This window comes from Microbacterium sp. ARD31, from assembly GCF_031844425.1.
This window is the reverse complement of record NZ_JAUZVE010000048.1, coordinates 1-54,335: the sequence shown is the minus strand read 5'-3', so window position 1 is coordinate 54,335 and position 54,335 is coordinate 1. Positions and strand designations below refer to the sequence as shown.

Genomic DNA, 54,335 nt, shown 5'->3' with positions numbered 1-54,335 from the left:
CGGACGCGCACACCACGATCCTCGCGACGGTCGACGCCATCAAGCGCGCGGGACGCCACGAGCAGCTCACCCCGCAGCTGCTCGACAGGGTCGCTGACGAGCTCCTCCAATCGACCCCGCTCTGACCGCCCTGCGCGGTACACTAAGGCGCGGCACCCGGCTGTTGAGCAGGTTCCTTCCCGCCCCTCGGGGCGAAAGTTCCTCCTCAGTTGGATCGTTGGTGAATGTGACAATTTCCACGCTCCGGCCGGGTGCCGTTTTTCTTGCCCAGGCGGCATGCAGTCACCGACGATTGCTCACCGGCGGGCCAGTCGCCCTCACATACTCAGACCAGGTGCACTCGACCGCGAGCCGCATCGCATCGTCCGGGAAGTAGCCGATCAGCACCCGACCATCGGGATCCCGATCAAATGTCACCGACCGCAGCAACCGCCGCCCCCGGATCTCGACGTGCCGGATGATCGCGATCCTTTTGCTGTGGTCGAACACGTACCAGACGCCCGGCTCCGGCGACGCCTGCAGCTGAGACATCGGAGACCAGTGCTGCACCACAGAGCGAACCTACGACCGCACCCCGACACTCGGTTTCCCCTGACGATGGCGAAGAATGCACCACGTATCGGATGTCGGCCATCGTGAACGGCTTAGGAGTCGTCCGGAGCGCCGTAGGTTGCCCTCTCGTACGACAACCGGGCTGCGGTGAACTCTCCGCTCCCCGTGTCGTACCGCGCGATCGCATGCGTGGGAAGACCGGAGAAGAGTTCACCGTTTGGGTAGACCCGGCCGCAGACGGGGCACACGGCATGCTCGGCCGGATCGGAAGAACCAGCTGAGTCGGCGCTGAGTCGGCCCGCTGCATCGGCGGCGCACCAGTCGTATGAGAGCGAACTGTTGCCGCATTCGCATACCTGGTCTTCCCCGTCGACGTCTGTCCACGCGATACCGTCGACAGGCACGGTCGGGTAGGGCCAACCCCCTTGGGGTGGGCTCACGCAGGAGCCTTCGCACGCTTCTTGCGGGTCGGTGCTGCCGCAATCGCGAGCTCGTCGACGGTGGTGAGTTTGGCGTAGCTGGAGAGCAGCGCCCTAAGCCGGCTCTCTGCCGAAACATGACCCTTGAGACCCAGCGACTTATCCACCGCTGCGTCGAGCTCACGATGAGCTCGAATCAACTCCGGCGCCATCGCCAGCGGGTTGTAGTGGTCTGCGAGCGAACGTGAGGGGTGTAGCTCACGGGCATCGATCACGGCTCGGCCACCAGCAATGATCGCCTCGCGCTGAGCATCGGTGAGCGCGGGAAGAGGGAACGTGTTCCACGTCTGCAGCTTGTTGAAACGCAGGTCGGACTTGATGCGACCACCGAGCATCTTCTGCCAGGCAATGAATGCTGAGCACGAGATCACCGCGAACACCAGCCCGTCAGGGTCGTCAGCGATGAAGTTCGCATCGGAAGCGATCGTGCTCGGGTCGACCAGTTTGACGGGGAAGAACAGGCGTGTCTCGGAGACGTGACGGGGGATGCAGATGTAGGAGGTGGTGACGGGAGCGATCTGCCGGAACAGGTGAGGCGTGGAAGCGGACTCGCGTGTGCTTGCAGCTTTCGATGCGGCTCGCATTGCGCGCACGCCTTCGACTCTCGACTTGAGCAGAGGCGATCGGGCCAGGTCGGCAGGGTCTAGATCCACCAGCCAGAGACACCAGCGATCTTCACCGTGGATCAGCTCGCGCGCGCCAAGAAAGGGCCGGAGATACTTCGACGCTACGGGGTCGGCGGCGAATGTGGGATAGTCCTCGGGCTCGACGATTAGGTTTCCACCATCGGTGGGTTTGTTGCCATAGCGGACCTCGGGCAGGCCAGGCGAGATAGGTTTCGTCGCTGGGCTGACGAGGACGTTCGCGCCATCAGTCAGGTAGGCGGTGATTCCGTCCTTCACAGCGACGCGGCTGGGCTCGCCCTTGAGGTTGGTCCCATAGTCGTAGAGCTTCGGTGTCACTCGCGGCGTCTTGTCGAAGCCGAGGATCGTGCAGTGCACGGCGGCCGCACCAGGCGCCTCGGACGTCCACGAGAACGTGCGGTGTGCGAATCCGATGCGCCACCCGGCGGCGAAGATCGGGCGGAACATTGAAGAGACCGCCTCACCTTGGGTGATCGAGTTGGTTGAAACGAAGGCGAACTTGCCGCCATAGCCCGGCAGGTCGAGCAGCTGCGCTGCTTTGATGTACCAGCCCGTGACGTAGTCCAGAGAGCCGTGGTAGCTCTTCCCCCACACCAGTTGCAGATCCTCAACTTGCTGCGTTGAACGCAAGGAGATCCCGATGAAGGGAGGGTTGCCCATCACCTGCAGGTGCTCGCTCGGCTCCACGACCGTTGCCCAGTCGGTGCGCAGCGCGTTTCCGACGACGATGCTCTTGATCTTGTCGAGCGGCAACGGGTCCGGCGCGGACCCCAGCGCGAGCTCCATCGCCTGATTCGCCTGGTGCTCCACCAGATGCAAAGCAGTAGCAGCGATCTGCGCCGGCCACTCTTCGACCTCAATCCCATGGAAACTCGATAGTCGGACGGCCAGATGCTCTTCGGTGAAGAACATAGTGCGGGCGGTCTCGCCGGATAGCTCCTGAATCCGCAGGAGTACTTCGAGGTCGAGCGCTCGCATCTGCCGGTACCCGACAACGAGGAAGTTTCCACAACCGCACGCCGGGTCAAGGAAGCGCATCTGGCCCATATCGGCCCGCAGCTTCTTGAGCTTGTTGGTGTCGTGATAGCCGTCTGTGAACCGCTGCCGGAGGTCGTCGAGGAACATCGGTCCGATGACCTTCATGATGTTGGTCTCAGTGGTGTAGTGCTCTCCGAGCTCACGACGCGCAGCCTTGTCTTTGACTGCCTGGAAGAGGCTGCCGAAGATCGCGGGCGAGATCGCTGACCAGTTGAACATGGCTGCGGCGATCAGCCGCCCGCGCATCGCAGCGTCGAAGGCCGGAATAGATACGGTCTCCTCGAATATCCCACCGTTGACGTAGGGGAATCGGGTGATCAACTCGTCAAGGCTCGACTGCCTGCGGCTGGGCTCGCGTCCCATCACCTGGTACAGCAGAGACAGCTGCGGCCCGAGGTCGGAGCCGTCTTCGGCGGTACGGGTCTCGAGGAACTCGAGGAAGAGATCTCGATCCCACACGCCGGAGTCGTCGGCGTAGAGCGCGAACAGGGTGCGGACCAGGAACACCGACGCCTCGTGGTCGTCGTAGCCAGACCCCTCGAGCGCCTCATAGAGCGAGGCCATCAGCTTCGCGGCTTTGATCGAAGCGGACTCCTGAGCCTTCGATCCGAACGTGCGCTCCCCGTAGCCGGCGAGGAACGCGAGGACATCTGCCTCGTCGCGCAGCTGCTCGATCGAGAACTCTTGAACGGGGTCCGTGTCGGCGTGCAAGTCAAGGAGCCGGAAGCGGCGGAAGTCGCTGGTAAGTACCCACCGAGGAACCTCGGGGTCGGGAAGATCGTCGATGTAGTCCAACGCTTGCTGCTCGGCTGCGATGAGATCTTTCCCCGCCGACTTCATCTCGATCAGCGCGAGGCCAGGAATCAGCGCGTCGATGTAGCCGCGGGCACCGGTTGAGGAGCGCTTGACGCGCTTCTCATAGAAGGCTGCTCGGGTCTGGGTGATCCCGTAAACCCCGAGCAGGTCCCGAACGAAGGATTGCGCTTGCTGTCGCTCGTCGCCGGGCTCGTCCTGCCAATCACGGATGAACTGCGCAGCGCGGGCTCGGATCTCATTCATCGACAATGACTTCGGCACGATCCCAACGGTATCCGCACCGGCCCGCGTACCCCTCGCACCAATCCCACCTGCACGACGACGGCGGCAGAAGAAGAAGCAGCAGCAGCATCAGCAGCAGCATGCCTTGACATAGGCAACGACCGAATCTAGGGTAGTGAATGTCACATTCACCACCCGCTGAGGAGGTCTCATCATGCGCGCGTTTCCCGTGAACCGCGACACCATCGACCTGCTGGTCACCGCCGCCTACATCTCCACGCCCGCCTACCGCAGCAGCACTCCGCGCGAGCTCGCCCAGAACGCCGACCGGATGGGTCAGAGCCTCTGGGACGAGAACTACGCGAGTGTCAGCTACACGATCAAACAGCGCGTCGTCGCGCCGCGCTACGAATGGCAGCCAGTCGCCGAGATCGTCCCTGCGGCCGATGATGAGCAGGCATTGCAGATCGAGCGCAGTCGCCTCTTGCTCTCCGAGGTCTCCTGCCATCACCCCGAATGGGATGCCTCCCCCGCGCGTGATCTCGTCGAGCGCCTCGGTGACGCGATCGCGCGGCGGTTCGCCGATCGTCCGCTCGTGGACTCCCCCGACCACCTGGGCGTGAGGGAGTACGAGGGCCTGCACCGCGCCGTCGAGGTCTGGGAGCGCGAGATCGGATTCCGTCACCCGCTCACCCACGACGCGGCCGCGAGGGAAGGCAGCCGGCCATGACCTTGACGATCATTCACGCGGCCGCGGAAGGCACTCTCATCGAGGGGACCAGCAGGGGTGATGGATCGGCCGAGGCTCTCAAAGCCAACGGCTGGCGGTGGAGCCGAGCACTCGGCTCTTGGTACGTCCCGCACTCCCGAGATCGCGAACCGAAGACCGCGATCATCAACCGCACGGCCGAGCAGCTCACCGCGGCCGGGTTCATCGTCGAGATCTCGATCGACTATGCGCGCCGACCCGCCGCCACTGTCGAGGCCGACCTGCTCGACCGCAGGAGCGATCGCGCAGCTGCGCTGGAAGCACGCGCCGGCCGACGACAACAGGACGCAACCGAGGAGGCGGAGCGTGCAGCCCGCGCGCTGCGGCGTCTGCCCGAGGGCGGCGAGCCCATCAAGGTCGGTCACCACTCGGAGGCCGGGCACCGTCGAGCGATTGCCAGGGCGGACGCGGCCGTGCGCCGGTCCATTGACGCAGACGAGGCCGCACGGCGCGCCCAGGTACACGCCGACATCGCGGCCGCCGCCAACGATGCCCGATACGCACCGATCGCCGTTGCCAACAGGATCGAGAAGCTCCGCGCAGACCGCGCCGGACTTCGCCGACGCCTGGACGGATCCAGCCGCACTCTCCCCGGCGGGCGCGTTGAGACCACCACCGCCGCTACCGGCGCCTACGCCGAGCGCCTCGAGCAGGAACTTGCCACGACCGACGACCAGCTCACCTACTGGCAGGAGGTCCGCGCCGAGCAGATCTCAACCGGCGCCGCCACCAACCACAGCAAGGAGACCATCAGCGTCGGCGATCAGATCAAGTACTTCGGCAACTGGTGCACTGTCACGCGCACCAACACCAAGAGCGTCACGATCGTCGACGCCTACGGCCACCGCGGCACGGTCCTCTACACGCACATCCGAGAGCACCGCGCCAGCCAGAGCGGGGTCAGCTCATGACCATCGCCGCACGGCCCCGCACGATCCCGGAATCCGCAGTCCGGCGACTGCGCCGGTCGGCGATCGCACTGCTGTACATCGTTGCCGCAATCGCGGCCGGCTGGCTCGGGATCCTCGCGGCACCGATCCTCGACCGCATCATCATCACCGCTGCGGCGGTGGTCCTCGTCCCTGTCACCGTCGCGCTCGTGATCGACTTCTTCCGCAACCCGGACTGAGTGACCGATGCCTGCCTACAAGGTCCAGTGGCAGCAGCACGTCAACGTCACCGCGACTGTCAGCGTCGAGCTCGACGAGCTCGCGGCATGGGCCTGCCATCATCTCGGGCTCCGCACGCTCACCGACGAGGCGACAACCGCCGCTGCGGCACCGGACGGTGTTCGGCGGATGCTCGAGCACAACGACCGCTTGCGGGAGGAGCTGCTGCAGAGGTGGGCAGTAGCGCACTTGCCGCACAGGTGATGTCCCGAGGCCACAGCATGATGCCCCGCCGGCGATAGTCCACCGGCGGGGCATCAGCTGCATGTCACGCGAGCCGCTGGACTGGCGGAGAAGCAATATTGAAGGTTGCGCTATTCGCAAGCACGCGTCGATCCGCTCATGCCTTTGAGCGACAGCTAGCTGTTGCTGGCCATGAGGTTGTTGACGTTTCTTGGGGGTAGCGGCACAGACGGGTAGATTGGGACGCATGTCGAGCCCTGAATCGGACACTCAGGGGCTTTCGGTCACGCCGTCAGCCCCTCACCTTCGCTGAGCCCTCAGCTCTCTGCTGCCCTGTGCTGTGTGCAGCACGACATTCGGGTGTCCTCTGGGCGCTGACCGTAGTGACGAGACGTTCTCTTGTTCGCACTCTCGCTTCGGAGCTACCTCGATGCCTTTCGCTCTCTATCTTCTTGCCCTGGTGGTCTTCGCCATGGGTACTTCCGAGTTCATGCTCGCCGGCCTCGTGCCCGACATTTCCACATACTTCGGCGTTCCCGTGGGGACAGCTGGTCTCCTGACATCGGCATTCGCCGCGGGCATGGTGATCGGCGCACCTGCGATGGCCGCCCTCACTCGTCGCCTCCCCGTGAAATCGACACTCTTGGGTTGCGTGACTGTATTCGCGGCGGCTCATGTCGTCGGGGCGCTGACGCCCGACTTCACTGTTCTGTTCATCACGCGCGTGATCGCCGCGATTGTCAACGCAGGCTTCTTGGCGGTCGCACTGGGCGCGGCGACGAAACTCGTGGCACCCAACGCCAAAGGTCGGGCCGTATCGATTCTGCTGGCGGGCACCACCGTCGCAACCGTCGCCGGCGTCCCCGCGGGTGCCGTACTTGGTACGGCCCTTGGCTGGCAGTCGACGTTCTGGGCGATCGCTCTCCTCTGCGTCCCCGCTGCGATCGGCATTGCCGCGGGCTTCACCACTCAAGCTGGCGACACGTCCGAGAAGGATTCGTCCTCGCTGCGGATGGAGTTGGCGCAGCTTGCCTCTCCGCGCCTCGTTCTGACGATGATGCTGGCTGCCCTGGTGAATGCCGGCACCTTCGCAACGCTGACCTTCCTTGCGCCGATCGTTACGGGAACCGCCGACCTGAGCCAGTGGTGGGTGTCGGTGGCGCTTGTGCTCTTCGGCGTCGGTTCCTTCATCGGCGTCACCGTTGCGGGACGGCTCGCTGACGCCCGACCTCGCGTCGTCATCATGGGCGGTGGAAGCGTCCTTGTACTCGGCTGGGTCGCCTTGGCGCTCTTCGCGACGAACCCCGTTGCCCTGCTCGGGCTCGTTTTCGCTCAGGGTGTGTTGGGGTTCGCTGTCGGCAGCACGCTGATTACGCGAGTGCTCTATGCGGCGGCGGGTGCACCCACCATGGCGGGTTCGTACGCGACCGCGGCACTCAACGTCGGCGCAGCAGTCGGTCCCATACTTGCCGCTGCCGCGCTCGGCGTGATACCCGGTGCGCTCGGGCCCGTTTGGGTGGCCGTCACCACGACCGCAGCGGCATTGCTGCTCACCATTCCCCTTCTCCGGCTGATCGCGCCCGCCGAGAGCGAAGTGGTCAAGTGACGCACGCTAACTCGCCCTTGACAGTCGAAGGCCGTCGCCGACTCATTGAGCGCTGCCGCTCTCGACCCCTCGCGCATGTCGCCGCAGAGATGGGCATCTCCCGCGCAACCGCATCGAAGTGGGTAACCCGGTACCGCAAGTTCGGTCAACTCGGCCTGCTTGACCGCTCATCTGCTCCAATCCGGCAGCCAAGCGCGACACCTGGCGAGACGCTAGCGCGAATCGAGGAACTACGGCGCGAGCACAAGTGGTCAGCATCCCGCATCACCTTCGAACTGCATGGAGATGGCGTTGCGATCAGTCGGCGCACCGTCACTCGGCACCTAGCCGAGCTCGGCCTGAACCGCCGTCGATTCATCGACCCAAACGGCGAGACGAACCGGCAAGTGCAGACGATCACGGCAAAGCATCCCGGGCACATGGTGCATCTCGACGTCAAGAAAGTCGGACGCATCCCCAACGGCGGTGGTTGGCGGGCTCATGGCAAAGGCAGCCCTGAGGCTCGTGCCGCCGCCCGAGCGAGAACCCGCGGGGCACGCGCCGGGTACGCCTACCTCCATTCCGCAATCGACGGGCACACCCGCCTGGCATACACTGAATCGCTCGAGAACGAACGGGCCACCACCGCCGTCTCGTTCCTGAACCGCGCCCGGGTGTGGTTCGCCGCTCACGGCATCACCCGGATCGAGCGAATCATCACCGACAATGGCGCTTGCTACCGCTCCGCGGCATTCGCCGCCGCTCTGAATGGCGCGGAGCACCGCCGTACGAAGCCCTACACGCCCAAGCACAACGGGAAAGTCGAACGCTACAACCGCATCCTCGCTGAAGAGTTCCTGTACGCAAGGACCTGGAACTCAGAAGACCAGCGCGAGAAAGCGCTGGAAACCTGGAACCTGCACTACAACTACCACCGGCCCCACGGTGTGCATGACGGGAAGCCGCCCGCATCCGCGACACCATTACGCGTCAACAACGTCCTGGCCTCATACAGCTAGCAGATCGTCGTCCGCCGAGTGTGGTGGGCTTGTACCTCTCCTCTGTTGCGGAGATCTCCGGGCAGGCGCGTCCCGCTGACGAGAGCCACAAACTCCAGGCGGAGTCTCTTCGGTGGTTGCTCTGATCACGTCGTTCGATACACTCGGAATGTGCATTTGTACTTCCTGTGACGGCTGAGTAAGGCCTACCGCGCTCGTTGAGTCATCCGAGCCTGCGGCGGCCGCTCGTTCTCGACCCTGCACGGGTCGCCGTCACCTTGCGCACCCTCGCACGCTTCATAGCCGTGCGGTGCGTCGTTTCCGAAGGATACGAATGCTCTCCCTCAACACCCCTCTACCAGCGCGCCATCGCGCGCAGCTCATCGCCTCCGACGTCTCCGTAACGCGCGGAGCCACCCCCGTCCTCAGCCACGTCGACCTCACGGTCACGGCCACCTCGCGAGTAGCGATCGTGGGCGAGAACGGCCGGGGGAAGTCGACGCTCCTGCACGTCCTCAGCGGCGCTCTCACCCCGGACAGCGGAGTAGTGCAGCGACTCGGGACGGTCGGCATAGCCGAACAAGAGATGCCGACCGGCGGCAACCGCACAGTGGGCCAGGCGGTCGCGGAAGCGATCGCGCAGCCGCTCGCCGCCGTTGCGGCCCTCGATTCGGCCGCGGTGTCACTCGCCGCAGGCGTCCCCGGCGCCGAAGAACGATACGCCGCCGCATTGGAACACGCCGAAGTCCTCGATGCGTGGGATGCCGAACGGCGGGTGCAGATCGCGTTGGAAGCACTCGACGCCGAAACGGAGCCATCCCGACGCCTGGACGACCTCTCCGTCGGGCAGCGCTATCGAGTCCGTCTGGCGTGCCTGCTCGGCGCCGACGACGATTTCCTGCTCCTCGACGAACCCACAAATCACCTCGATCGAAGCGGCCTCGAGTTTCTGACCACGCAACTGCGGTCGCGAAACGGCGGCGTGGTCGTCGTCACCCATGATCGCGCGCTGCTCTCCGACGTCGCGGAGACGATCGTGGACCTCGACCCGACCCCGGATGACCGGGTGCGCGTGTACGGCAACGGTTATGCCGGCTACCGCGAGGGCCGGCGCGCCGAGCGCGAACGGTGGGAGCACGAATTCGAGCGACAGCAGACCGAGCTCGCGCGGCTGCAGGACAGTCTCAGCTCGGCGCAGAACCGACTCGTCTCGGGGTGGCGACCAGAGAAGGGAACCAACAAGCACGGACGGGCCACGCGCGCGGGCGGGCTCGTGCAGAGCGTGCATCGCCGGCAGGAGCAACTCGAAGCGCACGCGGTGACTGTTCCCGAGCCGCCGCAAGTGTTTCGCTTCCCGGAGCTTGCGACCCGAACCGGAGCGGTGCTGTTGAGCGTGGAGGACGTGACCGTGACCGGCAGGCTTACGCGCCCGGCGGCGTTCTCTCTGTCACACCGCGGGCGTCTCGTAGTGACCGGACCCAACGGGGCCGGCAAGTCCACACTGCTGAGCGTCGCAGCGGGAGACCTCCGCCCGGACACCGGCACCGTTCGTCGCCCGCAGAACGTGCGGCTCGCTTTTCTGCGCCAAGAGTCGGAGCTGCCGCTGGATCGTCGCGCGAGCGAGTTCTACGCAGCCCACGTCGACGCGCTCGTTCCATCGCGTGAGGCAGTCGGTCTCTCGCAGCTCGGGCTCCTGCGCGCCCGCGAATCGAGCAAGCGGATAGGTGAGCTGTCGATGGGCCAGCAACGGCGCCTCGAGCTGGCCCTGGTGCTCGCCACCAAGCCGCACGTGCTCTTGCTCGACGAACCGACCAACCACCTATCGATCGCGCTCGTCGACGAACTGACCGACGCGCTCAACGCCACCCAAGCGGCTGTTGTCGTATCCACCCACGACCGGCAGCTTCTCCGCGACGTCGAAGGCTGGCCGGCACTGCAACTGGAAGCTACGACCGAAAGCGAGGCGCTCGTATGACCCGCGAGACTCCCGACCGGCTGCGGGCGCTGCGCCCTCTCGCTACCCGCGACTACCGGCTGCTGTTCGCGGCCGTCGGTATCGAAGTCTTCGGCACCGGCATGTGGGCCATCGTCATGGTGTTTCAGGTGCTCGCACTCGACGACAGCCCCCTTGCCCTGTCAGCCGTCGCTACCGGGCTCAGCCTCGGCCTCTTCGCTTTCTCGGTCCTCGGCGGGGTGGTAGCCGATCGCTTCTCGAAGCGGCGGATCATCATCACCGTGCAGGGACTCACCGCGGCGGTCATGGCCGCCGTCGCGGTGCTGTCCCTCACGGGCGCGATCGAGTTGTGGCATGTCGGGCTCGCCTCGTTCGCCATGGGCGCGGGTAGTGCGTTCTTCTACCCGGCCTACAGCGCCTACCTCCCCCAAGTACTACCGCCCGAACAACTGCTCGCCGCAAACGGGCTCGAAGGGGCTCTCCGGCCCTCGATGGGGCAGGGCCTCGGACCCGCCCTCGGAGGGATCATCGTCGGGGCGTTCTTCCCCGCCATCGGAGCGGTCATCGTCGCCGCGTCCTACGCAGTCGCGTTCGTCATCACACTGTTCCTCAGCCGCCGGGAGGAAACCACCGAACCGGAACAGTCGCAGCAACGCACGAGCGTGTGGGGCGACCTCAAAGCCGGGGTCCGCTACGTCGCCCGCACCCGCTGGCTGCTATGGACCCTGATCTTCGGATCATCCCTCGCGCTCATCATCCAGGGCCCAATCGAGGTACTTCTCCCCTTCCTCACCCGCGACCGATTCGACGACGCCGAAGCAACGTTCGGACTACTACTCGCCGCCTACGGAATCGGAGGCGCCATCGGATCGCTCATCGTGTCGTCACTCAAACTGCCCCGGCGATACCTGACACTGATGATCGGCCTCTGGGGCGGCGGAACCCTCCCGCTCGTGCTCATCGGCCTCGCCAACAACCTAATAGTGATGCTCGCCACACTGTTCGCGGTCGGAGCTGCCACAGGAGCCGGCGTGGTGATCTGGGGCACACTGCTTCAACGCCTCGTGCCACCCGAAATGATCGGCCGTGTCGCCAGTCTCGACTTCTTCGTCTCCATCGCGTTCATGCCCGTCTCGATCGCCATCGCCGGGCCCCTATCGCTGATCGTGCCGATACCAGCCATCTTCATCGTGGCCGGCGTCGCGCCGACGCTGCTCGCCATCGTCGCGCTTCTAGCCGGACGCATGCGGGACGTCGAGACGAGACACCCCCTGGACACTTGACCCAGCGCCGCACTGCGTCCCTGATTGTTAGCGTCCTGGAAGGAATTGACTCGGCTTGGAGTTCTCGGGCCGCGGCTGCCTGAACCCACTCCGATGTGCCCTCAGCGGGGAGGAAATCTGCTCTCGCGGCGACGAACTCGGAATTGTCGCGTTGCGAGAACTGCGACCATCGGCTCGCTGTCTGCGGCGTGATTCCCATCTGAACGGCCACGATAGCGGCGGGGAGGTCGCTAGCGAGGGCGAGCATGGCGTAGTTCCGGGCGATCCGCGGGCTGACCCCGGCCCGCGCTATCCACCGTCCGAGGGTCGTGGGATGGATCGGCTCGTGGTGTCGTCGGGGAGATGGGAATAGATACGATCCCTCACCGGCTCGCCGAGTCGCCCCCGGATTCTGCTCAGCTTCTTTCACGAGCTGCGCGAAGAGTTGAGCGACCGAGTTCGGGATCTCGATGGGTTCTGTCGATAGCGCGAGATACGTTCGTCCTCCGGCTGTACTGGTGTCGACAGTGGTGAGCCGGTGGATGCGGTCGGTTCGAGCTCCGTAAAGGAGCACGAGCAGCGCGGCAACCCTGGTCGCGAGGCTCACCGTGTCGTCCGACCCGGCGATAAACGTGCGGACCAGAGCGTGATGCTCGTCCTCCCCGCTGACCTCGCTCGGCCTGGCCTGCTGTCCGCGCTCGACGCGGAGTCCCGGATACTGGCCGGTGGACCTGAGCCACGAGATGAACGGTGCGATGTCGCCGGTGCGGGCTGCGTTGCCGCCGACCCACCGGTCTAGGACCTCCTGTGTCAGCGCGGAGAAGCCCGCCCCTTCTTGCTCGACGTGCTGCAGGAGTCGCGCGGCCGCGCGGATCCGTTCACGCGCGGAATCTGCGACACCGACCGTGGTACGGCGGCGTCCTGCCCGCCGCCGCACAGTCCGCAGCACCTTCCATTGTGCATAGGGAGTGATCTCGGCGGCATGGTGTGAAGGAAGCTGGATCAGGTACTCGTCGACCCATGTTTCGAGCCGCTCAGTCTGCTCATCTCGTACCGGGAGAACGCCGACGTCGACCAGGAGCGCACGGAGATGATGTCGCGCCTGCCCAGGCGGACACGCGTCAACGCGCGCATGCGTGATCGACTCTTCCGACCCGATCGCTCGGAGCAGAGCTCTCGGGGTGGGCTTGAGCAGCCATCTCATGGTCGAGTCCACGCGACCTCGATAAACGAGCGCGTCCGGGAGCCCGGCCAAACGCCCGGGGATCACCCCCGTCGCGGACGCGAGGAGGTCGCCGGCGGCTCGAACGACGGAGCAGCGGATGCAGGTGTTCTCGAAGTGCTGCTCACCCGGGGCGCCACACGTGGCACAGACGTAGTCGCGCGTCGACCCTGCACACGGCCCGCAAACGCGCTCCCCTCGGTCATCGCGACCGATGAGCGCTTTCACCTGCCCACAAGACCCGCAGCCGTCGGGGTGGCGGAGCTCGCGTCGATAGCACACGCCGCATATAGACCCGAGGGGCCAGGTCGTATGAACCGCGCGCTTCTCACCGCAGATGGCGCACTCGGCGATGGGGGTGCGGTAGCAGCTGTGGCACAGATCTGCTACGCCATTCTGGTGGCGGGTTGCGACGCGTCGCTCCCGTCCGCATTGTCCGCACGCTCTGACCGGTGCGGAGTAGCAGCGCTGGCAGAGATCCTGACCGTCCACGATGGCGGTGACGTGATCGACACGGCCGCATCCCGCACACGCCCGCTTAGGGCGCGCGCAGTGCCCGCAGAGTGGTGCGCCGTCCTCGGCTCGAGCGCTGGGCGCACGGATGCGACCACAGCGCGAGCACTCCATACGTCGGCTGACGTTGTAGCACGGTCGGCAGAGCCCTCCACCGTCGGGGAGTCGTTTCACCCGCGGGGCGCGGCTTCCGCACTCGGAGCAAGGATGCTCCGGCACCACGGTCATTTCGAATGCCCGGGCCGATTGATCGTCGTTCGGCGGGCGGATACTCGGCTCTTCCGCGGGATGACTTCCCCGGAAGCCTTCCTGGCGGACGCCTCGACGATGCGGGGTTCGATGAGGTCGTTGGGTGTGCACTCAAGGATGTCGCACAGCGCGATCAGCGTAACCATGCTCAGGCGCTGCGGCTGACCCGTCACCAGCCGGTAGGTCTGCTCCCGGGAGAGCGCGACACCACGCTCAGCGAGCAGCGGCTGCAGGTCCGTCGTGGCGAACATTCCACGCTCCGCCATCTTCGCTCGCAGATGCCAGACGTAGTCCATCTCTTTCACCGTGCTGCCTCCTCGAAGTCGGCGCCGTAGCGGGTGTGAATAGCTTGGGTGAGCAGCCGGTTCCGGTACTCGTTAGAGACGCCGACGTAGATCGCGGTCGTCGAGGAAAACGAGTGCCCCACCTGCTCCTGAATGAACCGCTCCGGGTAGTCGAACTCCACCAGGTGCGTCACGTACGAGTGCCGCAACGAATGCAGATCCAACGAAGAGTCGATCCCCGCGGCATCACGAGCTGTACAGAACGCTTCGTTCGCCGCACGCCTGCTCAGCCTCGTGCCCCGTTCGGTCACCCACAGAGCAGGCGACGAACTCGACGATGACGACAACGCCGGCCGAACCTCATCGAGGTAGTGCGCCAGCGTCTCCGCGATCCAGCCCATCTCCGGAACGGTGAGCACCGTGCGCCGCTTCGACGGGCCCCCGCGGCTCGCTTTGCCATGGCGCACCGACAGTGCACCGAATCGGTCTAGGTGCGGCAGCTTCGCGTTGCGGCGGAGATCCACGAGATCAAGCATGACCGCCTCACGTCTTCGCAACCCGAACGCATAGACGCACTTGAGAAGCGCGGCGTCCCGCACGGCCTGAACCGCACCCTTTCGCCGTCGCGACAGGATCCGTGCGGCGAGCCCGTCGGCCGCATCGAACAGCGCCTGGACTTCGTCGAATGTCAACGGTCGCCGCGCGGCATCGCCCTCGTACTCGCTGACATGCACAATCGAGTTGTCCTCATGGAACACCTGTCTGGGTGCAGCGCCAAAACGCGCTTCACACTCGGACAGCCAGGGATATCGAGGATCAGTGATGTACTCGCAGAACATCTTGATGTCGATCTCGTATCCACGCAGCGTCGATAGCCGCAACGGCTTCACGCCCGAGCGCAGCTCACTGATCCACGCCTCCGCCTCCGCCGGCGTCCATTGCCACGGGTACATACCCGTGAAGTCCACGAACCGGCGCACGAGCCGCTCTCTCGCCGCAATCGTCGGAGCCTTCAAGAAGCGAGCAATCTGCTGGGCTCGCCACCCATTCAACATCCCGTCGAGCACGGCTCCCTCAGGGTCAAGATGAATGACATTCCGCGCGGAGACGAGCCGCTGCGCAGACGATGGATCAACTTCAAGCACATCCTCATGATGCATCCAATACAACATTGATGCAAATGAAGTACTCTGGGTGATCAAGAGTGGCGCAGAGACCCCCGGCCCCCTCGACATCCTTCTTGAGCTCAGGCTCTACCGCGCGGGCGATCGCGCTTCGCGCGTTGCATCGGATGGCAATATCGCCCGTTTCGCGGGCTCGTCGATCTTGTCGGGGCGGAAGCCCGACCAGTGGTCCTCGTCCGTGATGATGACGGGCGCCTGCAGATAGCCGAGCGCTTTGACCTGCTCGAGAGCCGCGGCATCTTCGCTGAGGTCGACGACGTCATACTCGATGCCCTTCGCATCCAACGCACGATGCGTTGCGACGCACTGGACACACGATTTCTTCGTGAACAGCGTGATCGACTTGTCACCGTTGATCAGTGTGGTTGTCATGGTTGATCTCTCCTCCTTCCTGGGTCTCGGTAGTGAGCATGGCGCGTGGCTCAGACGCGGGCGGCAGCCCGCCGCTTGAGCCACACGAGAAGCGCGACCGCACCGATCAGGATCGCGAGGATGACGAGGATCTGCCCCCAACCAAGTCCGACGCCGTCGACGACCGGGATCGCCACTGCATCGCCCTGCTCGAGCAAGTGGTACTGCACCATCCACGCGCGCAGCGGATCGAGGAACATCCCCAGCGACACGGCGCCACTGGCCAGGACGAGGACGGCGATCAGCAACAGCGAGATCCAATCGTCTTCCGACACGCTCTGGTTCGACATGCGACTCATCCCTTCTCTCGGGGCAATGTGGCCCGCAACGTCATGACGGCCACGATCACGCAGCCTCGGGACGGCGGTAGCTGATGACCGAGTTGTCGAAGAGCGTCAGCAGCCCGTCCTCACCGCTGTCGATATCGCGGTACTCGATCGCGAGGTAGTCGTCGTCGACGACATCGGGTTCCACCCCTTCGACCACAGCCCATAGGCCCAGAGCCGAGTCGACAAGAAGGAGATCTCCGACCTCGAGCTCCACTGCGGGCCCCTCGAGCGATTCGCCGTATCCGTCGCCGTCCGAGGCCACGTCGGCGTCCGGGGCATCGTCGGCGACGTCGGGCACGAACCGGACCCGTTCGCGGGGATCCAGCGGGGTGACGTTGGAGGGGCGGAGGGATTCGTGTTTGCTCGTCGACGCGGCCGCGGGATCCCATGGGACGATCTCGGCCGTGGCCCACTGGAAGTAGTCAGGCTCGATCTCCTCGCCTTCGCCGTCATCGGTGAGCTCCGCTTCCGGGTCGCGCACCATCATTCGCTCGTAGTCCGCACCGTCAGGGCGCAGCGCCGCCAGGTGGTCCCAGTCCCCCTTGTCGGTGGAGTCGAGCTTCGCCGGGTCCGGTGTGTAGAACGCCTGGATCTCGACGGGGAGCGATTCGGCATTCAGGGTGACGCCACGGCCGCGCTTGTTGCGCGGAATCGCGACACCGATCGCGAAGCTGTCCCACATCATGTTGGCGCCCTGCGGTGAGAGTCGACCGAAGCTGACGCGGGCGCCGAAGTTATCCCTCATCTCGCCGCCGAGGAACTCGACGTCGGGACGCTGCAGACCGAGCAGGATGTGGATCTTCGCCGAGCGTGCCAGTCGGGCGAGATCGGAGAGCAGATCGAGAACGGGAGCCTGCGCTGGCGCACCCTTGGGCTTGACGGTCTTGTACCAGCGCTGCACGCGCGCCTTGAACGTCGCGTACTCGTCGATGATCAACGCGAGCGGGTCGAAGTCCTCGAGGCGGGCCGTGCCGTTCTCGAGCTGCGAGTACCGCTCCTCCATGAGCTCGTGCGCGGCGTGCAGCATCCGCACCTGGTGCTCCACTCGCGCGCCGACGAGTTCGACGTTGGGCCAATCCCGGAACCCGGCGAACTCGATCCTCTTCCCGTCGAGCACCCACACTCGCCAGTGCGCGTGCGCCAGGTGAGTGAGGACCGTGTGCTGGAAGCTGGTCTTTCCCGATCCGGTTCCACCGATGACGAGGCAGTGGGGCGAGACGGCCGGATGCCACGACTGGATCTTGCCGTCCTCATCGGGGCCGATCGGGATCTTGAACGACTTGTAGGCAGCGTGGGTGAGCGCGGCCGCCGGCTCAACCTCGTGCAGGACCATGTCGGGCATCGTCGGTCGAACCTCGAACGTGATCTTGTCGCCTTCGAGATCCCAGTGCGCCCGCCACCGGCCGGGGAGCATCGAGGAGACCACCTTCTCGACTTGTGAGCGGCGCGCGGCGATCGCCATCTTCGGTCCCACGTTGTGCTTGACGTCGATCTTCGAGACCGAACCGTCCTCGGCACTCGACACCGAGACACTCGCGGTGGGGTCGATGACCAGCTTGACAACCTCGATCGCGCGCTGCTGTTCACGGGAGACCGGATCGCTCACGGGTGCAAGTTCGACGACGAGCACGCAACGTCTCGAGTTGTGCTTGCGCACCCGGTACCCAGCACCCAGCCTGCGGGCGAGGCCCGCGAGGATCTGGTCGACGAAGCGGGGGTCGGTGTCATCGACGTGCGAGGCGTACCGAATCTTGATGCGCTCCGGGAGGCCCACCCATCCACGAGTCCACTTCACCGGCTCGACGAGAGCGCGAGTTGGCTGCGCCGCACCGAGCATCGGCAGGACCGCTTCGATCGCCGGATCCATCCGCCCCTCCCTCTGGAAGGTCCGCACACCGGACGCGACTGCTGCGACGGCAAGCACCACGGCCACGACCCACACCAGCGGGATCAGATCGGTGAAGGGGCGCACAGCATTCAATCCGGTGGCAGCGGTCGCCAGCGCGATGCACAGCAGCGCCGGGATGATCCCGGTCAGCTGACGTCGAGGAAGAACACCTAGAGCCACCGTCGCCGGTGCGGGCGGTCGCGCCGGCGGACGAGATGCCACACGAGTCGTTGCCATTCGAGCCTCCTGAGCGGGCCGAGCACTTCACGACCCTCTTGCGAGGTATAGGCCTGTGATTGGCCCCTTCGCGGACATCGCGGATTATCGCCGCGCCTGACGCACTCGTGATGTCCCCTGCGGCAGAGTGTGGTCGAGGAGAGCACGATGGCGGCTGGAAAGGGATATTGCGCCACATCGCGGCGCAGAACCGCGCAATACTTCCGCCACACCCGCGCTTGACACGGGTGATAGGATCAAGCCCGATCGGCGTTCTGCCGCAGGCACGGTTGTCGAATCGAGCTTGACCCCCTCCCCCTGGGAAATATTTCCAGCAGACACACCCGCGCAGTTATGGCGCAATACTGCGCCGCATATCGGCGGCATACTGCGCCGCACACCCGGTGCACACGGTGCTGTCGGCGTGGGGACGATCAGTCGTTGGAATCGTTCGGCGGGGTCTGCGCCTGCCGGCGGCGCTCCCACTCGCCGCGCAACCATTCGCCTTGCCGTTGCGCTGCAGCGCGGCTAATCCCTCGAGCCTTGGCCGGCGCAGCCGGGAACGGGGCCCCCTCGTTGTAGAGCTGCTCGAGGCGGTCGGCTTCACGGATAAAGGCGACCTCGACGAGACCGGCCAGAGCGGGCGCACCCTCCGGCTCATCCCTCGTCGACCACCACGCAGCCTTGAGGCGCGCGTGCAGCGCGACCGGCAGGTAATAGGTCTGGTGGCGGTATCCCGCAGCTCCGCGCGGGTTCACACCCTGGGCTCGGTCGGGGGCAGGAGGGAACGGGGCCCCCTCGTTGTAGAGCTGCTCGAGGCGGTCGGTCTCGCGGCCGATGGCGAGCTCGACGAGACCGGCCAGAGCGGGCGCACCCTCCGGCTCATCCCTCGTCGACCACCACGCAGCCTTGAGGCGCGCGTGCAGCGCGACCGGCAGGAAGTATGCGATCGAGCGGTAGCCGGTGGCCGACACTGACCCCGCGGGTCGGTCGGCGGCACCAGCGGCGTTGACGTCTGTTGGGGGCACGAGTCACCGTCTGGGTGGGGAGGCTTCGGCCCCGTTTCGGGCCGGGGCTGTCCCCAGCCTACAGGCCGGTTTCCAGGCCGTCAGGGGGTTGCGCGCCGCGAGTTGACGCGGTTTTCCAGGGGGTTAGAGGCGTCGGCAGGTGCCGTCTGTGGGGCATATCTCGATGCCGTACAGGCGGAGGAACTCTTCGGGGTTCACGAAGCCGGCGTACTGCGCGGGGGCGCCGAGAGCGGTCGCTTCCTGTAGCGCGGCGACCGCCTGGTTCGTCGTCCCGTTCTTATTGATCCGGAGATCCAGGTGGCATCCGCCGCTCGGCGGCACGTTCCCGACGACGCCGATCTGCTGGCCCGCACTGACGGTGTCTCCGACGTCGACGAGCCGCTCGCTCTTGTACATATGCAAGTACGACACCACGAAGCCATCGGGGTGCTTGATCGACAGCCACAGCGAGCTGCTGAGAGTCACCGTGCCGGGCAGGACGGCGTAGACGGGATCACCGCAGGGGTTCGGCCAGCGCTGCAGGTCGATCGCAACATGCCACGAGGAGGCGCCGGGGACGGTGATGTCGCGGGGCCCGTAGCCGGATGTCATCTGGTAACCGGCCGCGAGAGGGAAAGCGGCCTGGCCGACGACGGTGCTGCTGTCACAGCTGATCGACCCGCCGACCGCGGAGATGATCTGCTGTGCGGCGGACTCCCACTTGTCGTAAGCGGTCGGGAATGCGGAGACCTGCACGGTCTGTGCGGCCTCCCCCAGCCCCATGTCTTCCCAGCCGGGGATATCGAGCAACCCCCGCGGCGATCCGCCGTTGGGGCCCTCCTCGCCGCCGAAGAACGCCTTGGCGGCGTAGACGGGGTCCATGAGCTCCGCGACGGTGCCCCAGCCCGACACACGCTGCTGGAAGTAGTTGACGGAGTCGTGGTCGCTGCCGACCGCGTCGTGCGGGTAGTCGAGGGACTCAGGGACGGAGGAGTTGGCGTACATCTTCAAGCCGGACTCCTGCAGCGCGGTCATGATCGCGATCTGCTGCCCCCGCGCAGACACGCCCAGGGAGCGGGCGACCGAGAGGATGGTGGCCGCGTGGCCGAGCTCCGTCGAACCGAGCGTGCGGGTCGATCCTCCCGTGGTCTGGATCTCGAGCTTGTCGGTGGTCAGCGACCCGGCGGTGCACTGAGATGACCCACCGCCAGAGGCCCCGGCGATCGCCATCATCAGGAACATCGTGTAGCCGGCGAAGAGCACCACCGGCACCAGCACGAGCGCGATCACCCAGAGGATGACCTTGCGGGAACCGCCACCGTCGCCGTCGTCTCCCCCATTGACGGCGCCGGTGACGTCAGCGGGGCGCTCGAGTACTCCCGATGCGGACATGCCGGCTACTTCTGCGCGATCGCGAGCCGGGCGCGCATCTCACCGCTGCGCGGCGAGCGGGGCGCTCGCGCGGGCAGGGACGAGATGTCGACGACACTTGACGTGGGGCGACGTTCGATGTGCCCCATGCCAGAGGAGTCGACGACGATGCGTCGAGTGCTGTCTGGGGTGCGCGTGGGGGCCGGTCCCTGGTCGACGACCATCGGGACCACCTTCGGGTCGCCTGCCGCTCGCGGCTTGCTCGCTCCTGCAGTCGCCGCCGCGGATACCGCCTTCGATGCTCCCTTGCTTGCTACCCTGCCGCCGACCTCGAGCGCCGCGGCGCCGGCGGCGCCGGCCACACCCCCCGCTGCGGCCCCCTTACCGATCCGCGCGGCCGTGAAGACCAGCTCTGCGGTCTTGGAGGCCTTGGCGGCAGCACCCGCACCCGCGCCGCTCCCAGAGCCCTTCTGAGGCGATGGGAGGGCGGGACGGCCCGGTGCGCCACCGGAGGGCGTCGAGGGCGGCTTGGGTGCCGCGGGTGGCCGCGTAGCGGTCATTGTGCCGATGTCCTGCGCTGCGCCCGCGCCAAGGTTGATGGAGCGTGCGTCGACCTTGTTGTCGGGGCGGCGCAGCGCCGCGGCCGCGACGGTGGATACGGCGCTCATCGCCGCAACGGTCTTGACCCCGTCGCGTTCGGCCGGGGCTCCCTTGCCGATGCCGTACTTGGAGAGCTGCTCGGCGATCGACCGGCCGGTCTTCTTGGCGATGCGGCGAGCCCGGATGATGAGGAACAGCAGCACGATCATCACCAGCGTCGCGAAGGTCATCTGCGCGACGAGAGGGATGCCCAGGCTGCTGAGCCCGGTGATCGCTGCCACGGTGAGCTTGAGGACGGCTGCCATTACCACAGCCATGAAGACGATGGCGACCAGGCCCATGAAGGTGTCGGCGAGGGACTTCCACAGCGGGTAGCGGTTGACCGGGAGGATCCCGATGTAGACGTTCCACATGGTCTTGATCGCGGAGATCAGGAAGCCGAGCACTGTGATCAGGAACAGCACTCCGAATGCCATCGGCAGGATGAACAGGGTCAGCGCGCCGGGGGTCATCGTGACGGCCGTGAGTACCTGGCCGAAGTTCGGGTTCTGGTTGAACGTCTTCGCCGCCTCGTCGCAGCCGCCAACAGCGTCGCGGACTTCGTTGCCGCCGGTCTGGATGGGCGCCGAGCTGGTCATCGTGTCGGTGAAGGTCGCGGCGCACTGGCCCTCGAGCGCGTGGCCGAATGCGATCGTCTGCGCAGGGATCTTCACGAAGATGTCGACCAGCTGCGATGTGACTGCAGCGGAGAGCAGGTTTTCGGAGTCGAGCTCCGTGCTGTTGATGTCGTCCGTGACGACGACCGCGGCGATTTGCCCGCCGTACTCCTGGGCGGTGTCGAAGGCGCCGCCGGCGGCGGTGAGCGAGGCGACCGGATTGGCGAGCAACCCGGTTGCCAGCACGGCGCAGCACGCGGAAATGAATAGCTCTGCCCACCCGGTGGAGTGCCGGCCGAGCATGATCGCCAGGCCGGCCACGCCGCCGGCGATCGTCAGTGCGAACGGGATCCATGCGATCTCACCGAGGAAGTCCTGCAGGAGGTCGGCCAGTGCGCCGAACGGCGCCGCGACGATGTCGACCCACTCGAAGGAGAGCAGCCAGTTGCAGAACCAGATCATCCACGACACCAGCCCCAGATGCCCGGTCCAGATCGGGTCGATCCACATGGAGATGAAGAACTTCCCCATCGTGAACACGTCACCGCGATCGAGCGGGAGCACGGTGTAGTTGGTCAGCGGGACGCCATCACTGTCGGTGATGTCGCCGCCCAGCATGAACGGGGACGATCCACCACCGTCAGCGGCGAAGGCCCAGTACGTGTTGCCGAACAGAACCAGGAACAGGTCGATCAGGACGACGGCGAGGACCTTGCTCCAACGCGGGTGATCGTGCACCCAGAAGCGGGCCCGCCAGAACGCGCCGCCCAGGGTCTCGAAGGTGTGCCGGTAGAAGGTGATCATGGTGTCACCAGAGACGGGGTCGACAGCACGGCTTCGCGGCGATCGGGACGCTCAGGGAGCGTCTTGCGGAACTTCCCGACTCGACCGCGCTGGTCACGGATCAGGCCCTCACCGCGACGCTCGGGGGCGACTTTGCCGTCCGCCCCGAGCGGGGACAGGTCTTCGGTGACCACCTGGACCATCGCCGGGTCCGCGGGCTCGCCGGTCAGCCACTCGATTGCGCGACGAGCGAGCTCCTTGTCGGTCTGACGCATCACGTAGCGGGTCTTGAGCAGGCCTCGGGTCTGGGTCTCTCCGAAGTCGGCGGGGTCGTGCGAGCCGAGAGCGAAGAACGCGCGGTGCTTGCGGCCGTCGCGGATGCCGATCCGCAGGTCGCGCTCCCCCTCGGGTGACTGGGTGATGTGGTGGCACTCGTCGAAGTAGGCGCCGGCGAGCTCGCCGGGGTTCATGAAGCAGACCTCGCGGGAGATCCCCATGAGCATTGCGTACATGGCGCGGCCGTAGATCTTTTCCAGGGGCATCTCCTCGAACAGGTGCGCGTGCTCGAGCTCGGTCTTGTCCGGCAGCGACAGCCCATGAGTAAGGAACACCAAGGCCCGCGATTTCAGGTCGACAGCGGCGAGCCCGTCGTTGAAGAGAACCTCGCCGATGTCCTTCGACGCGACCAGGTTGATCAGTCCAGACAGCTCCTCGCTCTCCGTCGAGGAGATCGTCTTGAGATGAGCGCGGAGCCGGCCGAGGCTGGTGATGTCGTGTGCGGCGACGTACTCCGGCTCGAGGAGACGGGACAGAGCGACGCCGCGGGAGTCGCGGGCACGGATGCCGAGCATCACCGCGAAGAGCGACTGCACCATGCGTGCGCCGATGAGCGGGCCGAAGACCCGCAGCGGATCCAGTGAGTACTCCGGGGCCATCAGGTCGACGATCGTCGTGGTGTCCGGCCGGAGGCTCTGCGCGAAGACCGCGTACTCCTTGGCCTCAGTGCGGTCGATCGCGACAACGCGGCCGTTGCGATCGACGGTGTCGCCCATGTCCCCCTTGAGCAGCACGCTCTTGCCGGCGCCGAGCTCGGCGACCACGCCGAAGCTGGCGCTGGTGTCGGCCTGGATACTGCCGTCCGCGTCGCGGAGGATCGGTGTGTGGCGGGCGGTGCTGATGTTCTCCCCGAATCGCGCACCCTTCTCATCGCCGAGCTCGTTGCTGGACAGCGGCACGCCGGTCGCGAACTCGCGGCCGGTCGTGATCTGGGTGAGTTCCCGGACGATGCGGCCGGTCGGGGTTCCGGGGATCATCGCCCACCAGAGCTCTTCCTGCCCGCCCAGGGGCGCCTCGAGGAGGAAGTCGGCGCGCTTGTACTCGTCTGCCACGAACCGGCCCTTGGCCTTCGCGAGGTCGGCGGTGTCTGCTCCGACAGCGAAAAGAACGGTTGCCTGGACCTCGACTTCCTTGTCGGAACGATTGAGTGAGGCGTGATACGCGGCCAGGGTCTCGGCGATCTCGCCGAGGTCGCTCCCGCCACCGGTGATCGTCGCGGTGCCTTCCTGGTGCTTGTACTGCTCCTCGAGTGCGGTTTCGGCCTTCTTGTTGCGGCGCTTGACCTCATCGGCTCCGGTCACGGTGAAGCGGATCCCCCAGTCGACGTCGAGGGGGAACTGGTCGACGTGCGAGATCCACTCGACACCGGGCGAGACCCAGCCGGCCTTGGGCGCCGCGACCATCGCCTGCACCACCTGGTACGACGACGTCTCGTCGGCATAGGGGCTGTGCACCTTGAGGTAGCGGCGCTTGAACGGGAGGAACTGCTGCGCGGACTTCGGGGCGATGTCGCTCTGCCCACCTTCGTCGAGCCAGGGGTTCGGCATCGCGGAGGGCATCTGGAAATGTGCGAGCTCGTCCACACCAAATCCGTCGTCGGTACCTTCGGCGGGCGGGACGGGTGCGGCGAGGTCTGCGGAGAGACCGCGCTGCTGAGAGTGGAGGGCGATCCAGATCTGCTCGGCCGGTGTGGCGCGGGTCGGCTGGAAAGCGGCGGGGATGCGGACCTCGATCTCTTTCGCCATCTGCGCCGCCGCGGCGATCTCGGTGTCGGTGGGCAGCTGACGAGGAAGCGCCAGCGTGTCGCGCAGCTTGGTGTCGGCGGCGCGCAGAGCAGACATGGCTCGGGCCTTCATCGACCCGGCTGCGAGAGGGACCGAGAGCCAGAATGCTCGGGTGCCGAGCGGGATCTGCTCGAGCGCGTCAAGGGTCAGCTCGACCTCACGCGCCCAGTCGGGGCACTCGTCGATGCGAACGCCGTCCAACATCCGCTCGACGACCGATACCGGATCCAGGTCAGCGCACAGACCCAGCAACAGACCCTCGCCACGGTGAGCCTGGAAAAGCGCCTGATGGTGCGCCTTGACGAGTTGCTTCGCCGCGGCCGAGGCATAGGCATACGGGAGAGGCTGCAGTCGCCAGGTCGCCCAGACCACGCCCGAGCGGGTCCACATCAGGTTGCTCGTCATCGCTGTTGCGGGGATCTGCATCGTCATCTCGTTTCTCAGTCGGTCGGCTTGATCGGCAGCGGGAGATCGCGACGGCCGTTGAAACGGGTCGTGATCGGCGGGTCGCCGAGGATGGGGAGGGGGCCGGTCATGATCAGTTGCCTCCTCGGGCTTGCTGCAGCAGGCGCTCGACGCCGCTGACCGCGTGTGCGGGTGCGTGCGCCGGCAGCGGCGTCGAGACCTGCTGCAGGACCGGCTGCGCCACGGTGGGCTCCTCCGGTGCGGGGGCGGTGTTCTCGCCATCGGGGCGGGTGCGCGTGGCGCTGACCGGCTCGGCGATCGTTGTTCCTCCGCCAGCGAAGTGGGGCGGGCGCACCCGCATGGTCACTCCGCGGTAGCGGCCGGCTGCGGGGCGCGTCATCGCGGACATGCCGCTGGTGATGATGCTCAGCAGGTTCCGGCGTGTAGCCGGGATCCTTCCGGCTCCCCACGCTGCTCCCCAGGACACGAAGGCAGCGACAGGGATGTCGACGATCGGAGAGCCAGTCCCCCACACGCTCTGCGTCATCAGCGCGACGACGAGGACGATCGCCATCACGACGCCCTGCGTCAGCGTGTAAGGGCCCCCGGGGATCTTCGTGCCGTCGTGGAGACGGCCGATGAACTTCGGGAACCGGCGGCTGCGCGTGTAGAAGCGCGCAACCTCTCTCTCTTCGTCGCGATCGGCCACTTTCGCCCCTTACGCGACCAGCCGGTAGGCCGTCACGCCGATCGCGTCGACGGTCTCGGTCTGGATGAGGCCCATGACCCACTCGCCGCCGCCGGCGGCGAGGAACATGGCCAGGCCGCACGCGATGCCGGTGATGATGGTCGTGGCCATCGCGAACCGGACCTTGGCCGCGACGACGAAGAAGATCACTGCCGCTGCGAGGAACACGATCGCCCGGAAAGCGGTCGTCGCATCAGCGGTGATCCCGTTGATCCAATCGAACATGGTTGGTGTTTCCTTTCTCAGTTGCCGCTACCGGACGGTGTCGGCGTGGGGGTTGTCGATCCCTTGTCGGAGACCGCTTGCGGTGCAAGATCAATGGCGCTGACCTCCCAACGGGAGGCGCGGGCGGTGAGGGTGAGCGTGTATGTCGACGTGACCTGCTGGTCCAGCGGGCTCAGCAGCGAGACCGTCGCGAGAACCTTGAGGGTGTCGCCGTCGCTCGGAGACTCCGTAGGGGTGAGGTCAGAGCGCAGCTCGTCGACTTTGACCATCACGTAGGGAGCAGGCGAGATCGCCACGAACGCGGTGTCAGGGGCGCTGTAGCGGGACAGGTCGCCGGAGCCGGCCAGGTAAGCGCCGAGGAACGCCGACACCGTCTCGGCAGACGGATCGGAGGAACCGATCGTCTGCTTGTAGACCAGCGACGTCGTCCGCCCCTGCACAGGGGCGGAGATCTGCGCGGGGAGCCCAACGGCGCGCACCGTGTCACCGCTGATCGAGATCGCCACCTGGAAGTAGCGGCGCGGCCAGCTCGTCGTGCTGGTGTCGTCACTGTCGTTCACCGACAGCTCCTTGACGTTCGCGGCGACGACGACGTTGACGAAGTCCGACCCGTCGACGGGAGTGATCGACACGACGGACAGATCGCGATACTCCCAGGGTGTGACAGACAGCTGTCGCAGCGCAGCGAGGTCGACGTAGGTGCCCAGGTCGCCGGGCTCTTCCTTCGTGGCGCTCAGCCAGGAAGCTACAAAGCCCTCCGCGTATCCACCGGCGGACTGCTGCTGTGTGCTCAGCCCTGCTGCCTGAGCCTCCGGTGCCGCGGCGACGACGGGCGCCGGGCGCGCGGCCGCAGCGAACAGGGCGATCGGCCCGCACGCGATGGCGGCGAACAGGACCGCGGACAGCACCTTCCCGCCCATCTGCCGGCCATGCGTCCAGCTGCTCCCCTGCGCCGGGATGGTCTTCGATTCCTTCACCGGCTTCGGTGTCTTCTCGCGGCGTGCCATCATGCCGCTCCCCCCACTCGCAGCTGAGCCACCCGCAGAGCCGCCGGCACCGATGCCGTGAGCTCCTCGACCGCCTTGACCACGCCGCCGTGCGTGGACGGGTCGAAGGGCGCGTCCAGGGTGCGCGCCACTGCCTCCTCGAACCCCTGACGCGCTCGGATCGCGCGTGCAGCGTCGGGCTTGAATCCTTCCCACATGGCGTCGTCGGCGCTGTCTGCGGTGCTGCTCTCGCTCACGTTTCTGTCCCTTCCGCGGAGTCCTGATGCCTCCCGACCAACGGGGGCATATCTGTATAGGCCGGGTTTTCGGCCCTTCGCGGACATCGCGGATCGAAGAAATCTTGCGTGGATATTGCGCCCATGCAGCGAGGCATGGAAACCACCCCTGACCAGGCGTTTACAGCAATGGATCGTGACTCAGACCCCCCGAAGCCAGCATCCGCCGGCCGGGCACTCTGCGGCCCGGCCGGAACTTTCCAGGATCTGAACCAGGGGTGCTGAGGAACGTGGCCCTTCGTCAACCGACGTCACGACGAAGGGCCATTTCTCATGACTGCTTGGGCGAAGACATCACCTCTTGCCGACCAGCTGTTCGACGAGTGGAACAGCTTCCACTCCCACACCACTCACCACTTCGGAACGCTCGGCGAGCTGACCGGCGATGAGGCCGTGAACCTCATCCGGCAGCCGCAAGCTCCCGAACAGCGCGACGCGCTCTTGCTCGAGCTGCTCACCCTCGAGCACGCCGGCGATACCTTCGCCGGCCGCGTCCTGCTCAAGTCGTTCATGCCGCTCGCGCTGCGGCTGCCGAGCAGCTGCAGCAGCATGCGCAGCCTGTGGCAGCACTCCCCCGCCGACGCCCGCACTGCGACGATCGGCGTGCTCTGGGAGGTCATTCACACCTACCCGCTCGAGCGCGTCCACTCCGTCTCCGGAAACATCCGTCTCGAGACGATCAAGAACCTCGGAGTCTGGTTCGGCAGCGAGCACAGCGTCGACGCGATGCCGATCGAGGACGAGCTGCTCGAGAAGATCGCAGGCCCCGACGAGAGCGACGACGTCTTCCGGGATCTGGTGACGATCCTCACCTGGGCGATCGACTCCGGCACCCTCCGCCGCGACGAGGTCCAGCTGCTTGCACGCATCGAGCTCGCAGAGGGTGACCCCGGTGTGGCGCGTGAGGAAGCAGCGGCCGAGCTCGGCGTCAGCCGGGAGACGCTCAACCGCCGAGTGTGCCGAATCCGCACCAAGCTCATGCAGGCCGTCAGTGGCGACATGGAGGCCAAGGTCTCCTACGCCCCGCGCCGCAGCTGAGCCAACCCGCCATCCAGGGGCAAGCGCAGTCGACGAGTCGAGCGCGCCCCACAGGCCGGAGCACACTAACCGCTCCGCCCCCCCAGACAGACAGGGCCTCTGGATGGCCCCCAGGGGCCCTGTCTTCCCCTCCGCCTCACTCGGAGCCCTCCTCATGGCCGAAATCGCCTCAGCAGGCCGCACAGGCCCGCTTACGCCCGCATCCATCGTTTGGATGCCCCGCCACGACTCCCCTACCAGCCCTCGCGACACGGCGCACTCCACCATCGCCAGCGCGGCGCCACACACGCGCTACCCCGCCGCGATGCTCTGCGCTGTACCCACGCAGCAACGTCGCGATAGCATCCGCCACTCCCCCGCCAGATCACCGCATCACTCGCGCGATACGCTGAGCAACCCCCGCGCCACACCCGCGCTAGTCATCCGCAATAACACTCGCAATACTCGCGCTAGCACATCGCTCTACCCGCGCCTGATGTTGCGCTCTAACATGCGCACTACTAGCGCGAGTCTGTCGCGTGTACAGCCCTTTGATTGCGCATCGCATGTGCCTGTACGTCGCCACTCTGGCGCGTTTCATGTCGTAGATAGAGCGCACGTACATGCGCACTGCATGCGCGGCCATTGCTCCAATCGAGCGCGTCTAGTGCACGGCTCTAGCGCGGTTGCATCGCAACCTCTAGCGCATGCGTCGCGCACGACACGCGCGATTGTTGTTGCATATAGGCGTGAATGTGACGCTATACTGACACCCATGAACCCGCCACAGTTGCCCCATACCCGCGCCACACATCCGCACATCGCGCGCTCGACTGGCGCGACCGCTGTCATCACCCTCATCCGTGGAGGCCGATCGTGAGAATCATCGGCGTCTGCAACCAGAAGGGCGGGGTGGGCAAGACCACCACCGTCATGAACCTCGCGGCCGCGCTGTCCCGCGCCAACAATGTGCTCGTGGTCGACGTCGACCCGCAGCAGTCCGCAGCACGCTGGGCCGAGCGAGCGGGGGATGACCTTCCGTTCGACTTCGCAGCCGACGTCGATCCCAACAACATCATGGGATTGCGTGACCTCGACGGCTACGACATCGTCCTCGTCGACACGCCTGGCAGCCATGAGAACACCGGCGTCCTCACCGCAGTCCTGCAGGTCGCCGACTTCATCGTCCTGCCGCTGGAAGCCGCCACCATGGCGATCGAGTCGGTCGCGGACACCTTGGTCGAACACATCATCCCGACCGGGGTGCCCTACCGACTCCTGCTGAACAAGATCGACACCCGCCGCGGCGGTCGGCGACTCGAGGACTGGGAAGAGCAGCTCGACACCGTCGAGTTCATCGAGGGGCAGATCGGACTCCCGCGTTTCCAGCGTCACATTCGTCTGTCCGCGAGCGTCGAGGACGCTCCCTTCGACGGCAAGGTCGTCACGCAGTACACCGATTCCCGCAAGAACCAAGCAGCGATCTCCGACTACACCAGTGTCGCGTTGGAGCTCACGTCGCTGTGGGCCAACCAGATGAAGGAGGCCTGACATGGCTCGTCAGGATCTCGGAAAACTCACCCGCCGCACCGCACCGACGCCGGCTCCCGCAGAACCCGTGGAGCCCCCCGTCGACCAGGCTCCGCCCCCGGAGCCCGCCCCTGCGGCGGCGGTCGAAACCGCGGCCGCTCCTGCGAAGAAGCAGGCGCCGCGCAAGCAGCCGACTCGCACGACCCGCACGGAGGCCGAAGACGGGGGAGAGGGGGAGGAGCGGGAGACCGCGACCAAGGGCGTCCCCGTCCACCTTCCGGTCCCACTGAACGACCGCCTGCAGGCGTACATGGCCAAGACGCGCAAGAGCCACCAGACGGTCCTCCTGGACGCCGTCTCGGCTACCTATAAACGTCTTCCTGAACTGATCCGCCAAGCCACCGCCGGCGGAGAAGAGACTGACGAGGACTGGACGGATCTGTTCAACAGGCAGAAGCGTCCCGCCCCCGTCTCCGACGCGGGGCCCCGCGTCAAGCACACCGTGCGCGTTGCCCCGTCGTACCGCGCGATCCTCGATCGCGTCACCGCTGAACTCGATGCTCCCTCCCGGAACTTCGTCATCATCACCGCCTACGAGGCATTCCTTCCGCCTCTCGACTAGACGGTGCGGTGTCCAGCTACAGCAGAAGACCAGCTGTCGCTACAGCGGTATATGAGACACTCACCGAACTGCTTAGACACCTACCCCACATCCGCCCCACGATGAAGGATTGACCTCCAATGACCACCACCACTGACCGCAAGAGCAAGCGCACGAAAGAGACCACCGAGCCGGGCGAGCAGAAGCAAGGACTCACTCCTGCAGTCCTGCAGCCGACGAAGTCTCGCCGGCGCCCCGCGATCATCGCCCTCGGCATCGCGCTTGTCCTCCTCGGCGGAATCGGCGTGTGGTGGGTCACCACGAACCTCACCCGCACCGTCAGCGTCATGGCGACCAGCGTCGACGTCTCGCGCGGGGAGACGATCACCACGGACGACCTCACGACCATCCAGCTCGCCGGCGGGCAGCAGGTCGACGCGGTCTCCGCCGCGGATGCCGCCGACCTCGTCGGAACCACCGCGCTGGTCGACCTGCCCGCCGGCACCCTCATCACGTCGGCCAACACCGGCGACACCCTCGCGGTGCCGGCCGGCTCCTCGATCGTGGGCGTCACGCTCACCCAGGCACAGATGCCCGGCTACCAGCTCGCAGCAGGCGACAAGGTCCGTGTCGTTGAGACCCCCGTCACTCAGGGAGACCCGCCCGTCGAGACCCCCAAGAGCTTCAACGCCACAGTGTTCACCGCCACCTACGACACTGAGACCCAGGTGTGGGTTGTCGACCTGGTCGTGCCGAACCGTGAAGCACCCGACATCGCCGCTCGTGCCGCCACCGGCCGCGTCGCGCTGGTCATCGACTCGACGGGGGAGTGACCCCGCATGGCGATCATCTTCCTTGCCAGCGCGTCCGGCGCTCCCGGCGTGACCACCGCCGCCGGCGCCCTGGCCCTCAACTGGTCCAAGCCCGTGATCCTCGTCGAGGCCGACACCACCAAGACCAGCAGCATCATCCCCGGACTCATCCGCGGGCAGGTCTACCACAGCACCGGACTGACCGAAGCGGCCGTCGCCGACCAGTACGGCGCTCTGACCCCTGACAAGCTCTGGGAACAGACCGTCGAGCTCAGCCCCCGCTCAGTGCTCATCCCCGGCTTCAAGAGTCTGCAGGGCGCCGCCGGCGCGGGCCCCCACTTCTGGCGGGCACTGCTCGACGCGCTGCGCCCCTACGAGTCCGCCGGGTACGACATCCTCGTCGACGGCGGGCGCCTCCACGTCAACGACCCTCGCCTCCCGCTGCTGCGCGAGGCGGACAGCATCACCCTGTTCACCGATCGCACGCTGCCCTCCGTGGCAGCCGTGCTCGCACACTGGCGCTCCCTCGACGAGAACCGCAACACCGTCCCCGAGTGGCTGCTGAACACGCTCAACGAGATCGGGCACGCCAGCTACGTCGATCTCCTCGTCACCGAACGCCCCACCACGCAGGAGACCTGGCCTCTCAAGACCGTCACCAAGCAGATCGGCATGAACCTGCTGGGCACCATCCCCTGGGATCCGAAGGGCGCCGCCATCTACTCGGTCGGCGCACCCACCCTCGGCGCCCAGCGCACCCCCTACACGCGGGCCATCGGCGCGCTGCTGCACAGCTACAGCGATGTCCTCAACACCCGCACTTACACGACCACCGACTGGGAGGGACAGCAGTGAGCGACCCCACGCCCGACCCCGCAGACCTGGGAAGCATCCCGTTCTTCACCGCGCCGGCACCGGCCACCCCGCAGACCCCGCAGACCGCACCGGCCGACACGGGCCTGCGCAACCTGGGCCACGCCGCCGCACACCTGACCCGCGCGGCACAGCGGAACGCCCCGGCCGATGCAGCCCCCACGGCACCCGCAGCCCCGATCGTGCCGGCACCGCCCACCCTCCCCGAGCGACCCGCACCCGAGGTCACCCCGCCAACCACCCTCGACGCGCGCAGCGATCTGCCCTGGGCCGACATCGCCGCCATTCGCGACGAAGTCTCCCGTGAGCTCGCCGCAGTGTTCAGCGAGTCCATGGACATCACCGCCGAGCAGCGCGAACAGACAGCGCAGGACCACATCGTTGACCGGGTCCGAGCTCGCGTCGACGACCAGACCCGCCGCCCCGGAGAGGGGCGCTGGCCGGCCCCGATGCAGACCGCCATCCGCCAGGCCGTCTTCGACCAGCTGTTCCGCCTGGGCCGACTGCAGCCGCTCGTCGACGAACCCGACGTCGAGAACATCCACATCAACGGATTCGACGACGTATGGATCTCCTACGCGGACGGCCGCGTGGTCAAGTACCAGTACCCCATCGCCGAGAACGACCGTGAGCTCGAGCGAGAGATCAACCTGCTCGCAGCCCGCTCGGGGGAGGGCGGCCGATCGTTCACGAGCGCCCGGCCGCGACTGCACATGGACCTGCCCGGCGGGGCGCGTCTGGCAGCGATCGCGGAACCCGTCGCCACCCGACCGACGATCGTCATCCGTATCCACCGCCTCGTCGACGTCACCCTCGACCAGCTTGTAGAGCGCGGCACCATCACCCGCCAGGCGGCAGCTTTCCTCCGCGCGGCCGTCATCGCCGGGGTCTCCGTCGTCACCAGCGGCTTCCCCGGCGCAGGCAAGACCACACTGCTGCGCGCACTCGCCGACTGCATCCCGGCCGAAGAGAAGATCGTCACGATCGAGATGGAGCGCGAGCTCTACCTGCACAAGATCAACGACCGCCACCCGCGAGTGGTCTCACTCGAGGCGAAGCCGGGGGAGGGGGAGCGTGGCGCCGATGGGCGGCTGCCCGGCGAGATCACCCCCGAAGACCTGGTCTACGACACCCTCCGACTGGACACCCAGCGCTTCATCGTCGGCGAGGTCCGCGGCCCTGAGATCTACGCCATGATGCAGGCCATGCAGTCCGGTGTCGGGTCGCTGTCCACCCTGCACGCCGCCAGCGCAGACGACTCGATCGACCGCATGTCGGCGCTGATGCTGTCCCGTGGCAACAACACGACCCCCGTGTACGCCTACCGGATGATCGAGCAGAACATCAAGATCGTGGTGCAGATCTCGAAGATCATCGACCCCGCGACCGGCAAGCCCCGCCGCGTCGTCACCGAGATCGCCGAGATCCTGCCCGGCGAGGAGCAGAACAACTCCCGCCCCGTGGCCTCTCAGGTGTTCCGCTTCGACCGATCCAGCGGCAGCCTCATCACCGCTGACATGCCATCGCCGCGGCTCCTCGAGGAGCTCAAGTTCTACGGCTTCGATCCCGCGAACCTGGGAGTGTGAGATGACTACCGCAACGCTCGCCCTGTGCATCATCCTCGCGGTCGCCGGCGCGATCCTGGTCATCCTCGGCGCCGCCCACAAGCCCAGCACCAGCGGGCTGCCCACGCGCAGCGCGCTTCGCGGGAAGGCGACACGCGACTTCACCCGCACGCAGCAGATCCAGCTCGTCGGCGGCGCCGCGGTCGGTCTGGTGTTCGCGCTGATCACCGGATGGTGGCTGCTCGTGATCGCCGTGCCCGTCGCCGCTGTCGGCCTGCCATGGCTGCTGCAGAAGGGCCCCGAGGAGAACACGATCGCCAAGCTCGACGCCCTCGAGTCCTGGACCCGCAGCCTCGCCGGCCTCACCGTCTCCGGCGCCGGCCTCGAACGCACCATCGCCGCATCGCTGAGCAGCTGCCCCGAAGCGATCCGCCCGCAGGTCACGCAGCTCGTCGCGCGCATCAACGCCCGGTGGACCACCACCGCGGCGCTGCAGGCGTTTGCCGACGACCTCAACGACGAGACCGCGGACGTGCTCGTGATGCACCTTCTCCGCAAGGCCGAGCTCCGCGGATCCGGCCTCGCGGCCTCGCTCGAGGATCTCGCCAAGAGCATCTTCGAGCGGGTCAAGATGCGCCGCCAGATCGAAGCCGACCGCGCCACCCCGCGCAACGAGGCACGGTTCGTCGTCTACTTCACCGTCGCGCTGCTCGTACTCCTGGTCCTCGCCCAGCAGTACTCCGCCCCCTACGGCACCCCGATCGGTCAACTCCTGTTCGCCGCATATCTCGTCAGCTACGCCCTCGTCCTGCTGTGGATGCGACGCATCAGCCGCGGCGTGCCGGCACCCCGTCTGCTCGTTGCCACCGAGAAAGCTGGTGAGAAGTGAACCTCGCACTGATCGTCCTCCCTGGCCTCGTCCTGGGGCTCGGCTTCGCGCTGGTCATCGCCGCACTGGTGCCCACCCAGCCCAGCCTCTCCGCAGCGCTCGATCGGATCGGCACCACCACCGTCGCCGCCGACCCCGCCTACGCCGCCACCCTCGAGAACCGGGTGGGCTCAGCCGTCCTCCGTCGCGTCGGCGACAGCCCCTCGCTCAAGATCCCCACCCGCGATCTGCGCCTGATCGGCATGAGCGTCAACCGGTTCCTGTACCAGAAGGTGCTCTCCGCCGGCCTCGGCCTCATCGCCCCCATCGCGATCGGACTGATCTTCCAAGTCCTCGGCCTGACCGCGTTCTACATCCCCGCGCTGTTCGGCATCCCCCTCGCCATCGGCGGCTGGTACCTGCCCAACCTGCTCGTCCGCGACCAGGCCGAAGCCGCCCGCAAGGAGTTCTCCCGCTCGGTCGCCGTCTACATGGAGCTCGTCGGATCCGAACGCATCAGCGGCGCCCCTCCCGGCAAAGCCCTCGAGTCCGCCGCCCAGGTCGGACGCAACTGGGCATTCGTCCGAATCCGCCAAACCCTCACCGAAGCCCGCTACGCCGGCACAGCACCCTGGGACGCACTCGAGCAGCTCTCCCTCGAGATCAACGTCCCCGACCTGGGTGAAATCGCCAAGGTGATCAGGCTCTCGGGGGAGCAAGGAGCGTCGGTATATGAGACACTCAGGGCACGGGGGCAGAACCTCCGGGACCGACTTCTGAATGATGAAGTGACGGAGGCGAACAAAGCGACCAACAAGATGACCATCCCGATGACCCTCACCGGCGTCCTCTTCATGCTTCTGCTCGGAACTCCCTTCGTGCTCAACGCATTCTTCTGAGACGTTTGAAGTCAGATGTCCGCGAAGGCCCAAAACCGAGGCCTATACCTAATAGACCAAGCACCACCCACCCACACAGAGAAAGGAACCAGGATCCTATGTCGACCCTGAGCCGAGAGTTCCTGTCCCGCATGCGCGGGCGGGCAGCTCGCTTCACCGAAGAGCCCGAACGTGGCTCCATCACCCTCGAGCAGGTCATCTGGACCGCCGGCATCGCGCTCGCCGCCGTGGCCGTCGTGGCGATCATCGTCACCGCGATCAACGCCTACGCCGGCCAGATCCCCACCGGCTGAAAGAGCCACCCGCAGATGGTCCGCACCTCCAACACCGGTCACCGGCAGCGCCTCAGAGAAGCGCTCGCCGGTGATCGGGGTGCGGCCACGCTGCAGAACACGATCATCGCCCCGGTGCTGCTGCTCGTCCTCGCGGTCTTCCTGCACCTGGGGATCATCCTCCACGCCAACAACCTCGCCCACGCCGCCGCCACCAGCGCCTACAACGCCGCCCGCGCCTACAACGCCAGCGGCACAGACGGCTCCGCCGCCGGCCTCGCAGTCCTCAACCAATCCGGCTCACCGATCAGCGGCGCATCCGTCGCGGTCGACCGCGGCGCCAACACCGTGACCGTCACAGTCACAGGCACCGCCCCCTCCTTCGTCCCCGGACTGACCACCAACATCGACGTCACCGTGACCGGCCCCACCGAAAGGTGGGTGAACTGATGCGCACCATCCGAACCCTCATCGCCAAGCTCCGCGACGACCGCGGCTCTGCCGGCCTCGAGATCGCCATCCTCGCCCCGGCCCTCGCCGCGGTGCTCGTGCTGCTCGCAGCTGCCGGCCGTCTCGCGCTGGCCGGCAACGCCGTCGAGTCCGCTGCGTCTGCAGCGGCCCGCGAAGCATCGCTCGCGCGCACCACGGCCCAGGCGCAGGACGCAGCCGAAGAGATGGCGCGGATCTCGATGGAGCAGTCCGGCGTCAACTGCACGACCCTCTCCGTCAACATCGACGCCTCAGGCCTGAGCGCCCCGATCGGCACCACCGGCCGAGTCAGTGCAACCGTGTCCTGCACCGTCGCGCTCAGCGACGCCGCCATGATCGGCCTGCCCGGCACCCGCGTCCTCACAGGCACCGCCGCCTCTCCCGTCGACGCCTACAGGGAGCGGCGATGAACACCATGATCCAGAGGCTCCGAGCCAAGTTCCGCGACGACAAGGGCGTCGCGACGATCTACTTCGTCATCATGACCGTCGCGTTCCTCGCGATCGTCGGACTCGTCGTCGACGGCGCCGGCAAGGTGCAAGCCAACCAGCAGGCCTACACCACCGCAGCCAGCGCCGCCCGCGCCGCAGCGAACGCCGTCAGCGGCCAAGCGATCAGCGACGGCACCACCGCGATCGACAGCAGCCGAGCCGTCAGCGCCGCCAACGGCTACCTCGCCGCCGCCGGCGTCGGCGGAAGCGTCGCCGTCAGCGGCGACCGCATCACCGTCACCGTCGACACCGACTACTCGGCCACCTTCCTCCCCGTGCCGTTCCCCGTCCAAGCCACAGCCACCGCAGAGCTGATCACCCAGTAGGAGAGCCCCACCATGAGCATCAAGCGCCTCGCCCTCGCCGGCATCATCGCCGCCGCACTGACGCTGACCGCATGCACGGGCACCGGCAACCAAAACCCCACCGTCAGCCCCACCGACACCCCGACCCCCACGCCGACTGTCGCGCCTATCACCGGCGAAGCACCCGCCGACGAGGATGAGGCGATCACCAAGGCACAGCAGACGATCACGCTCCTCTTCGATGTGTGGGAGCAGGTCGACGCCACGGGTGGAAACAGCCCCGAGCTCTTCGACATCGTCGCCACCGGCCGCATGCTGAGCCGGGTTCAGGAAGACGCGTCGCGGACCGCCAACGGGCCCATCCTGAACGAGGACGGAGAGAGCATCGAAGGCCAGGCCACCGTTGAAGGTCGCATCGAGTTCGAGCCGACCACGGCCTACGGCCAGGAATACGAGGGCATCGCCAATGGCCTCGTCATCGTCCCCGGTTGCCAGGATGCCTCCGGGCGCATCACCACGACAGCTGATGGCAAGCCTGCAATGCAGAACCCGACCCCGCGCAACGAAGTTGAGTTCCACGTCATCTACGACGCCGAGACCAAGACCTGGCTCGTCAACGATCGAATCGACTTGGGGACCACATGCTGAGACGAGGAATCGCAGCGCTCGCCGCCGTTATCGCCCTCATCGCGGCCTCTCTCGTCGCTGCCATGCCCGCGCAGGGCGCCAATGGCGTCTACTGCGACGCAGACAACAGGTGCTACCTCACGATCTCGATGCCTTCGGATCCGGCGCCGAACCCGGACAGCAACGGGTGGACCGCTGGCGCGCCGACCTGCTACTACGAGAACTCACAATCTGGTCTCTTGCAGATGGGCTGGACGGATGATCAGATCCGCGTTTTCGATGGCGGCACCTACCAGCGCTTCTACGCGATCATCGACTGCGGCGGCTCGACGTCGTACTGGTCGAACACCCGGCAGTGCTACGTCTTCATGAAGGACGGCGTCTGGCCGGCTCGCCCGCCGGGCTACTCGCAGGAGGCTGGCTACTACGGCTGCATCATGTTCAACCCGTCGCCGGGTGGATCGCCGGGCCTGGGTACGGAGAGCCAGTTCTGGAGCGAGACGGTCCCGCCGGGGCTGCGGGTGCTCACTCCGGGTGCCGCCGCGCAACAGCTGATCTCGACCTTCCAGCTCCGAGGCATCGACATCGGCATGGCCCCTGAGGTCAACCCCCAGTGGGGTCACCGTCGCGGCTACGTCGGGGTTCCGATCTGGCTCTGGGTCAACAACCCCGAACCGCTGACCTGGGGCCCCTATACGGAGACCGCGACGCTGGGTGGGCAGACGATCACAGCGACCGCTCAGGCCACGTCCGTTCGCTGGCAGATGGGCGACGGCGCGTCGACGACCTGCGGCAACACTGGCACTCCGTACAACGTCGGCTACGGCATGACGACGTCGCCAACCTGCGGATACCAGTACACATCGACCTCGAGCCGGAATCCCGGCGATCGCTTCACGGTCACGGCCACGACGAACTGGACCGTGACGTGGACCTCTCTCGCCGGCCCCGGCGGCACCGTCAACCTGACCACCAACAGCGCAGTCGACCTCGAGGTCAACGAGCTGCAGACCGTCATCGTCCCCTGACCCCCAAGGAGGCATCATGAACCGCATCGGAAAGGGCCTCGGGTCGCTGATCCTGCTCGCCGTGCTCCTGATCGGTATCCCCGCCGGGCTCGTGTTCTTCGCCGGCAACCCGCTGCCGTCGTGGGACGAGCTCGTGGCCGGGTTCACGATGCGCGACTACACCGGATCCTTCCTGATCGGGACGATCATGCCGATCGTCGCGTGGATCGCGTGGGCAACCTTCGCTGTCGGCTTCCTCGCCGAGCTACCCGCGCAGCTGCGCGGTGTGCCGCGGCCTCGGATCCCTGGCCTCGGCGTCCAGCAGAAGGTCATGGGCGGTCTGCTCGCCGCAGTCATCGCCCTGTTCTCGCCTGCGGCCGCGTTCGCGTCAGAGGTACCCACGCAGCCTTCGGTGTCCATGAGCGCCTCCGTCGTCTCGGTCGCGCCCACCGAGGCCGCGGCTGAGGAGGCCCCCGTCGTCGAGGCGGGCCCGCAGTACGTGGTGACGGGAACGGACACACTCGCCCGGATCGCAGAGAGCACGCTGGGCGATCGCAGCCGCGCTGCGGAGATCTCCGCGCTCAACCTCGGCGTGCAGCAGGCCGATGGGGGAGCGCTGACCGCGTCGGGATGGCTACAGGAGGGATGGGTGCTCACCCTGCCTGCAGACGCCGTCGTACCGGCCGCAGCGGATGCCGCGGCCGCGCCTGCCAGTGCCGAAGCGGAGACGGTCACCGAGATCACCTACGAGCAGCGTGACATCGTCTCCGGCGACACCCTGTGGGACATCGCGGCCGAGGAGCTCGGCGATGGTGCCCGCTACCCCGAGATCTTCGAGGCCTCGAAGGACATCGCTCAGCCTGGCGGCGGCACCATCACCGACCCGAACTGGATCTACCCCGGCCAGCAGGTCAACATCCCCGTGGCCACCGTCGTCCCCGTCGCTCCGACTGACGACGCGGCGGGCACCACCGGCAGCACTGGCTCGATCGACACGGACGAGGGCGCTGCTGGCGCCGTCGACGTCGACGCAGACGAGGGTGCTGGTGCCGCGGGTGCTGGCGGCGGCGCTGACGAAGGCGCTGGCGCGTCGGGTGCGGATGCCGCGGCCGAGGACGAAGCCACGAGCGGTCTGGGGTTCACCACGGATGACACCCAGGCGCCCGCCGACGAGGCGCCCGTCGACGAGGCTGCAGCTCCGTCCGCGGCCGTCGACGTCGACGAGGACGATACGAGCGGCATCGAGGACTACTTCCAGGTCGCCACCATCGGAGGCATCGGCGCTACCCTCGCCGCCGGTCTGCTCACCTTGCTTGGCTGGCGGCGGCTCAAGCAGCGCCGCGACCGCAAGCCGCGCCAGCGGATCGCGATGCCTGACGAGACGGTGTCCTCCGTGGAGCTCGAGCTGCGCGCCGTGGAGAACCCGCTGGGGGCCGAGGCTGTCGACACAGCCCTGCGCCACCTGGCCGTGTGGGCGCAGGAAACCGGCAGCCGCCTGCCTGCGCTGTACGCCCTCCGCCTCGACGAGAGCTCGGTCGCCGTCTACCTCGACGAGCCGACCGACCTTCCGGCACCGTTCACCCAGTACGACCCCGAAGACAAGCTCGCCTGGATGGTCGCGCTGACCGACCTCGAGCCTCTCGACACGGTCCCGTCCGCGCCGTACCCGGCGCTGGTCATGCTCGGCCACGACGACAACAACGGGCACATCTTCGTCGACCTCGAGCGGATCGGTGCGCTCAACGTCACCGGCGCCACCGGAGAGCTGCGCCAGGGCGTGCTCACCGCCATCGCGATCGAGCTCGCCGCGAACACCTGGTCTGAGGACGTCCAGGTCACCCTCGTCGGTGTCGGCGATCGCCTCCCGCTCGCGCTCGGCAGCGGCCGCGTGCGTCACGTCGAGGACACCGAGACGCTGCTGCGCAACCTGCACGGACAGGCCGCGGCGGTCGAAGCTGCTCTCGCTGAGCTCGGCGTCGACGGGCTCGAGCAGGCACGTACTACCGGAGCGGATGCGGAGGCCTGGGCGCCGGAAATCATCATCCTCGGCGACAACCCGGACGAAGCCACCCGTGAAGCCATCAGCGAGCTGGTCACCCGGATCCCGCGGGTCGGTATCGCAGCTGTCAGCGCCGGCCACCTGACGGGCAGCTGGAACCTGGCACTCACCGAGGACCGTCGAGCTCAGCTCGAGATCCCCGGCACCGGCGTCGCCATCCCGATCACCCCGCAGCTTGTCGGCACGCGCGAGTACAACGAGATCCTCGCGCTGTTCGACGTCGCCACAGAGGGCGCCGCTACCGGCGTCGCGCTCGACGACGAACTCGAGCTCGACGAGATCCCCGCCGCTGCAGTCGAAGCCGACGAGGTCGAAGCCGAGCAGCTCCCGCTCGTCGACGAGCCCGACGTCGAGATCTCCGAGCCTGTCGCCGCCGAGAAGGAGGCGGAGATCTCCGAGGCGGACGAGGCAGCACCCGCCGCCGTCGACGAGGAGCCGGCGGAGACCGTCACGGTCGACCTGGTCGACGAGGAGGCCGCGGCCGAGCACGACGAGCCGCTCGCGGCGATCACACCGCTGCACCGTGGGCCGTACCTGCAGCTGCTCGGACCCGTCGAGGTTCGCGGCGCGCGTGGAGAGGCGCCGGTGAACCCGAACACCGCCGCGCAGTGGCGATCGGCAATCCGCAAGGGGACCGAGCTGGTCGCGTTCTTGTCGGTGAACCCGAACGCCACCGCCGAGCAGGTACACGCCGTGTTCTGGCCCGGCCAGATCGCCTCGGGCAAGAAGGCAAACGACGACCGCAACGGGCTGACCTCCAAGACTCGCCGCTGGCTCGGACAGAACGATGACGGCGAGCTCTATGTGCCGCTCGTGACGACGGGGGAGTACCGGCTGCACGAGGACGTCCGCTCCGACTGGCAGGACTTCCTCGGTCTCATCGGTGACGAGATCTCTGACACCCCCACCGACCGGCTGCTCGCTGCGCTCGAGCTCGTCAAGGGACAGCCCATCAGCGGCGTCCCCGACAAGCGCTACGTGTTCGCCGACCGGCTGCGCAACGAAATGATCGCGACCATTGGCGACGTCGCCCATGAGGTAGCCACCCGCAGCCTGTCCACAGGGAAGGTCCGACACGCACGCCTCGCCTCCGCGATCGGACGCATGGTCGACCCCATCAACGAGGTCTTCTGGCGTGACGGTCTGCGCGCCGAGCACCAGGCAGGCGACCACGCCGGCGTCGAGCGACTGATCACGCAGCTCGAGCAGAACCTTGCCGCCGTCGACGAGGACTACGAGCCCGACACCGAGACGCAGTCCCTCATCGCTCAGCTGCGACAGCGCCACGCGATCGCCAGCTGACCCATGACCACAACTCGTGAGGCCCCCCAAAGCGCGCGCGCGGGACGTTTCCCGGCGTTGCGGTACCCGCTCGCGGCTGTGGGGGGCTTCGCTCTGTCAGCGGCCATCACAGCGCCCCTGAGCCCCGATCTCGGGCTCACGGTCGGCAGTTGGGTCATGATCAGCGTCTACAGCGTCTACGGGGCGCTCCTGGCGCGCACGGACCTGCAGGAGCGTCGACTGCCCGACGCGCTCACACTCACGCTCGCCGCCTTCCTGACGGGCACCGTCCTCGCTCTCGCGATCACTGCCGGCGCCGGCGGTGCAGCGATCTCTGCAATCAGCGGCGCACTCGGCCTCGCGGTGTTGCTGGCAGCGTTCGGGCTGCTCGGGCAAGTCGGTTTCGGTGACGTGAAACTCGCTCTCAGCGTGGGGCTGCTCACCGGGTGGCACACCTGGTACTTCCCGTTCATCGCAATCGCGGTCGCCTACGTCCTCGCGTTCCCCCACGCGATCATCGCGGCGGTGCGACGCAAGCACGGACACGAGAGCACGGACCTCCCGTTCGGCCCCTACATGATCGCCGCCGGCCTGGTCGTCGCGATCGTCGCCACCCTCGCCACCCTCGCCAGCTGAATGTCCGACGAGTACTACAGCCCCGAAGGGGAGTACCTACGGCGCGTGCTGCGGCGCAGGCGCGCGCGGACCGAAGTCGCGGCCGCGGGCTGGTTCGGCCGCAGACGCGCACGCGACCAGCTCCGTGAGCTCGAAGAGAGCGACGGCCTCGACGATGCAGCACAGCGATGGGCGCGTTCGATGCTGCTGACCGAGATCGCGAACGCCTGGGCGCGGACCTCCCGGCATTCCAACGAGTGGCATCCGCGACTGCTCGAGCACCTTCCGGGCCTCGCCGAGGAGGCCGCGGCCGAGGCTGTGCTGCAGGCCGGTGACGACGAGTTGCTCCACCCGCTGCTCACCGCCGCGGCCGCGGAACAGCTCGCGCGTGAGAACGTCGATCGGGTGAGGCGCGTGGTGGACGACCCGACCATCTACCTGCTGCGCACCACGACGCCAGAGGGGAACCCGATGACCGTGCTGCAGCACGCTGCGAGCGGTCTGCGTGGACGATTCGCCGTCGATCCCTTCGACGGGTTCGGTGACGTGTTCTCGAAGCCCTACGACATCCCGTCGATCAACCCGGACAACCCGCACGACGATGGCAACCGCTGGGAGCTGTACGCGGGTCTCGGCATCGGGCGTCGCCTGTACCTCTCCGCGGCCGACCTCCACCCACACGTCCGCTGGCGTGCCGGTATCCAGAGCCCCTATGCGGCGCCGCTGCGCACCAGGCTGCACGACGCCGACCCGTACCACTGGGGGGCGAGCTGCACCTGGTGCAACGAGCGGCGGATCATCTGGCGCGAAGCCGACCCGACCAAGCTCGCCGAACACCCCATCACGCCGGCGCCGGCCGCGATCGCCCCCCGGATCATCGAAGTCATCACCAGCTCGAGGTAGCAGAGGGTCATCCTCCGTGGATGCTCGCGCCGACGAAGACCGGGGGAGAGGCCACCTGTGGCAGCGCCTCCTCACGGCCGCACACCACGCACGCCAACGCGGCAGGGCGATCGCGCATCACCACACCGCAGCAATGCGGCTGGGTGCCGGCTGCCAGCCAGTCGTGGACCATCCTGCGAAGCTACGCCCCCGCGCGGCCGCGAGCATCGACTTCTCCACAGCACGTTCCCCAGACAGGTGTTTTGTGGCACAATACCTATATGGGAATCGAGTGGCCGGAGTCAGCTGACAAGCACGACATCCCCCACGCTGACGCTCTCTACGCAATGCAGAACGCGACCTACACGAGCATCAAGGTCAAGATCAACGACGGCGACACCCGCAACCAGCGTCGCGTCTTCATCGGCCCACAGCACGCACAGACCGATCGGCTGATCGAAGTGCTCATTGAACTCAAGCCCGGCGGCAACTTCGTCGTCTACCACGTCATGCCGCTGGGCGCCTACTACCGCCGACAGATGGAGGAGGAGAACGAATGACCCTCAGCAAGAAGGACCAGGAGCGCTACGCCACCCTCGCCGCGCTCGAAGAGCAGCCCACCGGCGCGTCAACGCCGGGGGATAGCGCCCACGGCGCCGACGCCGCAGCCATCGGGCAGCAGCTCCTCCTCGAGGCCCTCGGAAGCACACAGGCTGTCGCACGGGCCGTCGGAGGACGACCCCGCGTCGGCGGCACGGCCGCGGGATCCGGCGCGTCCCCGACGATCCGCACCCGCGTCACCCCGACCCGCAAGCGCGAGGTCGACCAGCTGCGCGCGCAGCTGGGGATGAAGACCGACTCCGACGTCGTCCGAGCCGCCCTCGACGAGTACGTGCAACGGCACCTGCAAGCCAGCGCATGACAGCGGGGAATGTCGGAGACGACCACTAGGGTCCGCCCATGCGCGTCATCGGAACCATCCGCAGCACCGCCACAGAGCGGATCACCGTCGAGGCCGGCAGCTACCAGGAAGCGCGCGAGATGCTCGAAGCGCAGATCCCCGAAGGCCACGAACTCATCGCCATCCGCACCGACGACACCGACGCCAGCTGACCATGGGCACACTCGCAGACTCGATACCCGCAGCTCACGCGCGAAGCGCCTGGGCTGCGGGTATCGAGCCCCTGCGTGAGGCGTTCCCACTCCACGCCGACAAGCTCGTCCGCGCGATCGCGTACTCCTACATCGAGCCCCTCCCGACACCGATCTTCATCATCGGGGGAACCCCCACAACCCGAGACGCGCTCGCCGACGCACTCGCCGAGCTCGCCGGCGAGATCGAACGACCACACATCGACCCCCTCACGTTCGCAGGAGTCCGACGTGCCGTCGTGCCCGGCAGGCCACTGGTCCTCACCAGCGCCCCCCACGTCAGCCCCCGCGCACCACTCAGCGCGCTCGACGAGATCGAGATCGAGAGCTTCGTCTCATTCGCCACCCCACTCAGCAAGGCCTCCGCGCTGATCATCGCCAGCTCTCAGACAATTCAGCCGCTCAGCGCCGAGCGCTCCATCACCATCGAGCTTCCCCAGCGTCCGCGCAGCCTTCAACCGCTCCGCTCGCTGGGAAGTGAACCCGCCGCTGCCGGCCGACGCATCATCGCGAGCTATCTGCAGCAGAACGCGCCCCACCTGGATCTCGACCCTCATGGGATCAACATCGCCCGACATCCCGACTTCGCCAAGCCCCGGCGCCTCGACGCCGCGTTCTACCTCGGCGACACGATCCTGAGCACCCTCGGCCTCGATGCTCCCGCCCAGCCCGCGACGTCATGGCTCGGCGAGGACGACCAAATCATCTGGGCCCTACGCGAGGCCGTCAGATACCTGCTCGCCAACGGCGGCGAGCTCACCGACAACGCCAGCCAGACCAAGGAGTGGGTGATCGGACGCACCGACCACCGCTACCTGTATATCCGCCCCACCGAAGCGCTGCCCTTCATCCGGGCCGCGCACGGTGACCCCACCCTCAGCATCAAAGCGATCACCACGACACTGCGCCGGCTACATCTGATCGGCACCAAGACCGGAACCGTGACCGCGCGAATCGGTGGAGAACCCACCCGCGTCTGGAAGATCCCCGCCGATCGAGAGATCTAGCGCGACACGCCGAGCTCAGCGAGCGAAGACGGGCCACACCACCCGAGGAATCCACTCCGAGGAAGCGTCGGATGACACACAACCCTCGTCGACGCAGCAGTATTGCTCGCACGTCGCTGTAACAGCAAAGCCCGACTCGCGCGCAGTGGTACACAATTGAGGTGTACCAACGAAATTAGCGCTGACCTGGGGTTTCATTACCTCTGGTACACCTGCCGATTCGCAAGGTGTACCAAGCATTTTTGCCTTCTGATCAGTGTTTTTATCGCGTTTGGTACACCTGGTACACCTTTTCAGCGGCAGCCCTCACACATGCGCGCCCGCGCGAGGCGTAAAAGGTGTACCAACAGCGAAGCCAAACTTTTTTCGGGAACCGATGTCCGCGAAGCGTCCGAGGCTGGGCCTATACCTGGCATGAGAGCTCAGAGCCGTCTGCGCGACGCACCGAACCAATCCGTGATTCTGAATCAGCTACGTGCTAGAAACAGGGCATGCCAGCCAGAGCGAAGCCAGGACGTCGTTCATACGGCCCTCGCGCCGTCAGGACGGTTCGATATCCGGAGGCCTACGACCCGATCCTCGAACGCCTCGCTGCGGAGTCTGGGATCCCCCTCAGCAGCTGGCTTGCGCTGGCTGTCTCACAGCAGGCCGGGCTTGAGATCCCGGACTACGTCAAGGACGAGTTGGAAAAGGCGGCGCGCGAGCGCGCTACGCGCGAGGCAGAACAGGAGCTCGACATGCTCGACATGCCAAAGTCCGCGTAGAAAGACTCAACCCCCTCCGGTCTGCCAACCATCGGGGGTCTTGAGTGCTTTTGGGTCACAGCCTCCTGCCAGAGGCTGATCAAGTTACTGATGCTGAGTCAGTCAATCCATGATCGGATGTTCATGATTATAGCCGCGATATTGCGGATGTCTAGCGTTGGTGTGGCCGTCGTGTCGCACACGCTGGGCGCTGCAGCGTGCACCCGAGGGGGTGTGCTGCAGCGATGACGCTTGAGTACACCGGCACGTCGACGGCTACGAACTCTCTCGATCGTGTTCTCGAGGCCCTGGACCGGGGCGGGTGGAAGCCCCGCCGGCAGGGAAGCCAGCACATGGCGCTGTGCCCAGTGCACGGCGACGCGATGCCGTCGCTGAGCATCCGCTACGACCGCACCGGCGGCAAGGTGATGTTGCACTGCTTCGGCTGCGGCGATGCCTTCGATCTCCGCGACGTGTGCGGCGCGCTCGGCCTGACCGTCAGCGACCTGTTCGACGCACCGCTGCCCGCCGATCGCCGCACCGGCTCGCGCACCCCGCGGGCGAAGCGGCCCTCGCTGCCGCCGCGGCTGACGCAAGATGAGCTCGCCCCCAAGACTCCGGATCTGACGGGCGCGACATGGCGCCAGGTCAAGGTCTACGAGTACGTCGACGACAACGGCGTCGTCCTGCAGCGCGTGCACCGCGAAGAGACCACCCTGGACGGACAGCGGCACAAGAGGTTCACGCAGAGCTACCGTGGCGCCAACGGCCGGTGGGTCAAGCGCAAGCCCGAAGGCTTTGCGCCCCTCCTGTACAACCTCGCCGCGATCCGCGCAGCGGTCGCCGCCGGCGGCGACGTGTGGCTGCTCGAGGGGGAGAAGGACGCCGACAGCGCGATCGCCGAGGCCCTGGCCGCGACGACGAACGCCGGCGGTGCCACGGCGTTCCCCGCCGAGCTGCTCGAGCAGTTCCGCGGCGCCACCGTCAACCTGGTCGTCGACAACGATCCCGCCGGCGCACAGCGGGCCGCGGCGGTCGGCGCGCAGCTGGCGGAGCTGGGCATCCCGGCACGGATCTACCTGCCCAACCTCGACGACCGCAAGTCGGACTTCACCGACCACATGGACGCCGGCGGCACCGTCGCTACGCTCGTCGAGATCTCCGTCGACGACGCCCGCGCCATGGTCGCCGCGGCCGAGGCAGACAAGCTCGTCCACGGCCGCACCGGCGTCGCCGTGTGCCTCAAGGAAGCGACTGCCCAGCTTGAGCAGAACCAGCAGGACCGGGCAACCTCCGAGCAGCACGCCGAGGCGTGGGCGCGCGAGTCCCTCAACCGCCTCGAGCGGATCCACGCGATCAACCCGGACCTGACCGCGGAGCAACTCAGCGACCGGGGCCGCGTCGCCCTGACCGAGTACGCGGCCGCGGTCGCGGAGGGCGCGCGGATCTCCCGCGACACCTACATCGTCGCAGGTCTCGACGTGCCCCAAGCGGTCGCCTCCTCCGTGGTCGCAACCCGCCCCGTCGTCGACGAGCAGCAGCCGGCAGAGACTATCGAGATCACCCCCTCCGCACCCCTCACGCAGACCGGCAGCGGCGGCGGGGGAGTGTTCTTCGGCAACGACAACCCCGAGGACCAGCCCGAGAAGCGCCCCTTCATCCGAGGCAACCACTACGGCGTGGTTGAGGGGCAGACCGTGCTCATCAAGCACACCCCCGGCGACGAGGACGACCAGTACCATCGGGTCATGCACGGCTGGGCAGAGGTCCAGACAGTCGCCATCGAAGACGACGGCACGGACAACGAGATCGCTCGCCCCCCGCACCTGTACGTGATCAAGTTCTCCCGGTGGGTCCGCAACGATCGCGGCTACCCGATCCGCGACAAGGAGACCGGCCAGTTCCAGACCGAGTCGGTGGTGCTCAAGTACACCGAAGACCAGATCCGCGACGGGTCATGGTCCAAGGCGATGCCCTGGCCTGGGTTCCTCGAGTCGAACAGCCGCCGCGGCGCGGATCAGGCATGGGATGCGATGAACGCGATCAAGCCGCCGCGGAACAACAGCATCGTGCACACCACGGTCGGATGGCGCACCACCGACACCGGCGACTACTTCGTGCACGCGACCGGCGCGATCGCCAAGAACGGCGCGCTCGGCGTCGAGGTCGACGTCGCGACGACCTCCGAAATCTACGCGATGCCCGAGCCGACCACCGACCGCGACCAGCTGCGCCAGGCGTGGCTCGACGGCACCGTGGCGCTGCGGGAATCCGAGCTGCCCGCCCGTGTGATCGCACCGCTGCTCGGCCACTCCTGGACCGCCCCGGTCCTGCCTGGCCCGATCTTGCTGCACCTGGTGGGCGGGTTCGCTTCCTACAAGACCTCACACAGCCGTCTGGCCGTGCAGTACTTCGCCCCGAACCTCACCCACAACACCAAGGGCCTGATCTCCGGCGCATCCGGCGGATCCACCGCGATCGGCCTGCAGCGCACCCTCTCCGCGATCAGCAACGTGCCGGTGATCGTCGACGACTTCGCCCCGGACGGCAACGCCAGCGACGCGATCCGCCGCATCAGCACCCTGGGCCGCACCGTGTTCAACGGCATCGGTCGCATCCGCGGCAAGCAGCGCGGCGGCGCCGAGGCCGACCGCCCGATCCTCGCCAGCATCATCACGTCCGGCGAACTCTCCGCCCAGGGCTCCGCCGACTCCCGCATTGTCAACCTCCCGCTGGATCCCGCCACGCTCAAGAACGGCGGCGTGATCTTCGGTCGCCTCGAGTCCAAGCGCGCCCGCCACGCTCGCGCGCTCATCGGTGCTTCGCTCGTGCAGTGGACGGCCGCGCGCCGTCAGCAGCTCGTCGACGACTTCACCGAGGCCGAAGAGGACAGCGAGCACCGCCTGTGCACGCAGGCCTACTGGCGTGAGGCCATCCCCCGCCAGAACGGGCACGCGGGCCTCCACGACCGCCTCGTGCAGTCTGCCGTGGTCCTGGACCGCGGCATCATGATCATGCTGATGATGCTCCGCGACCTCGACGTCATCAGCGACGACGAGGCCCGCGACTTCTACGGGTGGGCGCGAGCGGGCATCGCCGAGGCGATCAGTCTGCAGGACTCGTCCGCATCCGACCCCGCCGAGCAACTCATGGAGTACCTGCGCGAGGCGATCGCCAACGGCAACGCTCACCTAGCCGGCATGGACGGCACAGTCCCCGACGATGCGAGCTCGCTGGGGTGGGCCGACCAGTCCACCGGAATGAACCCGCAGTGGCGCCCCAACGGGCAGCGCGTCGGCGTCATCAACAAAGACCGCCTCTACCTGTTCCCGACGACGGCCGTCGCCGTGGCCCGTCAGATGTCGCAGCGCGCCGATGAAGCGTTCAGCGACACCAAGACCTCGCTCTCCTCGTCGATGCTCTCCCACGGCTGGCTCATCGCGGACGGCGCCGGCAAGCGCAGCGTCGTCCGCCGCACCGGACGGTCGATGCAGCACCGCGTGTGGGACATCCCACTGTCCGCGCTCACCGGCAGCGGCCCCGACACCCCGAACGACGACACCGGCCTGGACGGGGGAGAAGGCCCCCAGACGCCGCCCGAGAACGACATCCCGTCGCTGTTCGAGGCGCCCAAGGTCGACGAGGCCACAACCACCCCCGAGGCGCCCGCACAGCCCGCCGTGACCGAGCCCCAGCAGCCTGCATCCGCAGAATCACCCGCCGCGCCTGCCCCCCGACCGGCAGCGCCCGCACAGCCCGCCGTCGCGACGTCGGCCGAGGACTTCCGTGCACCGCTCGGCGTGCTCCACACGGACGGGCTGTGGCTGTCCACGGGCGAGCTGATCACCATCCGCGGTCAGCTCGAGCACGCCGGCCAGCTCGCGCAGCTCGCCACCGACCTCAACCTGGGCACCCGCATCAACCAGGGCACCAACGGGGCGCGCAAGACCGAGCGCGGCCAGATCTTCCTCACCATGGAAGCCGCTCTCGCTCTCGGACTCCCGCTGGACACCCTGCCCGAGTCCACCGACTCCGACTACGGCAAGCTGCTGCGCGAAGCCACCAAGGGGCACCCGTTCATCACCATGGCGACCGAGACCGGATTCTCGCTCAGCGGCGACGGATCCATGGCCGGCAGCATCGACATCTGGCGCGAGGATGACCGCCGGATCGGCGCGCACATCGCCCTCATCCCTGCCCAGGACTTTCGCTTCATCAGCACGATCCTCGACGGCGACCCAGACCCCGCGACCATCGCCCGTCGCCTGGGGAAGTTCACCGCGGCGCTCAAGTTCCCCTACCGCAGCAGCGCCGGCACCACCGGCACCAAGCTCATGCGCGCGCTGCTGCCCCGCGACAAGCACGACGAGATCTACTACCCACAGGACCGCCCCGGCCCGGTCAAGGACCAGATGATGGCCGAGGGTGACTTCAACTGGCAGCGCAAGCTCTTCGGCGACGAGCTCGAGCAGCGCTGGGTACACGGCTTCGACCGTGGAGGCTCCTACCTCGCCGCCGCGAGCACCGAGGTCGGCGTCGGAGCCCCCACCCACTACGACGGCCCGCTGCAATTCACCAAGGCCACGAACAAGCCCGGCTACTGGCTGATCACCGCACCGGAACCCGGCAGCTGGCTGATGCCCGACATCTTCGCCGCCCAAGGCATCGTCCGTGACGGGTTCACCGGATCGCAGATCTGGGTCACCACCCCCACGCTCGAGCTCGCGAGCGAAATGGGCCTCGAGCTCGAGATCCACGAAGCCTGGCTGTGGGACCGCAAAGCCAAGGTCTTCGAGGCCTGGTACAAGCGGGTCCGCGACGCCCGCACCACCCTCGACACCACCGACGTCGACGACCAGGCCGCTCGTGACCTCCTCAAGATCGTCTACGCGGCCGCGATCGGCATGCTCGACTACCGCGGCGACCACGACACCCTCGCCGTGTGGGCCCCGCACCGCCACGACATGATCGTCGCGAAGTCCCGCGCCAACATCATCCGCCGCGTCCTCGCCAACGCCGAGCGCACCGGCCGCTGGCCCGTCGCGATCGAGAAGGACACCGTCGTCTACACCAGCGACCACATCGACCCGCTCGAGGCCTGGCCCGGCGACCCGTCCTGGTTCGGCCGCGGCCTCGGTCAGTACAAGTACGAGGGCTCCGACCAGCTCTCGCATCACGCCGAGTTCCTCAACGGCGACGGCACCTACAAGGGCAAGCGACACCTGAATGAGTTGATCTGATGGCACTGAGCAAGGAAGCGCAAGCGCGGCAGCTCGCCGCGATGTTCGAGGGACTCACCGGGCACAAGCTCCCCGAGGTCTCCCGCGACACCAAATCCATGCTCAAGTTCCTCTTCCCCGGCCAGAGCGACCGGTTCCCGATCGCCACGAAGCTCGCCGCCACGAAGCTCGGAGTCTCCCAGGGCACCGTGCAGCGCTGGATCCGCGGGGCGCAGAATCCCCGCGCCGCGATCACCCAGGAGCTCACCAAGCGCGTCCGCCAGTCCGTCACCACCAAGCGCGGCCGCGGTCAGCTCGCCAAGCGCATCCAATCCCAGATCCCCACCCGTCAGCGCACCATCCGCATCAACGCGCTGCAGGGCCCGTCCGCAGACCCCACGGACAAGAAGTACGTCGCCGAACGGTTCAGCAACCTCGATATGTCGCCCTCCGAGCAGCAACAGCTCTATGACGCCTGGGTGCAAGGCGGCGACACCGGCGCCACCGACTACCTCACCGGCCTCTACGACAACCGCTACGTCGACGGTTGGCAGTTCCACGGCATCAAGGGCGTCGAGTTCCGCTGACACGAATGACCCGGCACCACAGCCTCGTCACGCTACGCTGTATGTAGTGAATGTCACGCTTTTATCAGGTGTGACCGGACTGACGACCAGAGAAAGGACCAGCCGATGGCAGCCTCCATGCCCGAGCTCGTCGACTACGCCTACATCGCCGAGAAGCTCAACGTCTCTCAGCAGACGGTGCGCGTCTACGCCACCGGCACCAAGCAGCGCAAGGCCGGCTTCCCCGAGTCGGTCGCACCCAAGACCGCGCGCTCGCCGCTGTTCCGCAAGAAGGACGCCGACGCGTTCATCCAGCGACGCCTCACCGAGACCGCCGGCGACACCGCCCAGGAAGAGGCAGCTCACAGCGCATTCGCCGAGCTCGGCCGCGAGATCAACCTGCGCAGCCGCGAACAGCTGCAGCAGGCCCTCTTCGAGGATCTCAGCCTGCCCCGCACCGAGAAGGACTCCGTCTCGACGCCAGCGCTCAAGAAGCTCTATGCCGACACCGGATCCACCTTCGTCGCCCACGTACTCGCCTACCGCGGCGCTGCAGTCGAGTGATCGCCTCGCGCTCGCCGCAGCGCCGGCACCAGCTCGGTTGACGGAGCGCGCCCACGCCTCTAGGCTGTGAATGTCACATTCACTAGTAGGAGTCAGGTAATGCCAGACGAGATCGACACGCCGGCACCCTTGTGGTTCACCCCCGAGAGCGCCGACGTCGATGCGCTCGAGCAAGCCTGGGGAGCCCACAAGCTCAGCAAAATCATGGGCGCCGCCCTCGGCAGCTTCAACCGGCTCGGCCACGTCAACGCCGGCACCGCCTCCGACACCTTCGGCGTCTCGGAGGGCACCATCCGCCGGTGGATCCGCGACGGAGTTCCTGCCAGTCGACTCGAGCGTGTCATCTCGCTCGTCCGCCCACCACAGGGCGCATTCGACCAGGAGCGCAAGGATCTCGTCTACGCCCGCGGCGCCGTGACCAAGATCACCACCGATCCAGAGAACGCCGTCGCACTCTGGGGCTACAAGGGCTACCTCGAGCAGTGGGATCTCGCGATCATCAAGATCAAGGGAATGCCCGTCCTCACCGTCCGCATGGCCCGCACCGACCGCGACCGCGCCGCAGACAAGCGTCTCGTCGCCGGCGGCGAGCTCGTCGAGCGCGTGACCTTCCCGAGCTACTGGGCAGCCATCGTCGCCCGTAGCGAGCTCCTCGAGGACGTCTACCCCTACCGAGTCCAGCTGCGCAACACGAAGCTCGCCAGCGGCGCTGGCAAGGCTTTCCTCGACGAGGCTCCCCGCAAGACGTTGCGCTCCTACCGGAAGCGTGCCCGCACCAGCGTCCGCAAGACCACCGAACAGAGCGACTGACAGGCGGCAGAGGCATGCTCCGACAGCTCCCGCTCAACCTTCCCGACGAGGACGAGCTTCTCGCCGTCGCCACGATCACGCTCGACGGCGCCGGGGAGTACAGCCTGAGCATCCACAACATCGTCGACGCCCCGCTCAAAATGACGCCCACTCAGCAGGCTCGAGCGCTGCGCATCCTCGCCACCGGTATCGAAGCAGAAGAAGCAGTCGGCAGAGAGCAGACCCCGTGAGCAAGGGGCACACGGGCCCCACGTTCTGGCATGGCGGGTTCCCCGGCCTCACGGTCGGCTCACGCCTCCTGAGTCCCTATGACGCCGCGGCCGCGCGCATCCCGATCTCATACACACCCCGCGATCGGCCGCAAATCGGCCTCGTCTCTCGCACCGATCGCGTTTACTTCAGCACGCGCCAGGAGTTCGCTCGCGCCTTCGCGTTCCAGACCGAGATCACCACACCCTCCGGCACCCTGACATCGCGAGGCACCCTCTACGCCGTCGAGCCGATCGGCGCCACCGAGGAAGATCCCGACTTCGCCGGCCACGAGATCTCATGGTGCGCGCCCGGCGCCATCATCACTGCGATCGTCGAAACCGATGTGCGCATGCGAGCTCGTGACGCAACCCGCGTCATCGGCAGCTACGCCACCTGGGACGACGGTCGACCGATGTACCTCGAGGACGGACGGCTCTGCATCACCTGGCAGATGGAGAGCCTCGGCCTCACTCAGGACACCGTCGACGAGATCGTGCGTCCGTGGACTCCTGTCGAAACCGCACTCGAGCGCATCGCGACAGCCACCCGTACCCATCACCCCCGCTGACCGGGGGAGCCGCGGTGTCGACCGCGCTCGGAATCGAGGCGAGGCCGGCCGAGCGCAGCGAGCCGGACCTGCCGGGCACCGCCACGACAACTGCACC

The 54,335-nt window shown here is 66.9% G+C and carries 52 protein-coding genes; 36 read left to right on the top strand and 16 right to left on the bottom strand.

Annotated elements, in window-relative coordinates:
• Nucleotides 1-282: 282 nt before the first annotated feature.
• Nucleotides 283-552, bottom strand: a complete 270-nt coding sequence (locus Q9S36_RS43270) for a hypothetical protein (RefSeq protein WP_311290929.1) — start codon at nucleotides 550-552, stop codon at nucleotides 283-285.
• A gap of 436 nt (nucleotides 553-988) precedes the next feature.
• Complete coding sequence (locus Q9S36_RS43265) at nucleotides 989-3,790, bottom strand: DNA methyltransferase (RefSeq protein ID WP_311290928.1); 2,802 nt, start codon at nucleotides 3,788-3,790, stop codon at nucleotides 989-991.
• Between the two features lie 175 nt (nucleotides 3,791-3,965).
• Between Q9S36_RS43265 and Q9S36_RS43260 the strand changes: the two genes are divergently transcribed.
• From Q9S36_RS43260 to Q9S36_RS43225, 8 genes are all read left to right on the top strand, one after another.
• The gene (locus Q9S36_RS43260) at nucleotides 3,966-4,481 is read left to right on the top strand and encodes a hypothetical protein (RefSeq protein WP_311290927.1); all 516 of its coding nucleotides are present in this window, start codon (nucleotides 3,966-3,968) and stop codon (nucleotides 4,479-4,481) included.
• Nucleotides 4,478-5,431: a DUF3560 domain-containing protein gene (locus tag Q9S36_RS43255; RefSeq protein ID WP_311290926.1), complete on the top strand. Its 954-nt coding sequence runs from the start codon at nucleotides 4,478-4,480 to the stop codon at nucleotides 5,429-5,431. The genes Q9S36_RS43260 and Q9S36_RS43255 overlap by 4 nt, the downstream gene beginning before the upstream one ends.
• Nucleotides 5,428-5,649, top strand: a complete 222-nt coding sequence (locus Q9S36_RS43250; RefSeq protein WP_311290925.1) for a hypothetical protein — start codon at nucleotides 5,428-5,430, stop codon at nucleotides 5,647-5,649. The genes Q9S36_RS43255 and Q9S36_RS43250 overlap by 4 nt, the downstream gene beginning before the upstream one ends.
• A gap of 7 nt (nucleotides 5,650-5,656) precedes the next feature.
• On the top strand, nucleotides 5,657-5,893 hold the full coding sequence (locus Q9S36_RS43245; RefSeq protein ID WP_311290924.1) for a hypothetical protein: 237 nt from the start codon (nucleotides 5,657-5,659) through the stop codon (nucleotides 5,891-5,893).
• A gap of 409 nt (nucleotides 5,894-6,302) precedes the next feature.
• Nucleotides 6,303-7,478 carry a Cmx/CmrA family chloramphenicol efflux MFS transporter gene (locus Q9S36_RS43240; RefSeq protein WP_005882743.1) on the top strand — a complete coding sequence of 392 codons (1,176 nt, stop codon included), beginning with the start codon at nucleotides 6,303-6,305 and terminating at the stop codon, nucleotides 7,476-7,478.
• Nucleotides 7,475-8,476, top strand: coding sequence for an IS481 family transposase (locus Q9S36_RS43235; RefSeq protein ID WP_091699468.1), 1,002 nt, complete (start codon nucleotides 7,475-7,477; stop codon nucleotides 8,474-8,476). The genes Q9S36_RS43240 and Q9S36_RS43235 overlap by 4 nt, the downstream gene beginning before the upstream one ends.
• A 313-nt stretch (nucleotides 8,477-8,789) precedes the next feature.
• Nucleotides 8,790-10,430 carry an ABC-F family ATP-binding cassette domain-containing protein gene (locus Q9S36_RS43230; protein ID WP_184219691.1) on the top strand — a complete coding sequence of 547 codons (1,641 nt, stop codon included), beginning with the start codon at nucleotides 8,790-8,792 and terminating at the stop codon, nucleotides 10,428-10,430.
• On the top strand, nucleotides 10,427-11,692 hold the full coding sequence (locus Q9S36_RS43225; RefSeq protein ID WP_194384530.1) for an MFS transporter: 1,266 nt from the start codon (nucleotides 10,427-10,429) through the stop codon (nucleotides 11,690-11,692). The genes Q9S36_RS43230 and Q9S36_RS43225 overlap by 4 nt, the downstream gene beginning before the upstream one ends.
• A 1,938-nt stretch (nucleotides 11,693-13,630) precedes the next feature.
• On the opposite strand, the gene Q9S36_RS43220 is transcribed toward Q9S36_RS43225, so the two are convergent.
• The 13 genes from Q9S36_RS43220 to Q9S36_RS43160 form a co-directional block, all read right to left on the bottom strand.
• The gene (locus Q9S36_RS43220; protein WP_071330018.1) at nucleotides 13,631-13,951 is read right to left on the bottom strand and encodes a helix-turn-helix transcriptional regulator; all 321 of its coding nucleotides are present in this window, start codon (nucleotides 13,949-13,951) and stop codon (nucleotides 13,631-13,633) included.
• Nucleotides 13,952-13,956: 5 nt separating this feature from the next.
• On the bottom strand, nucleotides 13,957-15,099 hold the full coding sequence (locus tag Q9S36_RS43215; RefSeq protein ID WP_071330019.1) for a tyrosine-type recombinase/integrase: 1,143 nt from the start codon (nucleotides 15,097-15,099) through the stop codon (nucleotides 13,957-13,959).
• Nucleotides 15,100-15,192: 93 nt separating this feature from the next.
• Nucleotides 15,193-15,495, bottom strand: coding sequence for a glutaredoxin-like protein NrdH (nrdH, locus tag Q9S36_RS43210; RefSeq protein ID WP_311290923.1), 303 nt, complete (start codon nucleotides 15,493-15,495; stop codon nucleotides 15,193-15,195).
• A gap of 50 nt (nucleotides 15,496-15,545) precedes the next feature.
• Nucleotides 15,546-15,824 carry a hypothetical protein gene (locus Q9S36_RS43205; RefSeq protein ID WP_311290922.1) on the bottom strand — a complete coding sequence of 93 codons (279 nt, stop codon included), beginning with the start codon at nucleotides 15,822-15,824 and terminating at the stop codon, nucleotides 15,546-15,548.
• 55 nt (nucleotides 15,825-15,879) lie between these two features.
• On the bottom strand, nucleotides 15,880-17,835 hold the full coding sequence (locus Q9S36_RS43200; RefSeq protein WP_311290921.1) for an FtsK/SpoIIIE domain-containing protein: 1,956 nt from the start codon (nucleotides 17,833-17,835) through the stop codon (nucleotides 15,880-15,882).
• 566 nt (nucleotides 17,836-18,401) lie between these two features.
• Entirely contained in the window at nucleotides 18,402-18,995 is a 594-nt protein-coding gene (locus Q9S36_RS43195; protein WP_311290920.1) for a hypothetical protein, read from the bottom strand.
• Between the two features lie 123 nt (nucleotides 18,996-19,118).
• Nucleotides 19,119-20,366 (bottom strand): M23 family metallopeptidase, encoded by a 1,248-nt coding sequence (locus Q9S36_RS43190; RefSeq protein ID WP_311290919.1) that lies wholly within the window; start codon nucleotides 20,364-20,366, stop codon nucleotides 19,119-19,121.
• Nucleotides 20,367-20,371: 5 nt separating this feature from the next.
• Nucleotides 20,372-22,405: a hypothetical protein gene (locus Q9S36_RS43185; protein WP_311290918.1), complete on the bottom strand. Its 2,034-nt coding sequence runs from the start codon at nucleotides 22,403-22,405 to the stop codon at nucleotides 20,372-20,374.
• On the bottom strand, nucleotides 22,402-24,930 hold the full coding sequence (locus tag Q9S36_RS43180) for an ATP-binding protein (RefSeq protein ID WP_311290917.1): 2,529 nt from the start codon (nucleotides 24,928-24,930) through the stop codon (nucleotides 22,402-22,404). The genes Q9S36_RS43185 and Q9S36_RS43180 overlap by 4 nt, the downstream gene beginning before the upstream one ends.
• A gap of 112 nt (nucleotides 24,931-25,042) precedes the next feature.
• Nucleotides 25,043-25,618: a hypothetical protein gene (locus Q9S36_RS43175; protein WP_311290916.1), complete on the bottom strand. Its 576-nt coding sequence runs from the start codon at nucleotides 25,616-25,618 to the stop codon at nucleotides 25,043-25,045.
• Between the two features lie 9 nt (nucleotides 25,619-25,627).
• Nucleotides 25,628-25,882 (bottom strand): hypothetical protein, encoded by a 255-nt coding sequence (locus Q9S36_RS43170; RefSeq protein WP_311290915.1) that lies wholly within the window; start codon nucleotides 25,880-25,882, stop codon nucleotides 25,628-25,630.
• Between the two features lie 17 nt (nucleotides 25,883-25,899).
• Nucleotides 25,900-26,892: a conjugal transfer protein gene (locus Q9S36_RS43165; RefSeq protein WP_311290914.1), complete on the bottom strand. Its 993-nt coding sequence runs from the start codon at nucleotides 26,890-26,892 to the stop codon at nucleotides 25,900-25,902.
• On the bottom strand, nucleotides 26,889-27,125 hold the full coding sequence (locus Q9S36_RS43160; RefSeq protein ID WP_311290913.1) for a hypothetical protein: 237 nt from the start codon (nucleotides 27,123-27,125) through the stop codon (nucleotides 26,889-26,891). Before Q9S36_RS43160 ends, Q9S36_RS43165 begins: the two co-directional genes overlap by 4 nt.
• 312 nt (nucleotides 27,126-27,437) lie before the next feature.
• Between Q9S36_RS43160 and Q9S36_RS43155 the strand changes: the two genes are divergently transcribed.
• The 17 genes from Q9S36_RS43155 (at nucleotide 27,438) to Q9S36_RS43075 (ending at nucleotide 43,378) form a co-directional block, all read left to right on the top strand.
• On the top strand, nucleotides 27,438-28,202 hold the full coding sequence (locus Q9S36_RS43155; protein WP_251448520.1) for a hypothetical protein: 765 nt from the start codon (nucleotides 27,438-27,440) through the stop codon (nucleotides 28,200-28,202).
• An 855-nt stretch (nucleotides 28,203-29,057) separates the two neighbouring features.
• Entirely contained in the window at nucleotides 29,058-29,732 is a 675-nt protein-coding gene (locus tag Q9S36_RS43150; RefSeq protein ID WP_062635277.1) for a ParA family protein, read from the top strand.
• A gap of 1 nt (nucleotide 29,733) precedes the next feature.
• The gene (locus Q9S36_RS43145; protein WP_311290912.1) at nucleotides 29,734-30,333 is read left to right on the top strand and encodes a hypothetical protein; all 600 of its coding nucleotides are present in this window, start codon (nucleotides 29,734-29,736) and stop codon (nucleotides 30,331-30,333) included.
• 119 nt (nucleotides 30,334-30,452) lie between these two features.
• Nucleotides 30,453-31,145: an SAF domain-containing protein gene (locus tag Q9S36_RS43140; RefSeq protein WP_062635282.1), complete on the top strand. Its 693-nt coding sequence runs from the start codon at nucleotides 30,453-30,455 to the stop codon at nucleotides 31,143-31,145.
• A 6-nt stretch (nucleotides 31,146-31,151) separates the two neighbouring features.
• Nucleotides 31,152-31,979 carry a hypothetical protein gene (locus Q9S36_RS43135; RefSeq protein ID WP_311290911.1) on the top strand — a complete coding sequence of 276 codons (828 nt, stop codon included), beginning with the start codon at nucleotides 31,152-31,154 and terminating at the stop codon, nucleotides 31,977-31,979.
• Entirely contained in the window at nucleotides 31,976-33,583 is a 1,608-nt protein-coding gene (locus Q9S36_RS43130; RefSeq protein WP_311290910.1) for an ATPase, T2SS/T4P/T4SS family, read from the top strand. The genes Q9S36_RS43135 and Q9S36_RS43130 overlap by 4 nt, the downstream gene beginning before the upstream one ends.
• Nucleotide 33,584: 1 nt before the next feature.
• Nucleotides 33,585-34,451 carry a type II secretion system F family protein gene (locus tag Q9S36_RS43125; RefSeq protein WP_311290909.1) on the top strand — a complete coding sequence of 289 codons (867 nt, stop codon included), beginning with the start codon at nucleotides 33,585-33,587 and terminating at the stop codon, nucleotides 34,449-34,451.
• Nucleotides 34,448-35,329, top strand: coding sequence for a type II secretion system F family protein (locus Q9S36_RS43120; protein WP_062635296.1), 882 nt, complete (start codon nucleotides 34,448-34,450; stop codon nucleotides 35,327-35,329). Before Q9S36_RS43125 ends, Q9S36_RS43120 begins: the two co-directional genes overlap by 4 nt.
• Before the next feature lie 98 nt (nucleotides 35,330-35,427).
• A complete protein-coding gene (locus tag Q9S36_RS43115; protein ID WP_005052697.1) occupies nucleotides 35,428-35,622 on the top strand; it encodes a hypothetical protein in 195 nt (64 codons plus the stop codon).
• Between the two features lie 15 nt (nucleotides 35,623-35,637).
• Nucleotides 35,638-36,051, top strand: a complete 414-nt coding sequence (locus tag Q9S36_RS43110; RefSeq protein ID WP_311290908.1) for a TadE/TadG family type IV pilus assembly protein — start codon at nucleotides 35,638-35,640, stop codon at nucleotides 36,049-36,051.
• A complete protein-coding gene (locus Q9S36_RS43105) occupies nucleotides 36,051-36,500 on the top strand; it encodes a pilus assembly protein (RefSeq protein WP_311290907.1) in 450 nt (149 codons plus the stop codon). Before Q9S36_RS43110 ends, Q9S36_RS43105 begins: the two co-directional genes overlap by 1 nt.
• Nucleotides 36,497-36,907, top strand: coding sequence for a pilus assembly protein TadG-related protein (locus Q9S36_RS43100; RefSeq protein WP_193599379.1), 411 nt, complete (start codon nucleotides 36,497-36,499; stop codon nucleotides 36,905-36,907). The genes Q9S36_RS43105 and Q9S36_RS43100 overlap by 4 nt, the downstream gene beginning before the upstream one ends.
• Nucleotides 36,908-36,919: 12 nt before the next feature.
• Nucleotides 36,920-37,534, top strand: a complete 615-nt coding sequence (locus tag Q9S36_RS43095; RefSeq protein WP_311290906.1) for a hypothetical protein — start codon at nucleotides 36,920-36,922, stop codon at nucleotides 37,532-37,534.
• A complete protein-coding gene (locus Q9S36_RS43090) occupies nucleotides 37,528-38,541 on the top strand; it encodes a hypothetical protein (protein ID WP_311290905.1) in 1,014 nt (337 codons plus the stop codon). The genes Q9S36_RS43095 and Q9S36_RS43090 overlap by 7 nt, the downstream gene beginning before the upstream one ends.
• Before the next feature lie 16 nt (nucleotides 38,542-38,557).
• Nucleotides 38,558-41,881, top strand: a complete 3,324-nt coding sequence (locus tag Q9S36_RS43085) for a LysM peptidoglycan-binding domain-containing protein (protein ID WP_311290903.1) — start codon at nucleotides 38,558-38,560, stop codon at nucleotides 41,879-41,881.
• Between the two features lie 156 nt (nucleotides 41,882-42,037).
• Nucleotides 42,038-42,496, top strand: a complete 459-nt coding sequence (locus tag Q9S36_RS43080; RefSeq protein WP_172400032.1) for a prepilin peptidase — start codon at nucleotides 42,038-42,040, stop codon at nucleotides 42,494-42,496.
• A complete protein-coding gene (locus tag Q9S36_RS43075; protein WP_005052679.1) occupies nucleotides 42,497-43,378 on the top strand; it encodes a hypothetical protein in 882 nt (293 codons plus the stop codon).
• 7 nt (nucleotides 43,379-43,385) lie between these two features.
• Here the strand turns inward: Q9S36_RS43075 and Q9S36_RS43070 are convergent, their stop codons facing one another.
• Nucleotides 43,386-43,550, bottom strand: coding sequence for a hypothetical protein (locus Q9S36_RS43070; protein WP_228164386.1), 165 nt, complete (start codon nucleotides 43,548-43,550; stop codon nucleotides 43,386-43,388).
• A gap of 88 nt (nucleotides 43,551-43,638) precedes the next feature.
• Between Q9S36_RS43070 and Q9S36_RS43065 the strand changes: the two genes are divergently transcribed.
• From Q9S36_RS43065 to Q9S36_RS43015, 11 genes are all read left to right on the top strand, one after another.
• On the top strand, nucleotides 43,639-43,917 hold the full coding sequence (locus Q9S36_RS43065; protein WP_311290902.1) for a hypothetical protein: 279 nt from the start codon (nucleotides 43,639-43,641) through the stop codon (nucleotides 43,915-43,917).
• Nucleotides 43,914-44,279, top strand: coding sequence for a hypothetical protein (locus Q9S36_RS43060; RefSeq protein ID WP_005052673.1), 366 nt, complete (start codon nucleotides 43,914-43,916; stop codon nucleotides 44,277-44,279). The genes Q9S36_RS43065 and Q9S36_RS43060 overlap by 4 nt, the downstream gene beginning before the upstream one ends.
• 38 nt (nucleotides 44,280-44,317) lie before the next feature.
• Nucleotides 44,318-44,470, top strand: a complete 153-nt coding sequence (locus Q9S36_RS43055) for a hypothetical protein (protein ID WP_005052671.1) — start codon at nucleotides 44,318-44,320, stop codon at nucleotides 44,468-44,470.
• Nucleotides 44,471-44,472: 2 nt separating this feature from the next.
• Nucleotides 44,473-45,516: a hypothetical protein gene (locus tag Q9S36_RS43050; protein ID WP_005052668.1), complete on the top strand. Its 1,044-nt coding sequence runs from the start codon at nucleotides 44,473-44,475 to the stop codon at nucleotides 45,514-45,516.
• A 491-nt stretch (nucleotides 45,517-46,007) separates the two neighbouring features.
• Entirely contained in the window at nucleotides 46,008-46,280 is a 273-nt protein-coding gene (locus tag Q9S36_RS43045; RefSeq protein ID WP_005052665.1) for a hypothetical protein, read from the top strand.
• A gap of 224 nt (nucleotides 46,281-46,504) precedes the next feature.
• Nucleotides 46,505-51,499: a CHC2 zinc finger domain-containing protein gene (locus Q9S36_RS43040; protein ID WP_005052663.1), complete on the top strand. Its 4,995-nt coding sequence runs from the start codon at nucleotides 46,505-46,507 to the stop codon at nucleotides 51,497-51,499.
• The gene (locus Q9S36_RS43035; RefSeq protein WP_005052659.1) at nucleotides 51,499-52,065 is read left to right on the top strand and encodes a hypothetical protein; all 567 of its coding nucleotides are present in this window, start codon (nucleotides 51,499-51,501) and stop codon (nucleotides 52,063-52,065) included. The genes Q9S36_RS43040 and Q9S36_RS43035 overlap by 1 nt, the downstream gene beginning before the upstream one ends.
• A 105-nt stretch (nucleotides 52,066-52,170) precedes the next feature.
• Entirely contained in the window at nucleotides 52,171-52,608 is a 438-nt protein-coding gene (locus Q9S36_RS43030) for a DNA-directed DNA polymerase (protein ID WP_005052657.1), read from the top strand.
• Between the two features lie 99 nt (nucleotides 52,609-52,707).
• Entirely contained in the window at nucleotides 52,708-53,418 is a 711-nt protein-coding gene (locus Q9S36_RS43025; RefSeq protein ID WP_005052653.1) for a hypothetical protein, read from the top strand.
• A gap of 14 nt (nucleotides 53,419-53,432) precedes the next feature.
• Nucleotides 53,433-53,648: a hypothetical protein gene (locus Q9S36_RS43020; RefSeq protein WP_005052651.1), complete on the top strand. Its 216-nt coding sequence runs from the start codon at nucleotides 53,433-53,435 to the stop codon at nucleotides 53,646-53,648.
• The gene (locus Q9S36_RS43015; protein ID WP_005052650.1) at nucleotides 53,645-54,238 is read left to right on the top strand and encodes a hypothetical protein; all 594 of its coding nucleotides are present in this window, start codon (nucleotides 53,645-53,647) and stop codon (nucleotides 54,236-54,238) included. Before Q9S36_RS43020 ends, Q9S36_RS43015 begins: the two co-directional genes overlap by 4 nt.
• Nucleotides 54,239-54,335 lie beyond the last annotated feature (97 nt).

Coding starts and splice junctions, on each gene's coding strand:
- Q9S36_RS43260 (WP_311290927.1), top strand. CDS start 3,966: ATGCGCGCGTTTCCCGTGAACCGCGACACCATCGACCTGCTGGTCACC.
- Q9S36_RS43255 (WP_311290926.1), top strand. CDS start 4,478: ATGACCTTGACGATCATTCACGCGGCCGCGGAAGGCACTCTCATCGAG.
- Q9S36_RS43250 (WP_311290925.1), top strand. CDS start 5,428: ATGACCATCGCCGCACGGCCCCGCACGATCCCGGAATCCGCAGTCCGG.
- Q9S36_RS43245 (WP_311290924.1), top strand. CDS start 5,657: ATGCCTGCCTACAAGGTCCAGTGGCAGCAGCACGTCAACGTCACCGCG.
- Q9S36_RS43240 (WP_005882743.1), top strand. CDS start 6,303: ATGCCTTTCGCTCTCTATCTTCTTGCCCTGGTGGTCTTCGCCATGGGT.
- Q9S36_RS43230 (WP_184219691.1), top strand. CDS start 8,790: ATGCTCTCCCTCAACACCCCTCTACCAGCGCGCCATCGCGCGCAGCTC.
- Q9S36_RS43225 (WP_194384530.1), top strand. CDS start 10,427: ATGACCCGCGAGACTCCCGACCGGCTGCGGGCGCTGCGCCCTCTCGCT.
- Q9S36_RS43220 (WP_071330018.1), bottom strand. CDS start 13,951: ATGGACTACGTCTGGCATCTGCGAGCGAAGATGGCGGAGCGTGGAATG.
- Q9S36_RS43215 (WP_071330019.1), bottom strand. CDS start 15,099: ATGCATCATGAGGATGTGCTTGAAGTTGATCCATCGTCTGCGCAGCGG.
- nrdH (WP_311290923.1), bottom strand. CDS start 15,495: ATGACAACCACACTGATCAACGGTGACAAGTCGATCACGCTGTTCACG.
- Q9S36_RS43205 (WP_311290922.1), bottom strand. CDS start 15,824: ATGTCGAACCAGAGCGTGTCGGAAGACGATTGGATCTCGCTGTTGCTG.
- Q9S36_RS43190 (WP_311290919.1), bottom strand. CDS start 20,366: ATGTCCGCATCGGGAGTACTCGAGCGCCCCGCTGACGTCACCGGCGCC.
- Q9S36_RS43185 (WP_311290918.1), bottom strand. CDS start 22,405: ATGATCACCTTCTACCGGCACACCTTCGAGACCCTGGGCGGCGCGTTC.
- Q9S36_RS43180 (WP_311290917.1), bottom strand. CDS start 24,930: ATGCAGATCCCCGCAACAGCGATGACGAGCAACCTGATGTGGACCCGC.
- Q9S36_RS43170 (WP_311290915.1), bottom strand. CDS start 25,882: ATGTTCGATTGGATCAACGGGATCACCGCTGATGCGACGACCGCTTTC.
- Q9S36_RS43165 (WP_311290914.1), bottom strand. CDS start 26,892: ATGATGGCACGCCGCGAGAAGACACCGAAGCCGGTGAAGGAATCGAAG.
- Q9S36_RS43155 (WP_251448520.1), top strand. CDS start 27,438: ATGACTGCTTGGGCGAAGACATCACCTCTTGCCGACCAGCTGTTCGAC.
- Q9S36_RS43145 (WP_311290912.1), top strand. CDS start 29,734: ATGGCTCGTCAGGATCTCGGAAAACTCACCCGCCGCACCGCACCGACG.
- Q9S36_RS43140 (WP_062635282.1), top strand. CDS start 30,453: ATGACCACCACCACTGACCGCAAGAGCAAGCGCACGAAAGAGACCACC.
- Q9S36_RS43135 (WP_311290911.1), top strand. CDS start 31,152: ATGGCGATCATCTTCCTTGCCAGCGCGTCCGGCGCTCCCGGCGTGACC.
- Q9S36_RS43125 (WP_311290909.1), top strand. CDS start 33,585: ATGACTACCGCAACGCTCGCCCTGTGCATCATCCTCGCGGTCGCCGGC.
- Q9S36_RS43115 (WP_005052697.1), top strand. CDS start 35,428: ATGTCGACCCTGAGCCGAGAGTTCCTGTCCCGCATGCGCGGGCGGGCA.
- Q9S36_RS43110 (WP_311290908.1), top strand. CDS start 35,638: ATGGTCCGCACCTCCAACACCGGTCACCGGCAGCGCCTCAGAGAAGCG.
- Q9S36_RS43105 (WP_311290907.1), top strand. CDS start 36,051: ATGCGCACCATCCGAACCCTCATCGCCAAGCTCCGCGACGACCGCGGC.
- Q9S36_RS43100 (WP_193599379.1), top strand. CDS start 36,497: ATGAACACCATGATCCAGAGGCTCCGAGCCAAGTTCCGCGACGACAAG.
- Q9S36_RS43095 (WP_311290906.1), top strand. CDS start 36,920: ATGAGCATCAAGCGCCTCGCCCTCGCCGGCATCATCGCCGCCGCACTG.
- Q9S36_RS43090 (WP_311290905.1), top strand. CDS start 37,528: ATGCTGAGACGAGGAATCGCAGCGCTCGCCGCCGTTATCGCCCTCATC.
- Q9S36_RS43085 (WP_311290903.1), top strand. CDS start 38,558: ATGAACCGCATCGGAAAGGGCCTCGGGTCGCTGATCCTGCTCGCCGTG.
- Q9S36_RS43080 (WP_172400032.1), top strand. CDS start 42,038: ATGATCAGCGTCTACAGCGTCTACGGGGCGCTCCTGGCGCGCACGGAC.
- Q9S36_RS43075 (WP_005052679.1), top strand. CDS start 42,497: ATGTCCGACGAGTACTACAGCCCCGAAGGGGAGTACCTACGGCGCGTG.
- Q9S36_RS43070 (WP_228164386.1), bottom strand. CDS start 43,550: ATGGTCCACGACTGGCTGGCAGCCGGCACCCAGCCGCATTGCTGCGGT.
- Q9S36_RS43065 (WP_311290902.1), top strand. CDS start 43,639: ATGGGAATCGAGTGGCCGGAGTCAGCTGACAAGCACGACATCCCCCAC.
- Q9S36_RS43060 (WP_005052673.1), top strand. CDS start 43,914: ATGACCCTCAGCAAGAAGGACCAGGAGCGCTACGCCACCCTCGCCGCG.
- Q9S36_RS43055 (WP_005052671.1), top strand. CDS start 44,318: ATGCGCGTCATCGGAACCATCCGCAGCACCGCCACAGAGCGGATCACC.
- Q9S36_RS43050 (WP_005052668.1), top strand. CDS start 44,473: ATGGGCACACTCGCAGACTCGATACCCGCAGCTCACGCGCGAAGCGCC.
- Q9S36_RS43045 (WP_005052665.1), top strand. CDS start 46,008: ATGCCAGCCAGAGCGAAGCCAGGACGTCGTTCATACGGCCCTCGCGCC.
- Q9S36_RS43040 (WP_005052663.1), top strand. CDS start 46,505: ATGACGCTTGAGTACACCGGCACGTCGACGGCTACGAACTCTCTCGAT.
- Q9S36_RS43035 (WP_005052659.1), top strand. CDS start 51,499: ATGGCACTGAGCAAGGAAGCGCAAGCGCGGCAGCTCGCCGCGATGTTC.
- Q9S36_RS43030 (WP_005052657.1), top strand. CDS start 52,171: ATGGCAGCCTCCATGCCCGAGCTCGTCGACTACGCCTACATCGCCGAG.
- Q9S36_RS43025 (WP_005052653.1), top strand. CDS start 52,708: ATGCCAGACGAGATCGACACGCCGGCACCCTTGTGGTTCACCCCCGAG.
- Q9S36_RS43020 (WP_005052651.1), top strand. CDS start 53,433: ATGCTCCGACAGCTCCCGCTCAACCTTCCCGACGAGGACGAGCTTCTC.